The 57671-nt window shown below is 59.3% G+C and carries 38 protein-coding genes and 15 pseudogenes (2 of these 53 cut by a window edge); 20 read left to right on the top strand and 33 right to left on the bottom strand.

Annotation, left to right across the window (positions count from 1 at the left end; all coding sequences use genetic code 11):
• The 6 genes and pseudogenes from rbsA to ACF2JD_RS10050 form a co-directional block, all read right to left on the bottom strand.
• Positions 1-27, bottom strand: partial view of a ribose ABC transporter ATP-binding protein RbsA gene (rbsA, locus tag ACF2JD_RS10075; RefSeq protein ID WP_440987326.1) — the start only. 1503 nt of this gene lie to the left of the window's left edge; the window shows 27 of its 1530 coding nt (coding positions 1-27); it begins with the start codon at positions 25-27; its stop codon lies off the left edge, out of view.
• 21 nt (positions 28-48) lie between these two features.
• Positions 49-467: pseudogene (gene rbsD / locus ACF2JD_RS10070) on the bottom strand (D-ribose pyranase).
• A 208-nt stretch (positions 468-675) separates the two neighbouring features.
• Positions 676-1273, bottom strand: a pseudogene (locus tag ACF2JD_RS10065) (glutathione S-transferase C-terminal domain-containing protein).
• Positions 1274-3337: 2064 nt separating this feature from the next.
• Positions 3338-3511: a hypothetical protein gene (locus tag ACF2JD_RS10060; protein ID WP_440987325.1), complete on the bottom strand. Its 174-nt coding sequence runs from the start codon at positions 3509-3511 to the stop codon at positions 3338-3340.
• Positions 3512-3742: 231 nt separating this feature from the next.
• Entirely contained in the window at positions 3743-3901 is a 159-nt protein-coding gene (locus ACF2JD_RS10055; RefSeq protein ID WP_440987324.1) for a hypothetical protein, read from the bottom strand.
• A 549-nt stretch (positions 3902-4450) separates the two neighbouring features.
• Complete coding sequence (locus ACF2JD_RS10050) at positions 4451-4588, bottom strand: hypothetical protein (RefSeq protein WP_440987323.1); 138 nt, start codon at positions 4586-4588, stop codon at positions 4451-4453.
• 45 nt (positions 4589-4633) lie between these two features.
• On the opposite strand from ACF2JD_RS10050, the pseudogene ACF2JD_RS10045 reads away from it, so the two are divergent.
• Positions 4634-5368, top strand: a pseudogene (locus ACF2JD_RS10045) (hypothetical protein).
• Between the two features lie 104 nt (positions 5369-5472).
• A pseudogene (locus ACF2JD_RS10040) lies at positions 5473-6076 on the top strand (DUF2987 domain-containing protein); the annotation flags it as partial.
• A 96-nt stretch (positions 6077-6172) separates the two neighbouring features.
• Here ACF2JD_RS10040 and ttcA read toward each other — a convergent pair.
• From ttcA to ccoN, 11 genes and pseudogenes are all read right to left on the bottom strand, one after another.
• On the bottom strand, positions 6173-7081 hold the full coding sequence (ttcA, locus tag ACF2JD_RS10035; protein ID WP_025327018.1) for a tRNA 2-thiocytidine(32) synthetase TtcA: 909 nt from the start codon (positions 7079-7081) through the stop codon (positions 6173-6175).
• Between the two features lie 73 nt (positions 7082-7154).
• Entirely contained in the window at positions 7155-8102 is a 948-nt protein-coding gene (gene uspE / locus ACF2JD_RS10030; RefSeq protein ID WP_440987322.1) for a universal stress protein UspE, read from the bottom strand.
• A 145-nt stretch (positions 8103-8247) separates the two neighbouring features.
• On the bottom strand, positions 8248-9003 hold the full coding sequence (locus ACF2JD_RS10025; protein WP_025327016.1) for an FNR family transcription factor: 756 nt from the start codon (positions 9001-9003) through the stop codon (positions 8248-8250).
• Positions 9004-9071: 68 nt separating this feature from the next.
• Positions 9072-9759, bottom strand: a pseudogene (locus tag ACF2JD_RS10020) (sulfite exporter TauE/SafE family protein).
• A complete protein-coding gene (ccoS, locus tag ACF2JD_RS10015) occupies positions 9743-9931 on the bottom strand; it encodes a cbb3-type cytochrome oxidase assembly protein CcoS (RefSeq protein WP_440987321.1) in 189 nt (62 codons plus the stop codon). The pseudogene ACF2JD_RS10020 and the gene ccoS overlap by 17 nt, the downstream one beginning before the upstream one ends.
• A gap of 135 nt (positions 9932-10066) precedes the next feature.
• Positions 10067-12461, bottom strand: a pseudogene (locus tag ACF2JD_RS10010) (heavy metal translocating P-type ATPase).
• Positions 12462-12547: 86 nt separating this feature from the next.
• A pseudogene (locus ACF2JD_RS10005) lies at positions 12548-13037 on the bottom strand (FixH family protein).
• A gap of 152 nt (positions 13038-13189) precedes the next feature.
• Positions 13190-14172, bottom strand: a pseudogene (gene ccoP / locus ACF2JD_RS10000) (cytochrome-c oxidase, cbb3-type subunit III).
• Entirely contained in the window at positions 14172-14351 is a 180-nt protein-coding gene (locus tag ACF2JD_RS09995) for a cbb3-type cytochrome oxidase subunit 3 (RefSeq protein WP_005329633.1), read from the bottom strand. Before ACF2JD_RS09995 ends, ccoP begins: the two are co-directional and overlap by 1 nt.
• A gap of 11 nt (positions 14352-14362) precedes the next feature.
• Positions 14363-14977: a cytochrome-c oxidase, cbb3-type subunit II gene (gene ccoO, locus ACF2JD_RS09990; protein ID WP_106886750.1), complete on the bottom strand. Its 615-nt coding sequence runs from the start codon at positions 14975-14977 to the stop codon at positions 14363-14365.
• Between the two features lie 18 nt (positions 14978-14995).
• Positions 14996-16420 carry a cytochrome-c oxidase, cbb3-type subunit I gene (gene ccoN, locus ACF2JD_RS09985; protein WP_440987320.1) on the bottom strand — a complete coding sequence of 475 codons (1425 nt, stop codon included), beginning with the start codon at positions 16418-16420 and terminating at the stop codon, positions 14996-14998.
• A gap of 281 nt (positions 16421-16701) precedes the next feature.
• Here ccoN and ACF2JD_RS09980 point away from each other — a divergent pair.
• From ACF2JD_RS09980 to rmf, 14 genes and pseudogenes are all read left to right on the top strand, one after another.
• Positions 16702-17164, top strand: a pseudogene (locus tag ACF2JD_RS09980) (hypothetical protein).
• A 91-nt stretch (positions 17165-17255) separates the two neighbouring features.
• Positions 17256-17714, top strand: a complete 459-nt coding sequence (locus ACF2JD_RS09975) for a GAF domain-containing protein (RefSeq protein ID WP_440987517.1) — start codon at positions 17256-17258, stop codon at positions 17712-17714.
• A 101-nt stretch (positions 17715-17815) separates the two neighbouring features.
• Positions 17816-18454: an RNA chaperone ProQ gene (proQ, locus tag ACF2JD_RS09970; RefSeq protein ID WP_106886753.1), complete on the top strand. Its 639-nt coding sequence runs from the start codon at positions 17816-17818 to the stop codon at positions 18452-18454.
• 8 nt (positions 18455-18462) lie between these two features.
• Positions 18463-20475: a carboxy terminal-processing peptidase gene (gene prc, locus ACF2JD_RS09965; protein WP_106886754.1), complete on the top strand. Its 2013-nt coding sequence runs from the start codon at positions 18463-18465 to the stop codon at positions 20473-20475.
• A gap of 139 nt (positions 20476-20614) precedes the next feature.
• Positions 20615-23239, top strand: coding sequence for an aminopeptidase N (gene pepN, locus ACF2JD_RS09960; protein ID WP_440987319.1), 2625 nt, complete (start codon positions 20615-20617; stop codon positions 23237-23239).
• 63 nt (positions 23240-23302) lie between these two features.
• A complete protein-coding gene (locus ACF2JD_RS09955; protein WP_106886756.1) occupies positions 23303-23524 on the top strand; it encodes a DUF2835 family protein in 222 nt (73 codons plus the stop codon).
• Between the two features lie 447 nt (positions 23525-23971).
• The gene (locus ACF2JD_RS09950) at positions 23972-28813 is read left to right on the top strand and encodes an NAD-glutamate dehydrogenase domain-containing protein (protein ID WP_440987318.1); all 4842 of its coding nucleotides are present in this window, start codon (positions 23972-23974) and stop codon (positions 28811-28813) included.
• Between the two features lie 46 nt (positions 28814-28859).
• Positions 28860-29870 carry a quinone-dependent dihydroorotate dehydrogenase gene (gene pyrD, locus ACF2JD_RS09945; RefSeq protein ID WP_440987317.1) on the top strand — a complete coding sequence of 337 codons (1011 nt, stop codon included), beginning with the start codon at positions 28860-28862 and terminating at the stop codon, positions 29868-29870.
• A gap of 85 nt (positions 29871-29955) precedes the next feature.
• On the top strand, positions 29956-30492 hold the full coding sequence (locus ACF2JD_RS09940) for a cell division protein ZapC (RefSeq protein ID WP_111910623.1): 537 nt from the start codon (positions 29956-29958) through the stop codon (positions 30490-30492).
• A gap of 285 nt (positions 30493-30777) precedes the next feature.
• Positions 30778-32949: a bifunctional 23S rRNA (guanine(2069)-N(7))-methyltransferase RlmK/23S rRNA (guanine(2445)-N(2))-methyltransferase RlmL gene (gene rlmKL, locus ACF2JD_RS09935; RefSeq protein WP_262110379.1), complete on the top strand. Its 2172-nt coding sequence runs from the start codon at positions 30778-30780 to the stop codon at positions 32947-32949.
• Positions 32949-33179, top strand: a complete 231-nt coding sequence (locus ACF2JD_RS09930) for a glutaredoxin family protein (RefSeq protein WP_111910621.1) — start codon at positions 32949-32951, stop codon at positions 33177-33179. The genes rlmKL and ACF2JD_RS09930 overlap by 1 nt, the downstream gene beginning before the upstream one ends.
• Positions 33180-33247: 68 nt before the next feature.
• A complete protein-coding gene (gene uup, locus ACF2JD_RS09925; protein ID WP_440987316.1) occupies positions 33248-35158 on the top strand; it encodes an ATP-binding cassette ATPase Uup in 1911 nt (636 codons plus the stop codon).
• An 8-nt stretch (positions 35159-35166) separates the two neighbouring features.
• A complete protein-coding gene (locus ACF2JD_RS09920; protein ID WP_440987315.1) occupies positions 35167-36813 on the top strand; it encodes a DUF3466 family protein in 1647 nt (548 codons plus the stop codon).
• A gap of 158 nt (positions 36814-36971) precedes the next feature.
• A complete protein-coding gene (rmf, locus tag ACF2JD_RS09915; RefSeq protein WP_005315693.1) occupies positions 36972-37151 on the top strand; it encodes a ribosome modulation factor in 180 nt (59 codons plus the stop codon).
• An 84-nt stretch (positions 37152-37235) separates the two neighbouring features.
• Here the strand turns inward: rmf and fabA are convergent, their stop codons facing one another.
• From fabA to ACF2JD_RS09895, 4 genes are all read right to left on the bottom strand, one after another.
• Complete coding sequence (gene fabA, locus ACF2JD_RS09910) at positions 37236-37796, bottom strand: 3-hydroxyacyl-[acyl-carrier-protein] dehydratase FabA (protein ID WP_106886764.1); 561 nt, start codon at positions 37794-37796, stop codon at positions 37236-37238.
• Positions 37797-37874: 78 nt separating this feature from the next.
• On the bottom strand, positions 37875-39851 hold the full coding sequence (locus ACF2JD_RS09905; protein ID WP_106886765.1) for a Lon protease family protein: 1977 nt from the start codon (positions 39849-39851) through the stop codon (positions 37875-37877).
• A 203-nt stretch (positions 39852-40054) separates the two neighbouring features.
• Positions 40055-41332, bottom strand: a complete 1278-nt coding sequence (locus ACF2JD_RS09900; protein ID WP_440987314.1) for a tyrosine-type recombinase/integrase — start codon at positions 41330-41332, stop codon at positions 40055-40057.
• Between the two features lie 288 nt (positions 41333-41620).
• A complete protein-coding gene (locus ACF2JD_RS09895; protein ID WP_106886777.1) occupies positions 41621-41926 on the bottom strand; it encodes a YebG family protein in 306 nt (101 codons plus the stop codon).
• 255 nt (positions 41927-42181) lie between these two features.
• On the opposite strand from ACF2JD_RS09895, the gene ACF2JD_RS09890 reads away from it, so the two are divergent.
• The 4 genes and pseudogenes from ACF2JD_RS09890 to rsmF all read left to right on the top strand — a co-directional run bounded on the left by ACF2JD_RS09890 (position 42182) and on the right by rsmF (position 47572).
• Positions 42182-42826 carry a paraquat-inducible protein A gene (locus ACF2JD_RS09890; RefSeq protein ID WP_106886778.1) on the top strand — a complete coding sequence of 215 codons (645 nt, stop codon included), beginning with the start codon at positions 42182-42184 and terminating at the stop codon, positions 42824-42826.
• Positions 42804-43413 (top strand): annotated as a pseudogene (locus ACF2JD_RS09885) (paraquat-inducible protein A). The gene ACF2JD_RS09890 and the pseudogene ACF2JD_RS09885 overlap by 23 nt, the downstream one beginning before the upstream one ends.
• A gap of 58 nt (positions 43414-43471) precedes the next feature.
• A pseudogene (locus ACF2JD_RS09880) lies at positions 43472-46010 on the top strand (MlaD family protein).
• A 132-nt stretch (positions 46011-46142) separates the two neighbouring features.
• A pseudogene (gene rsmF / locus ACF2JD_RS09875) lies at positions 46143-47572 on the top strand (16S rRNA (cytosine(1407)-C(5))-methyltransferase RsmF).
• Between the two features lie 210 nt (positions 47573-47782).
• Here the strand turns inward: rsmF and ACF2JD_RS09870 are convergent.
• The 12 genes and pseudogenes from ACF2JD_RS09870 to ACF2JD_RS09815 all read right to left on the bottom strand — a co-directional run.
• Positions 47783-48045: pseudogene (locus tag ACF2JD_RS09870) on the bottom strand (RepB family protein).
• 306 nt (positions 48046-48351) lie between these two features.
• Positions 48352-49380 carry a tyrosine-type recombinase/integrase gene (locus ACF2JD_RS09865; protein ID WP_440987313.1) on the bottom strand — a complete coding sequence of 343 codons (1029 nt, stop codon included), beginning with the start codon at positions 49378-49380 and terminating at the stop codon, positions 48352-48354.
• Between the two features lie 287 nt (positions 49381-49667).
• A complete protein-coding gene (locus ACF2JD_RS09860) occupies positions 49668-50444 on the bottom strand; it encodes a YchF/TatD family DNA exonuclease (protein ID WP_440987312.1) in 777 nt (258 codons plus the stop codon).
• Positions 50445-50466: 22 nt separating this feature from the next.
• Positions 50467-51415: pseudogene (gene holB, locus ACF2JD_RS09855) on the bottom strand (DNA polymerase III subunit delta').
• Entirely contained in the window at positions 51400-52026 is a 627-nt protein-coding gene (tmk, locus tag ACF2JD_RS09850) for a dTMP kinase (protein WP_440987311.1), read from the bottom strand. Before tmk ends, holB begins: the two are co-directional and overlap by 16 nt.
• On the bottom strand, positions 52026-53027 hold the full coding sequence (mltG, locus tag ACF2JD_RS09845; protein WP_440987310.1) for an endolytic transglycosylase MltG: 1002 nt from the start codon (positions 53025-53027) through the stop codon (positions 52026-52028). The genes tmk and mltG overlap by 1 nt, the downstream gene beginning before the upstream one ends.
• Positions 53017-53821, bottom strand: a pseudogene (gene pabC, locus ACF2JD_RS09840) (aminodeoxychorismate lyase). The gene mltG and the pseudogene pabC overlap by 11 nt, the downstream one beginning before the upstream one ends.
• A gap of 67 nt (positions 53822-53888) precedes the next feature.
• Complete coding sequence (gene fabF, locus ACF2JD_RS09835; RefSeq protein ID WP_440987309.1) at positions 53889-55130, bottom strand: beta-ketoacyl-ACP synthase II; 1242 nt, start codon at positions 55128-55130, stop codon at positions 53889-53891.
• Positions 55131-55212: 82 nt separating this feature from the next.
• On the bottom strand, positions 55213-55449 hold the full coding sequence (acpP, locus tag ACF2JD_RS09830; RefSeq protein ID WP_005300909.1) for an acyl carrier protein: 237 nt from the start codon (positions 55447-55449) through the stop codon (positions 55213-55215).
• A 157-nt stretch (positions 55450-55606) separates the two neighbouring features.
• On the bottom strand, positions 55607-56341 hold the full coding sequence (fabG, locus tag ACF2JD_RS09825) for a 3-oxoacyl-ACP reductase FabG (RefSeq protein WP_111910607.1): 735 nt from the start codon (positions 56339-56341) through the stop codon (positions 55607-55609).
• A 13-nt stretch (positions 56342-56354) separates the two neighbouring features.
• Positions 56355-57290: an ACP S-malonyltransferase gene (gene fabD / locus ACF2JD_RS09820; protein ID WP_440987308.1), complete on the bottom strand. Its 936-nt coding sequence runs from the start codon at positions 57288-57290 to the stop codon at positions 56355-56357.
• Between the two features lie 67 nt (positions 57291-57357).
• Positions 57358-57671: the 3' end of a beta-ketoacyl-ACP synthase III gene (locus tag ACF2JD_RS09815; RefSeq protein WP_139434511.1), read on the bottom strand. 646 nt of this gene lie beyond the right edge of the window; 314 of the gene's 960 nt are visible here — the last part of the coding sequence; its start codon lies beyond the right edge, outside the window; it ends in the stop codon at positions 57358-57360.

Below are 57671 nucleotides of genomic sequence, written 5' to 3'. Positions count from 1 at the left end.
GGGTGAGGGGGAGGAGGTTGTGCTCATTTGCAGCTTCCTTGAAGAGGCTTAAAACGCCACACCGGCGCAGAGAATAATGTTGGCGTAGGGAGTCACCTCGCCGCTGCGCACTATCGCCTTGCTCTGGCGGGAGCGGGTCTTGAACGCCTCGTGAAGGCAATATTCGATGGTGATGGGCTTGCCCTGGGCCAAGGCGTGCGCCTCTAGCTGCGCAACCAGTGCCTGATGGGCATCCGGGCTGATCAATTTATTTCGCTCGCCATGATCACCTTCTCCACCACCAGATCGGTGAGGAGGGCGGTCAGCACGGTGTCAAGGCTGGGAGTCCCCGCCATCAGTGCCAGATCGATGCGCTCAGGCCCCGCCGCAATGGGCAGGCCCGCATCGCAGACGGTGATCTCGTCGGTGTGGCCCATCTGTGCCACCAGGGCACTCAGGGGAGCATTGAGCAGCTTGCCTCGTTTCATACAGCACCTCATCAGGCCTTGGCCCGTCAATCTGTGAACCGCTAGGCAACCGGTTACGCAACCGGTTGCGTCATGAGGTGGAAGATAGGCGCTTTACCGGCGGAAGGGCCACGGCAAAACCATGGCGGAAATGTGAAAACGATCTCAAAGGCGGGGAAGAAGTGCAGGGGAGGAGGCAGGAAGGGTGTCAGCAGAGCCCTGACACCTCTTAACGAGCTATTGATTTTATGGTTAGGGCCAGCGCCTTGGCAACCGCGGGGCGGCCAGCATGCGCTGATAATGATCGGCTACCTTGGGGAATTCGCTGATGGCCGACCCCATCGCTTTTCAGCCAGCCCGCGACCACGAACAGGTAGATGTCCGCCACGCTGAACTGCTCGCCCAGCACCCAGGGGCCTGCCAGATAGTGGCGCTCAATCTGGGCAAAGCCATCGCGCATATTGCTGGCGACTTTCTGCTGCATGGCGGCAATGGCCTGCGGTCATCGGCCCAGCGGCTGCCACGGCGACCGTGGGCATGGGCGACATGCACGGTGGAGGCGAGGAAGCCGTGCACCTCCTGCATGCGGGCCAGCAGGAACGGGTTCCAGCGGCGCCAGCATCGGGGAAGCGCTGCACATAGAGCAGCAGGGCCGGGGTCTCGGTCAGGGTGCCCTGCTCGCGCCACACCCGCCCTTTGGGGTTGATGAGATACGCAGGGTCACGCTGCAAGGCCGAGACGGGGTTCGGGGCATTCGCTTCCAGCAGGGCAATCTGCACGGCCATGGCACAAGTGCCGGGAGCGAAATAGAGGGTCAGATCGGACATGAATACCAGAAAACATGTTTTCCGTGATACCTCGGAGGGGTCACGCTTGCCCCCAACCAATCTACACCCCTAAGGGGTGATGAAAAAGCGCAGAATTAATCCTTTGGGGTTTTGATAAATTCCCCTTGGCGAACCAGATGTTGTTGAGGATGGGTGACACCTGAGGAGGGGCGGTTGGTACTGAAAGGACTGGGGGGGGCAATAGCGCTCCCTTGCCTGCTTCTCTTCAACATCATTACTATGGAGAGGTACTATTTTTGGCATCTACAGATTTCTTTTTTTATTCTGCATTCGTTCATGATTATGGTCAAAAAATCAATAAATAATAATTGCAAACAACTTTTTTATCAAGCTACAATTGATGCTAATTTGATACCATTGGGAACTCTTAATGTTTTCCAGCATAGCTGGTTTCCCTAGCGCTCTCTTTGTGTAAATAACAGTTTTCGAAAAGGCAACTTATAGGCACAAAGCTGAACTGGGTACCAAAATCCATGTGGATACCGTAACTATCCCTTTGCCAACATACCTGATGTATTTACGGTTTTGAGTGGTTTTAATTTGGGTTTCAGTCAAATACAAATATATAATATACCAGATTCACGTTGAAAATATGCGAGCAAACGGTTAGTGTTGTAGTTGACTAGCGAGGTTACCTTGGTGTAGCCGAACATTGATAAATCATTTCACAAATTGTCTTCTTGATGGCCCAGGGGGGCGCTGTTAACCGAGGGGCAAACGGCTTCTGCCATTTAGAGGGCGATACGCACGGCCATGGCGCATAGTACCGGGCGCACAGATCAGGGGCGGCTCCATTCCCTTGCAAGGGATGACGGTCAAAGCATGCCAACAAGATTGCTGATGCGTATAGCATCAGACATGAACATCTCATCAGCCATTCTAATAAGTTTGATCTTTGTATCATATGTTCATATTGGATGACTTGGAGCCAACGAAGCGCGTGCCCCACAGGCAGTGCCTTACTGTAAACAAGTGGTTATCGCGAGCTAAAAAATGTTAACTTACGCGGTCGTAGTCGTTGCAAATGAAATGTGCTTACATGTAAATGATTTAGTATTTGCTGATAAATCATAAATTCAGCTTCCCTCATTTTTTAGCCGATGGGCTGCCTTGATGGAGGCCAGACACGAGGCGCGCCATGAGACGAGATTTTGAAAAGGTACGGTGGTGAAAGGGAGCAAATCCATTAATAGGGCGGCCTTGGCCACCATGGCTTTCAAGCTGCAGGAAGTACTAGCTCCCCACATCGGATGAATTACTTTTAAATTGATCTCGTCGCTCGGGAAGACCATGGGGTTATTGCGAAACGCCGGGGTGAGCAGGGGAATCGGAGTGGGGTAGTTTCGGCCACCTTGGCGGCCACATCGGGGCGCATCAGGAAGCGGCGTGGGCCTCTTTCACATGCAAAATTTTCTTCGGGTAGGTCATCTGGATGTATTCGCGCTGGGCGCCGTAAGCCGTTCCACAGCATACCGATATTGACCTCACCGGCGATAAAGGGGTCGGCCGGGTTGTCGGAGTTGAACGCCTTGACGTTGGGCATCAGCTTTTTCAAGAAGGCTTCAGAAAATAGTTGCACCAGCGCGATATCCCCAGAGCTGCTTCCAGCTGGTGACCGGCTGCTCGATGATGTCGGTGTTGGTGCCGATCCCGGTTGCGCCCCAGATATAGGGGATGGAGTAGCGGTTGTCCGGGTCGTACTCGTGGTTGAGCAGGGTAGGGTCGAGGTGCTTGAAGTTGGGCAGCTACTGAGTGACCACCACGTCATAGCCGTCGCCATTAGAGGGTCTCGTTGGATTCGTAGGTGAGTAGATCACCTTGATGCCGGTCTCTTGCTGGAACTGCTCCAGCAGGCCGTGAAGTAGACCACCTTGTCGTCGGCCGCGTGAGCGCTCTGGCTCAGCAGCGGGGTGGTGAGGGTGAGGGCGGCTGCCAGCAGGGCGCCGGCCTGGTGTTGGATGTCATTAACAAACCGTGATTCGAGCTTGGAGGGAGGCGACCAGCATCAGGGTGGCCAGGGCATTGACCTACAAAAGAAAGAATTCACCGCCGGCAGCGCCAGCGGCAAAGCACAATCAAACCGCACAGCCGCGAGTAGAGGTGATCACCACGAGGCAGAAGGTGCTGGGCGATCAGCGACCAGAAGCCCAGCGCAATGCCGGTCACCACAAACAGGGTCAGGAGCGAAATGGCCATCACGATATCGGGGGACATCATCACCACGCAGCATGCCGCTCACGTATTGCTTGCCGCGAAAGCGGTAGCGAAACAGCGCCACGGCGGTGAGGGTGCCGATCATGGCTGCTGGGCCGCCTGCATCAGGCTGGCGCTGGCAAACAGATAACAGGAAAAACGGCGGCGCCAAAGGGCCAGTCACGGCTGTTGAGGAACTGGGTCTTGATCAGGTACAGCAGGTGATAGCAGACAACAAATCGGCAATAATAGCTACTACGCACCAGCCGCTGCCAGCTTGTAAACTATTGTTGCCTCCAGCAAACGGCCATCCAGCTTCTCGATGCTGGAGTAGAGCGGCAGCACCATAATGGGGAGCAGTACATTTACCAGCCCGATGATGACGGCCACCTCGGTATACATCATCTGCAGCATAAGCCTCCAGCAGCCAGCCGTTGATCAGCCCCCGTTGCTAGCAGCACTTTCAGCGCATAGGTACGGATATAAAAGTAGCTGATTGGTTTGAACGGCACCACCATAGAAACAGCAGCAGCGGGCGGATATCGCCTAATAGATACTCGCAGCCAGGAAAGGGGTAGATACCAGCATGCAGATGGCGGTGGCGAGCAGCGCCAGCCAGAGGGAGTTTTAGCAGCACCTCGAAATAGAGGGGGTCCAGCAGGCGGCCATGATGCTCAGGGTAAAGAGCGGCGCGATTCACAACCAAACGGTAGAGGAGCAATGATCATCAGGTTGGGCAGGAAGACAACCAGCGTCAGCCAGCCGATCAGCGCGATGGCCCCGTTGCGAAAGGCAAAGCTTGGTGTACTGTGAGATTAGTTGCTGCACCACCTCCCAGCTGTCGACCCAGTGGATGCACTCACCAATTTATCAAGTCGGGGTCATCCTCGTCGAAGAACTGGAAATAAGCATGTTTGCCACTTTCGAGTTGGTCACCGAATGACGTCGCCCAATTTGTCAGGTTTAACGCTCGCGGATATTGCCCCGCAGCGCACCGCTCTGATCGTCATCCTGAACCAGAAATTGCAGATCTTCCGGGCGCAGCAGCACCAGCACCTTGTCGTCTGGCTTAAAAGGTGGTATGGAGCTATAATGTGCCACCTGATTTGGTCGTTTTCGATATTGGATAGTCAATTGAGTAATAAAATGCGTATTGGCGGCTCCCTTGAGCAGTCTCTGAACCAGGGCTACCGCCTTGACCTGAAAGGGGTCATCCAGGAGGGATGGCAACAGACCCGCCGTACCGGATTCGGCCTGCTGCTGGCGATTGTCGGGGTGACGGCGATCTGGATCCTGCTGAGCAATGTGCTGCTGTTGCCCTATCTGGGGGAGGACAGCCAGATGAATGTGGCCATGGTGCTGAGCCTGCTGATGACCGTGGTGATGGCCCCCATGACCAGCTCCCTCGATATGCTGGGGTTGCAGCAGTCGGTCGGGGTGCGGGCCCGGGCCAACCAGGTGTTCGACTTCTTCCGCCACTTTGTGCGCCTCGGCATGTTGAGCCTGCTCGGCAGCCTGATCACCAGCCTGTTTGGCCCCCTGTTTGAGCTGCTGGGCTTGCCGGTGATGTTGGCCTTCATTCCTTCTGCCCTGGTGGGCATGGGGCTGGTGTTCACCGTGCCCCTGGTGCTGGAGCGCGGCCTGTCGCCGGCCCAGGCCATCCTGGTCTCCCTCAAGTTGTTCGCCCGCGGCTGGCCCAGCATAGTGCTGCTGCATGGCGTCATGCTGGCGCTGTTTTTCCTGGCCATCATCCCCATGGGGTTGGGGCTTATCTGGGTGGCACCGCTCTATTTCAACTGCAAGGGGATCCTCTATCGGGATCTGTGCGGGGTGGGGTAGAGGTGACCGAGGTGACAGGGCCCCAACCATTTCAATGCATGATGCAAAAGGATCAGTTGAATGACCCGTGATATGGAGTGACATATGAAGCTGTGCGCCATACCCTGGCGGCCAGCTGCTGATGTGCCAGGGCTGGCGCTGGCGCGCCCTCGCTGGATCTGCAATACAGCACCTTCTACAGCCAGATGAAGACCTTTGCCAAAGGGGAGTTTGGTCACGCCAGGTTGGGGTTTTATCTGACCGATCCGCAAAATGGCCAGCGCTGTGGCCTCACCTCGGCCCGGGTCTCAACCGGACAGCAAGGAGGTGGCCGCCGAGGTGACGGTCGACAGCGAATTGCGCCTGCCCTATGACGACGATCTCAACCTCGACAAGGCACCGTGACCGTGGGCCTGACCGAAGAGCACGCCACTTGCGATATGACGGTACAGGTGATGGCCGATGCACCAGAACGGACCCGAGCTGCCGCTGGCCGAGCTGGCGGCCCGTCAGCAGCAGATGCAGTCGCTGCTCGAGAAGATGGCGGGCATGGTCGGCAAGCACTTCCTGCCCGAGATGGAAGGGGTGCGCATTACCCTGGTGCAGCAGAGCGGCACCGCCTATCTCATCGATGGCGCCCGTCAGGAGGCGCTGCCCTGGCAGGAGGCCACCTGCTGCTGAGCAACGAGCAGCTGGCCGGCGTTCGCTGCCGGGCAACTGCGCCTGCAGGGTGAGGTGCTGCGACTGACCCCCTGGCTGCACAAGGGCTGATCCGGTGGCGCTGTCACGTTGGTGGCAGGCACATAAAATGAAAAAGGAGCGATGGCGCTCCTTTTTTATTGCGTGGCGTTTGCCTGTGAGCGCGGCTTAGCGCACTTCTATCACATCCAGCACGTCCATCTCATCGATGTTGAGCAGGGGCGCGGTCGGCAGCTCGGGGGGATCGAATGCCTTGTCGCCGCCATCTATGATGCCGGAGTCGCGGTTGATGCTCTTGAAGTCAAACAGCTTGTGATCCAGCAGGTGGCTCGGGATCACGTCCTGGATGGCGGTAAACATGGTCTCTATCCGGCCGGGGAAGCGGCGATCCCAGTCCTGCATCATCTGCTTGATGGCCTTGCGCTGCAGGTTCTCCTGCGAGCCGCACAGGTTGCACGGGATGATGGGGAAGGCCTTGACCTCCGCATAGCGCACCAGATCCTTCTCCTTGCAGTAGGCCAGGGGACGGATCACCACGTTCTTGCCATCGTCGCTCACCAGCTTGGGGGGCATGGACTTGAGCTTGCCGCCGTAGAACATGTTGAGGAACAGGGTCTCGAGGATGTCATCCCTGTGGTGGCCGAGGGCAATCTTGGTGCAGCCCAGCTCCTGGGCGGTGCGGTAGAGAATGCCGCGGCGCAGGCGGGAGCAGAGGGCGCAGGTGGTCTTGCCTTCCGGCACCTTGTCCTTGACGATGGAGTAGGTGTCTTCCTCGACTATCTTGAAGTCGACGCCGAGGGCGGCCAGGTATTCCGGCAGCACGTGCTCGGGGAAGCCGGGTTGCTTCTGATCCAGGTTGACGGCCACGAGATCGAAATGGATGGGGGCGCTGGCCTTCAGGCTCATCAGGATGTCGAGCATGGCGAAGCTGTCTTTGCCGCCAGACAGGCACACCATGATCTTGTCACCCTCTTCAATCATGTTGAAGTCGGCGATGGCCTGACCCACGTTGCGCCGCAGGCGTTTCTGCAGCTTGTTGAAACTGTATTTCTCTTTGGCGTTAAGCTCTTCTAGCATGGCCTCAAACCCGGGACAAAAATAAGCGGCTTATTATAGCCATGTCCCGGGGGAGGGCAAGATGCCAGGCACCTTATGATTGATTGCGACGGCTGTCGACCGGGCAGCTGTAGTCCGCCGGTTTGAGGATCAGGATGTCGCAGGAGAGGCGGTCAATCACATGTTCGGCGGTATTGCCGAGCAAAGCGGCAGAAAGCCCGGTACGGCCGACGCACCCCATGATCATCAGGGTCGCCTTGAGCTCTTCGGCCATATCCGGCAGCACCTCTTCCGGCAGCCCTTCTGCTACCCGGGTCCAGAGATGACCGATCCCGAACTTGTCGGCATGGGCGAGCAGCAGGCTTTCGTGGTGTTTGCGGATCGCCTCGTTGTAGGCGTTGGGGTCAAACTCCGGCAGCTCGATGGCCACGTTGACCGGGGTGCCCGGGTAGGTGTTGACCAGATAGAGGTTGGAGCCCAGCAGCTCGGCGATGTCGCTCCCTCCTGGGTGATCCGTTCGTTGAGCAGTTTCTGATCGAGGTCGTCGCTTGAGCAGTTGATGGCGGCGATGATGTTGCCGCCCCGCTTGCCAGTGACCCTCTTTGACCAGCAGCACAGGACAGGGGCATTTGCGCAGCAGATGCCAGTCGGTGGGGGTAAAGATGAAGGTTTGCAGGAAGCTGTGATGGTGGGTGGCTTTGACCACCAGATCGTGGCGCTGCTCCAGCACTTCCTGAATGACGCATTCGAAGGGGCGATTGTGCCAGACCACTTTCACTTCGCAGTCGATCCCCTGTGCCCGATAGGGGGTGAGGATCTCGTCCAGCCACTCACGTCGCTGTGAAATGACGCCATGACGCATCTCTTGCCGCTCGTCCACCGACAGCATGGCGGTCATTTCATACGAGAAGTCATAGATGGTGAGCAGCAGGGTCAGATGGGCGTTTTCGTCCAGCTCGGCGACCTTGACTGCCCGTTCGAGGGCGATTTGACGCTCCTCTTCTGGGTTGATAACCACCAGAATATTCTGATATTTGACCATCTTCTCCTCCTTGGAAAAGTCCAATGACAGCAGAATCTTAGCCATTACAGCTTAGCGCAGGAGGAGGGTAGGGGAACGTACCGGATCACATTCAGGGGAAAGGATCCGGCAGGAAAAGCAGGAAAATAGGAGGGTAAGCGAAAAATCAGCCGCAGGCAGGGCGAGTGGCACCGGCCATGACGCCGAGGGCCACGTGATCCAGTACGGTAATGTATTTGCCCTTGACGCTGATGAGGCCGGACTTCTGGAAACGACCGAGTAGACGGCTGATGGTCTCGACGGTGAGGCCGAGGTAGTTGCCTATGTCACCCCGGGTCATGGAGAGACGGAACTCCTTGGCGGAGAAGCCGCGCTCGGAGAAGCGTACCGAGAGGTTGTGCAGGAAGGCGGCGAGGCGCTCTTCCGCATTCTTCTTGGAGAGCAGCAGTATCATCTCCTGATCTCCCATGATCTCGTTGCTCATCAGGCGCATGATCTGCTGGCGCAGCTTGGGCATCTTGCCGGAGAGATCGTCGAGCACATCGAACGGGATCTCGCACACCATGGCGGTTTCCAGCGCCTGGGCGAAGGAGGGGTGTGCCTGCTTGTGGATGGCATCGAAACCGACCAGATCCCCCGCGAGGTGGAAGGCGGTGATCTGCTCGTCACCCTGTTCGGTGATGGTGTATGACTTGATGGTCCCGGAGCGGATGGCGTAGAGCGACTTCAGTTCATCGCCGGCCTTGAACAATTCCTCACCCTTCTGGATCGGCTTTTTGCGCTCGATGATGCTGTCCAGCTGATCGAGCTCACTGTCGTTCAGGGTGAAGGGAATGCAGAGCTGACTGATGCTGCAATCCTGGCAATGAATTGCACAGCCACCGCTCTGAATACGTCTGCCAGGTTTCTTGTCCGGGATCATAGGCTCATATGAATAATTGATTTATATCAAACAAGTTTACCACCAACTCATCCGTTTTGGATAGGGTTTCAAAAGGATGCCAGCCCGATCCAGAGGGTATGCAGGCCATAGGCAATGAGCAGCAGGGCACCGCCGAGGCGCAGGCTGCGCAGGGTCAACCAGTAGCGCAATCTGTCTGCCAGCCCCCCCAGGGCGAACAGTGTCGGCAGGGTGCCCAGACCAAAGCTCAGCATGATGAGCGCTCCGCCACTTGCGGAGCCTGCCGCCGCGCTCCAGGTCAGCATGGAGTAGACCAGCCCGCAGGGCAGCCAGCCCCACACCATGCCAAAGGGAAGCGCCTGCCAAGCCGAGGTGAAGGGGATAAACTTGCCGGCAAGCGGCTTGATGAAGGGCCACAGTCTGGCGCCGAGCCGCTCCAGCAGCAAGATCCCTTGCCACCAGCCCGCCAGATAGAGGCCAAGCGCAATCATCAACAATGCTGCCACCAGGCGCAATCCGGCGATGGCGTGTTTGCCTGCGCCCAGCTCGCTGGTGGTGGCCAGCAGGCCCACCCACCAGTGCACCAGCCATCACATAGCTCAGGATCCGCCCCAGGTTGTAGTTGAGCAGGTAGCCGAGTCGCCCCCAGAAGTGCTGCTTCCCGGCGGGGATGGCCATGGAGAGGGCGGCTGAGACGCCACCGCACATGGCGATACAGTGGGCAGAGCCTGCCAGTCCTACCAGCAGGGCGCCGGCCAGATCAAGGTTGTGGGTCATGGTCAGCAGGCTTTGCGGGTTTGTGGGCGGGTTGCTCCTCGTCAAACAGTATGTTGGAGCCCTGGCGGTCGAGATCCTCGAACTGCTCCGAGCGAATGGCCCAGAAGAAGACGGCTCCCGCGATGATGACGAACAGGATGGCGATGGGGATCAGGACAAAAATGATGTTCATGGGAGCTACCTTGCATTCATCCGTGGCAATCGACCCCTATGGTAACCCTGTTCGGGCAGGGGGCCAGCCGCTATCAGCGAGAAATGTGGCCTGCATCGGAGGCAGGCCACATTTTCAGCTTTTTCCTGCGCCTGCTCATCGATTGAGGCGCATGGAGTTGGTTACTACTATGAGTGAGCTTAAGGACATACCCGCCGCCGCCAGATAGGGGGGCAGCCAGCCGCTGGCCGCGAGTGGCAACACCAGCAGGTTGTAACCGATGGACCAGGCGAAGTTCTCCTGGATGATCCTGCGGGTGCGCAGCGCCAGGGCGCTGGCATCGAGCAGTCGGCTCAGGTCATCGGCCAGCAGGATGGCGTCGGCGCTGTTTTTCGCCAGATCCGTGCCGCCCGCCATGGCGAAGGAGGCATGGGCACCGGCCAGCACGGGGGCGTCGTTGATGCCATCCCCCACCATGATGCTGATGTCTCCCGCCGCTTCACGGGCCTTGAGGTAGGCCAGCTTGCCGTCGGGGGTGACCCCTTTCACCAGCTCATCGACACCGAGTTCACGGGCCACGGCGTCTGCCTGCAAAGAGCTGTCGCCAGTCAGCACGGTAGTTTGCAGACCGGCCGCCTTGAAGGCCGCGATCAGCGCCTTGGCATCGGGGCGCAGGGTATCTTCCAGATTGAAGCGGGCCAGCGGTACCTGCTGCTCGTCGGCCAGATAGATAGCCAGACCGCGGCCGATGCTCTTGCGCCGGATCCAGCCCAAGCCAGCGGGCACTGCCGATGCGGTAGCGTACGCCATCAACCAGCGCTGTGATGCCGTGACCGATGACCGGGGTCACCTCGCTTGCCGGCAGCACGGCATCCTCTCGGCGGGCAGCCGGAAGGCGCGGGCAATGGGGTGTTCGGAGTAGGCTTCCAGCGCGCGGGCGATTGCCAGGCACTCGTCTTTGCCAAGCCCCGCCAGGGGCTGGTCGCCCACCAGGCTGATGTTGCCCGTGGTCAGGGTGCCTGTCTTGTCCATCACTATGCGGTTTGCCCGGGTCAGCACGTCCAGCACGTGGCCGCGGCGCAGCAGTATGCCGCTGCGGGTCAGGTGGGCGGTGGCCGAGGTGAGCGCCGTCGGGGTCGCCAGCGACAGGGCGCAGGGGCAGGTGGCCACCAGCACCGACAGGGTGACCCAGAAGGCCCGCTCCGGCGCATGGAAGTGCCAGAAGGTCCAGACCCCGGCGGCGATAAGCAGCAGCACCAGGATGAAATGGCGGGAGAGCACATCCGCCAGCTGGGCGATGGCGGGTTTGTCATCCAGCGCATGATCCTGCAGCCGCATGATCTGGGCGATCCGCGACTCTTCGATACGGTGGCTGACCCGGATCTGCAGCGGGGCATCCGTGTTGATGGTGCCGGCATAGACCTGCATCGCCTAGCTGTTTGAGCAGGGGCAGCTGTTCGCCGGTCAGCATGGATTCGTTGAGGCTGGCTTGCCCTTCGACAATGATGCCGTCGGCCGGCAAGGTGGCGCCGGCCAGCACCCGTACCCGATCGCCCACCCGCAGCGTCTTGGCGGCCACCTCGTGCTCGCCATCTGCATCGATGCGGGTGGCCATGATGGGCACCAGGCGTGCCAGGTTGGAGCTTGACTCGGATGCCTTGCGCCTCGCCCTCAGCTCGAGCAGGCGCCCCAGCAGCAGGAAGAAGACGAACATGGTGATGGAGTCGTAATAGACCTCACCCGTGTTGAAGACGGTGGCCCAGATGGAGGCGACGAAGGCGCCGATGAGGGCCAGCGACACAGAGACATCCATGGAGAGGTGACCCTGTCTCAGGCTGCGCCAGGCGCCTGCGTAAAACGGCTGGGCCGAGTAGATCATGATGGGGGTAGAGAGCAGCAGGCTTATCCACTTGAAGTAGATCATGAACTCCTCTTCCACGCTGATGAAGAGATCCATGTAGAGCGCCACGGCGCACATCATCACCTGCATGGAGCCGAGACCGGCCAACGCCATGCGAAACATGTAGCTGCGCACCTCGCGGGCGTAGAGGGCTTCCTGGCTGTGGGTCTGGAAGGGGTAGGCGCGGTAGCCTATCTTGGCGAACCCCTTGAGGATGTCACTCAGGGAGAGCTGGTCCGGATCCCACTTGATGCGAGCCGGTGGGTGGTGGTGTTGACGTTGATGTAGCGCAGGCCGCTTAACGTCATCAGGTGGCGTTCGATAAGCCAGGCACAGGCGGCGCAGGTGAGCCCCTCCACCGTCAGCTGGATTTCGCGGAGGTCTGTACCAGTGCCGCTGTCGGTGACAAACTCCTGCTGCACTTCTGGCCAGATCGTAGTGGGTGAGGGCGGCCAGCTCCTCGGGCACCAGATCCCCCTTGGTGCCGGGGGCGGTGCGGTGATCGTAGTAACTGGCGAGACCGCACTCCATGATGGTTTCCGCCACCGCCTGACAACCGGGGCAGCACATGGGGCGGACTATCCCCTTGATCTCCAGCGCATAGTGACTATTGGCGGGTACTGGCTCACTACAATGGAAGCAAGAGGTCATGGTTTATGGCCCCCTGAATGAAGAATGCGAGCAGCAGGGTTGATGGCGAGCACCGGCTCGCCACAGTGAGAACAGCCGGTCATGGCTTAGCGTCCTTTCGGGTCGAGTTCGACAGGTGACTGGGTTGGCAGTTGTACCGTCTCTTGCAAGCGCCACTGGTGATCGAAGGCATCGACCCGGATATGCCATTTTCCGACCAGCGGCTTGTCGAAATGGAAGCGATAGGTGCCACTGGCATCGGCGGTGATCAGGTGTTCGCTATCCTGTCCGGCCAACGTCGGGTGGAACAATGAGAGATAAAGAGCTTGCCCGGCAGGAATATCGCCGCTGATGGGTTTGAGAGTCAGCTCGTGACCGTCAACCTCCAGCCCAAAGCGGATATTGAGGGCTTCAGGAGCGGTCAAACTTGCTCAAGTCCTGATTGATCTCTTTCCCTTGTTTGTAATAGTCCTCGGCCACCAGATTGACGCCATCTTTACTGGCAATAATGGCGGTGGCGATGCCTGCGATCACCGCTGTGCTTGGCAGGGCGATGATAAACCAGGGCCAGAATTGGCGATACCATGGCTTGATGATGGTTGGGTCATGATTGCTACTACCGTGAAACGAATGATTAACGTGGAAGATGGTGTTTACGCAACACAAGATAACAAAAAGCCTCGAGTAGTCGAGGCTTTTTGCTGTGTAATCACGTGTTTATCACATGTTACATCGTTTATAGGCGAACCTTATTTGGCAGACTGCTGATGAGACAGACTGTAAACGTAGGAGGCCAGCAGGTGGACCTTATCCTCACCCAGAATGTCCTTCCAGGCAGGCATCACGCCGTGGCGACCATGAGTGATGGTCTGTACCACTACCTCGCGGGAACCACCGTAGAGCCAGGTGTTGTTTGTCAGGTCTGCGCACCGACGGCAATACCGCCCTGGCATCGGCCCCGTGGCAGGCAGCGCAGATGGTAAAGCGGGCTTCACCTTTCTTCGCTTCCACCAGGTCGACCTTGCGACCGGAGAGGCTCAGCACATAGGATGCTACTTCTTGCACGCCATCCTTGCCGAGGATTTCACCCCAGGCAGCCATTATCCCCTGACGACCGCCCATGATGGTGGTCTTGATGTTCTCCGGCTGACCGCCCCATTGCCACTCGCTGTCGGTCAGGTTCGGGAAACCGCGACCACCGCGGGCATCGGAGCCGTGGCACTGGGAGCAGTTCTGCAGGAACAGACGCTGACCCACTTTCAAGGCTTCCGGATCCTTGGCGATCTCGGTGATGGCACGATAGGTCTTGCCATCCGCTTCATAGGTGAGTTCACGGAACTTGGCGCCGTAAGATTCCGTCAGCCTTGGCAACCTCGCGGTCATACTCCACCGCGCGCCCTTCGTCCTTGGCGGAGGCTGCCGCCGCCTTGGATTCTGCCAGGGAGCGAACGTCCTGGTTGGAGCTCTGCCAGCCCAGCAGACCCTTCCAGTTGCCCAGACCCGGGAAGGCGAGCAGGTAGATGAGACCGGTGACGATGAAGAAGAGGAACATATAGGACCACCACTTCGGCAGCGGGTTGTTGATCTCCTCTATGCCGTCGAAGGTGTGCCCCATGGGCTTGCCCTCTTCGGTCCCCATCTTGTCCTTCATGCACCACATCAGCAGCAGGAAGCAGCCGAGTATGGTGCCCAGACTTATGACGGTCACAAAAATGCTAAACAAAGTGCTCATTATTGCTTCGCTCCTGCGTTCTTGTTATCAGCACTGGGTTGCTCGTCATCGGCAAAAACCAGGTTGGCAGCCTCATCGAAGGAGGCCTTGCGGCGCTTGCTGTATGCCCAGACGATGATGCCGATCATGATGATCATCAGCAGCAGGGTGTACAGGCCGCGAAATGTGCCGTAATCCATATCCCGACTCCTTATTTCAGGGCATGACCCAGTGATTGCAGATAGGCCACCAGGGCATCCAGCTCGGTCTTGCCCTTGACTGCCTCAGCCGCACCTTCGATGTCGGCATCGGTATAGGGCACCCCGAAGTGATCCCGGAACAGCGCCAGTTTCTTGCCGGTCAGCTCACCGGTCAGGACATTGGTCTCGAGCCAGGGGAAGGCGGGCATGTTGGACTCGGGCACCACGTCGCGCGGGTTGATGAGGTGGGCGCGATGCCAATCATCGGAATAGCGGCCGCCGACCCGTGCCAGATCCGGACCCGTACGCTTGGAGCCCCACAGGAAGGGGTGCTCCCACACGCTCTCACCGGCGACCGAGTAGTGGCCATAGCGCTCGGTCTCGGCGCGGAACGGGCGGATCATCTGGCTGTGGCAGACGGTGCAGCCCTCGCGGATGTAGATGTCGCGTCCTTCCATCTGCAGGGCTGTGTAGGCCTTGAGGCCCTCCACCGGTTCGTTGGTCTGCTTCTGGAAGAACAGCGGCGTGATCTCGACCAGGCCCCCCAGGCTGATGGCAAAGATGATGCCTATCACCAGCATGGGGACGCTCTTTTCAAAAATTTCGTGACGGTTGTTGTTGCTCATGCTTTAAACCCCTTCAGATCAGGCTGGCTGTGCGACGGGTTCCAGGGAACCCTTGGGCGCAGTGACGGTGCGGTAGGCGTTGTAGGCCATCAGCAACATGCCGGTGACGAAGAAGCAGCCACCCAGGAAGCGCACGAAGTAGAAGGGATAGGAAGCTTGCAGCGCCTCCACGAAGCTGTAGGTCAGGGTGCCGTCATCGTTGACCGCACGCCACATCAGACCCTGCATCACCCCGGAAATCCACATGGAGACGATGTAGAGCACTGTGCCCACGGTCGCCAGCCAGAAGTGAACGTTGATCAGGCGGATGCTGTACATGCGGCCCTGATCGAACAGGTTCGGGATCAGGTGATACACGGCGCCGATGGAAACCATGGCAACCCAGCCCAGGGCACCGGAGTGAACGTGACCTATGGTCCAGTCGGTGTAGTGGGAGAGGGCGTTGACCGTCTTGATCGCCATCATGGGGCCTTCGAAAGTGGACATGCCGTAGAACGACAGGGACACGATCAGGAAGCGCAGTATGGGGTCATAGCGCAGCTTGTGCCAGGCACCGGACAGGGTCATGATGCCGTTGATCATGCCGCCCCAGGAGGGGACGAACAGGATGAGGGACATCACCATGCCAAGGGACTGGGCCCAGTCGGGCAGGGCGGTGTAGTGCAGATGGTGCGGACCGGCCCAGATATAGAGGGAGATCAGCGCCCAGAAGTGCACTATGGAGAGGCGGTAGGAGTAAACCGGGCGACCCGCCTGCTTGGGCACGAAGTAGTACATCATCCCCAGGAAGCCGGCGGTGAGCAGGAAGCCGACCGCGTTGTGGCCATACCACCACTGCACCATGGCATCCATGGCGCCTGAGTACATGGAGTAGGACTTCATGCCGGAGAGCGGCACTTCCATGTTGTTGACGATGTGCAGCACGGCCACCGTGATGATGAAGGCACCGAAGAACCAGTTCGCCACATAGATGTGGGAGGTGGTGCGCTTGACCAGGGTGCCGAAGAAGACGATGGCATAGCTCACCCAGACCACGGCGATGGCGATGTCAATGGGCCACTCCAGCTCGGCATACTCCTTGGAAGTGGTGTATCCCAGCGGCAGTGTGATGGCGGCGGCGAGTATGATTGCCTGCCAGCCCCAGAACACGAAGGCGGCGAGCGGGCCACCAAACAGTCTGGTTTGACAGGTGCGCTGCACCACGTAAAACGAGGTGGCCATCAGTGCGCTGACGCCAAAGGCGAAGATCACTGCGTTGGTATGGAGGGGCCGCAGACGACTGTAAGTCAGCCACGGGGTCTCGAAGTTGAGGGCAGGCCAGATTAACTGGGCTGCGATCAGTACACCAACCGACATACCGACAATTCCCCAGACAATCGTCATGACGGTAAACTGGCGAACAACGGTGTAGTTGTACTCAGGATGGTTAGTTGTATGGCTCATCGTTATATTCCGCTTCCGATGCTGCTGTTGTTTGGTTTTGTATCCGGAGAACCGGACTGGCTTCATCAGCCACCGCCGACCAGTTGTTAACATCTGTTAACGAAAGGAAAAGCAAAAGATGGCTAAATGAAAACTGCATGGGAATGATACTGAAGTGACAGGTAAAATAACAGTATAAACAGTGATATATTTGGCTCCGTCCGGTCTCGCTATGGCAGTTTTTTACCTTGTTCGAGATCACAAAAAACTATTTTAATTGCATCTTAATCGGGCTGTTTTTGATGAAAGAGAGACTTACCGCACGTAAAGTTTTGCACCTCGCACTGGTATTGGCGCTGTTATTGGCGCTGATGGCCTATCGCACCTGGTTTTCGGCCGATAACAGCGTGCTCTGCTGACCAGAAAAAAGATCAGATTTGTGATCTTTCCCACACCCCTTGCAGCGCGCTGATTGGTGACAAGCCGCTGACGGTCGCCATCAACGAATTACCGCTGCGCGCCGAACATGACTTTGCCATCGCTATTAGCGGCGGCGATCCGGCCATCAAACCGGTGAAAGCGACACTCGAAGGCAAAGATATGTTTATGGGCACCATTCCGGTGAGCTTTGAAGAAATAGACGGACAGTGGCAGGGGGTGACCCAGGTGGGGAGTTGTACATCACCCGTCATGATCTGGTTGTTAAATATCGAGTGGAGTAATGGTCAACGCCAGCAATTGGCGCTTTCCGTTGCCCGGGAATAACGGCGCAAGGGTGGGGAGTGAAAAAATATTTGAAATTTCCCGGCCAGGCGTTACCTTCCCCAAACCATCAGGGAGTGAAGTTCATTTAATCATGATTGAAAAACAACCGTTTTATCGCACCCTCAACCAGCAGGCCAAGGCGCTGCTGGAGGGGGAAACCGATCTGATTGCCAATTTGGCCAACCTCTCCGCGCTGCTGAATCAGGAGCTGGAGGAGATCAACTGGGTCGGTTTTTATCTGTTGCAGGGTGAGACCCTGGTATTGGGGCCATTTCAGGGCAAACCGGCCTGCGTGCGGATCCCGGTCGGCCGTGGGGTGTGTGGTACGGTAGTGGCAGAGGGCAAAACCCAGCTGGTGGACGACGTACATCAGTTCACGGGTCACATCGCCTGCGACGGCGCCAGCAATTCTGAAATCGTGATTCCGCTGCGTCGCGGTGGTGAGATCATCGGGGTGCTGGACGTGGATAGTCCGATTTTTAACCGTTTCGACCAGGAGGACCGAATTGGCCTCGAAGAAACGGTGCAAATTTTGGAAAGCATGCTCTAAGTCATTGCTAGATGGTTCGCAAAAGGTCCCAAGCTCTCTATAATAGGGCCTTTGTTGTGTTCGGGCATGCCCGTGCGTCTATATGAAAGCCAAGGTTATACATGGAAAACACTGAAAAGCTGAAGAACAGTAAAGAGATCGTTGCCTACCTGGTCGAGAAATTCCCGGCCTGCTTCATCGCTGAAGGAGAGGCCAAGCCACTCAAGATTGGCATCTTCCAGGATCTGGCCGCGCGTCTTGCTGATGACGAGAGAGTCTCCAAGACCATGCTGCGCTCTGCTCTGCGTCAATACACCTCCAGCTGGCGTTACCTGCATGGCCTCAAGGCTGGCCAGGCCCGTGTCGATCTGGATGGCAACCCCGGTGAGCTGCTGACCGAAGAGCACATCGAACATGCCAAACAGGCCCTCAAAGAGAGCAAAGAGCGTGTCTTTGCCAGCCGCCGCACCAACACCAAGGAGAAGGAAGACAAGCCCAAGCAGCCGCGCCGCAACGCGCCGCGCAAGGCCGATGCTCCTCGCTCCGACAAGCCCAAGTCCGCCCCCAAGGCCGCGCCTGTAGCCGATGCTCCCCTGGTCAAGGTGGATGCCGCCACCCTGAAAGTGGATCAAGGCGTGCGCGTCATGCTGGGCAAGTCTCCCCTGCCTGCGACCATCAAGGAAGTGACCAAGGATGACGTACAGGTTCAATTGCAGACCGGCATGATGTTGCGGGTCAAGTTCGAGCATCTGGTTCTCTAAGGAGACGAATGTTGAAGCATGGCGTGATTCGTTTTTCCCTCGTTGCCTGTAGCCTGGCGCTCGCCGGGCTCGCGCAGGCCATCGAGCCGGTGCTCAAGGAAAGTGATTTGCCTGTGTTGGCTCAGGAGAGCCAACATGCTACGGCCAGCAAGCGAATTGCCAATCTGTTTACCCGCTCTCACTACAAACAGTTCAAGTTGGACGATGCCTTTTCCTCCGTGATATTTGACAAGTATCTGGAGAATCTGGACTACAGCCGCAACCTGTTTCTGGCCTCTGACATCAGCCGTTTTGAAAAGTACCGTACCGGTTTTGACACCGACCTCGAGAGAGGGCGTCTGGCTCCGGCCTACGAGATGTTCAACCTGAGTCAGCAGCGGCGTTACGAGCGGTTCGAATACGCCCTCAAACTGCTCGACACTCCCCTGGATTTTACCCAGCCTGACAATTACATCTTCGATCGGGAAGGGGCTCCCTGGCCCAAAGACGAGGCCGAGCTCAACGAGCTGTGGCGTCAACGGGTCAAGTTCGATGCCCTGAGCCTCAAGCTCAGCGGCAAGGAGTGGCCCGAGATCAAGGAGCTGCTTGGCAAGCGTTACAACAACGCCATCAAGCGGATGTCCCAGACCGAGAGCGAAGATGTGTTCCAGCTCTTCATGAACTCCTTCGCCCGTGCCATCGAGCCCCACACCAGCTACCTCTCGCCGCGCAGCGCCGATCGCTTCAACACCGAGATGAACCTCTCGCTGGAGGGCATAGGTGCCGTGCTGCAGGCGGAAGATGACTTCACCGTCATCCGCTCCCTGGTGCCCGGCGGCCCGGCGGCCAAGTCCAACCACCTCAAACCCGATGACAAGATCACCGGGGTGGGGCAGGACGACGGCAAGATTGTCGATGTGATCGGCTGGCGTCTCGATGACGTGGTCGAGCTCATCAAGGGGCCCAAGGGCAGCAAGGTGAAGCTGGAGATCCAGCGCGGCAAGGGCGCGACCGCCAAGACCGAGCTGGTGGAGCTGACCCGCGACAAGGTGCGCCTGGAAGACAGGGCCGCCAAGTCCAAGGTGATCAACGCCGAAGGCAAGAAGATAGGGGTACTCGAGATCCCGAGCTTCTATGTCAATCTTCATGACGACGTCATCAAGGAACTCTCCAGCCTCAACAAGCAGAAGATAGATGGTCTCATCGTCGACCTGCGCGGCAACGGCGGCGGCGCCCTGACGGAAGCCTCGGCCCTGAGCGGTCTCTTCTTCGCCAGCGGTCCCGTGGTGCAGATCCGGGATCACATGGGTCGTATCACCGTCAATGGTGACGATGACGGCAACGTCTACTACGGCGGCCCCATGTCGGTGATGATCGACCGCTACAGCGCCTCGGCCTCCGAGATCTTCGCCGCCGCCATGCAGGATTACGGCCGCGCCCTGATCCTCGGCGAAAACTCGTTCGGCAAGGGCACTGTGCAGCAGCATCGCAGCCTCGCCAAGGTCTACGACTTCTACGAGCAGCCGCTGGGTCACGTGCAGTACACCATCGCCAAGTTCTACCGGATCGATGGCGGCAGCACCCAGAACAAGGGGGTGGCGCCGGACATCAACTTCCCGACCGCCGTCTCGCCGGACGAGACCGGGGAGAGCCGGGAATTCAACGCTCTGCCCTGGGACAAGATAGCCTCGGCCAGTTACGACAAGCTGGGGGACTTCTCCGGTCTGCTGTCCAAGTTGAAGTCGGCTCACGAGGCGCGGATCGCCAAGGATCCTGAATTTGCCTACGTGATGCAGGACATCAAGGAGTATCAGGCGGACAAGGACAAGAAGTCGGTCTCCCTGAACGAAGCCGAGCGACTGGCGGATCAGGCCAAGCAGGACGAGAAGGCGCTGGCGCGAGCCAACGAGCGACTGACCCGCCTTGGCAAGCCGACGGTGAAGAGCCTGGATGAACTGCCTGCCGATTTCGAGGCCCCTGACGAGTATCAGATCGAAGCCGCGAACATCACGGCGGATCTGGCGAAGCTCAGCAAGGGCTGAGTGTCCTGGGTGACATCCACATGAATACAAGGGCGACTCAGGTCGCCCTCTCTTTTGGCTGAATGCAAACTATTTGACCCTGCGGGACCGTTGTGACAGCCTCTGACACGTTGATAACAACGCGTGGAAGCACACAATAATGACCGATCACTCCCAGGCCATGACGGCCAAGTATCGCCAGGATTACCAGGCGCCCCTCTACTGGATCGACAGCATCGATCTCGATTTTCAGCTGCAGGAGCCCCTGACCCGGGTGACCGCCATCTCCCGGCTGCGCCGCAGCGGCGAGCACAACGAGCCCCTGGTGCTGGATGGGGAAGGATTGGTCTTGCACAGCGTCAGCGTGGACGGTGTCCCCTACACACGGTTCGAGCAGGGGGAGAGCAGCCTGACCCTGTTCAACCTGCCCGCCGAGTGCGTGCTGACCATAGTCACGGATCTGGATCCCGCCGCCAACACGGCGCTGGAGGGGCTCTACAAGTCCGGTGATGCCTACTGCACCCAGTGTGAAGCGGAAGGGTTCCGCCGCATCACCTATTACCTGGACAGGCCCGACATTCTGGCCCGTTACAGCACCCGGATCACCGCCGACAAGGCCAAATACCCTTATTTGCTCTCCAACGGCAACAAGGTCGACAGCGGCGAGCTGGACGGCGGTCGCCACTTCGTGCAGTGGCAGGATCCCTTCCCCAAGCCGAGCTACCTGTTTGCCCTGGTGGCCGGTGACTTCGATGTGGAGCGGGGTAGCTACGCTACCCGTAGTGGCCGCAAGGTGGCCCTCGAGATCTTCGTCGACAAGGGCAACCTGGACCGCGCAGGTTTCGCCATGGAGAGCCTCATCAACGCCATGCGCTGGGACGAGCAGCGTTTCGGCCTCGAGTATGACCTCGACATCTACATGATCGTCGCGGTGGACTTCTTCAACATGGGCGCCATGGAGAACAAGGGGCTCAACATCTTCAACTCCAAGTTCGTGCTGGCCAACCCGGCCACCGCCACCGACGGCGACTACCACGGCATAGAGCGGGTCATCGCCCACGAATACTTCCACAACTGGACCGGCAACCGCGTCACCTGCCGAGACTGGTTCCAGCTCAGCCTCAAAGAGGGGCTGACGGTGTTCCGGGATCAGGAGTTCTCCTCGGATCTGGGCTCGCGCGGGGTCAACCGCATCAACAACGTGCGTACAGTGCGCGGCCCGCAGTTTGCCGAAGACGCCGGCCCCATGGCCCACCCCATCCGCCCGGATGTGGTGATCGAGATGAACAACTTCTACACCCTGACCGTCTACGAGAAGGGGTCGGAAGTGATCCGCATGCTGCACACCCTGCTGGGTGAGGATAAGTTCCAGGCCGGCATGCGCCTCTATTTCGAGCGTCACGACGGCTCGGCCGCCACCTGCGATGACTTCGTGCTGGCGATGGAAGATGCCTCCGGCGTGGATCTCGGCCGTTTCCGCCGCTGGTACAGCCAGTCCGGCACCCCCGAGCTGACCGTCACCGACGACTATGATGCCGCCAGCGGCGTCTATCGCCTCCACGTGCGCCAGCACACCCCGCCGACCCAGGATCAGCCGCAAAAACTGCCGCTGCATATCCCCCTCGACATCGAACTCTATGACGAGCAGGGTGCCGCCATTGCGCTGCAATACCAGGGCAAGGCCATCGGCAACGTGCTCGACGTGCTGGAAGCGGAGCAGACCTTCGTCTTCGATCGGGTGCAGGTCAAGCCGGTTCCCTCCCTGCTGCGGGACTTCTCCGCCCCGGTCAAGCTGCACTATGACTACAGCGACGAGGCGCTGTCCTTCCTGATGCGCTTTGCCCGCAACGAGTTTGCCCGCTGGGATGCGGCCCAGATGCTGATCAACAAGGCGGTCATCGACGGGGTGGCGCGGGTGCAGCAAGGGCAGGGGGTTGAGCTCTCCCCAACCCTGCTGGCAGCCTTTGTCGCCATTCTGGACGAGGCCGAGCTGGATTTGGCCCTCAAGGCGGAGATCCTGGCGCTGCCCGGTGAGGCGACCCTGGCCGAGCTGTTCGAGGTGGCCGATATCGACGCCATCCATCGGGTGCGCAACGAGATCCACTCCTCGCTGGCCCACGCCTTTGGTGCCCGGTTGGCCAGCACCTATGAGGGTCTGCGGCTGACAGGCTACAGGGTGATCCATGCTGACACCGCCAAGCGCGCCCTCAAGGCCGTGGTGCTCGGTTATCTGGCGGCCCTGGATGCGGAGCAGGCCGATGTGCTGGTGCGCGAGCAGTATGCAACTGCCGACAACATGACCGACACCCTGGCGGCGCTGCAGGTGGCAAACGGCTATCTGCTGCCATGTCGCGCCGCACTGCTGGCCGATTTTGAGGGCAAGTGGGCCCATGACGGCCTGGTGCTGGACAACTGGCTGCGCCTGGTGGGCAGCAAGCCTGCCGCCGACGTGCTGGATGAGGTGAAGCAGGCGATGGCCCATCCCACCTTCAGCATCCGCAACCCGAACCGGCTGCGGGCCCTGGTCGGCAGCTTTGCCATGAACAACCAGGTGCAGTTCCACGCGGTGGATGGCAGCGGCTATCGCTTCCTGACCGATCTCTTGATCGCGCTCAACGAGGTCAATCCCCAGGTGGCGTCCCGCCTCATCACGCCGCTCATCCAGTTCAAGCGACTGGATGAGGGGCGCAAGACGCTGATCCGGGCCGAGCTGACCCGTCTGGCCAACCTCGAGGGGCTGGCACGGGATCTGTTCGAGAAGGTAAGCAAGGCGCTGGCGCAGTAAGCGTGCTGGTCACGGGCAGGGGAGCCAGGCTCTCCTGCCCGTTTTTCATCAAGAGGAGGGGGAATGAGGCAGTACACCTTTCGGCTGGCCCTTGGCCGCGACGAGATCATGCTGATGTACCAGGGCCAGGCCAGACGCCTGGTGGTGCGCACCGAGCAGGGGTTGACCATAGAGCTGGGCCTGGAGAAGATCCGCTCCTTTGTCAGCGTCAACGGGGTGCACGGCCACTTTCGGCTGGTCACCCAGGAGGATCACCGCTTTGTTCGCCTGGAGAGGATCTCCTGAGGGCCGCTCACCATCCAAGAGCGCGCAGTTCATCCCGGTGGCCTTTGCCTCGAAAGGGTCGCTTGCCGTAGTCGAACCGCTGGTGTGAGCGTCCTACTAGAGGGGAATACCCCTGCTTGCGGTGTCAAATGCAGGACGATGAGCGCCCCGATAGCCCAAAACGCATAAATTAACAAAACATGAACATTATTCCGGGTAAATATCTGCTTTAAGTCACTATCTATCCGGTAAATCGACTGACAACCAGTGCGATTTTCTAAATTTTAGCGACTTGGCAAAATTTATCACAACCCAAGCCGTGATCTGCCCCTTGTTTTTAACATCCCGTTATCACCTTTGCTCGCCTTCCTCGATCCAAGTCATTACACTTCGCAGCAACTCTGTACCGGCGCGCATCCTGGGTGGATGTCGCCGTGTCTGTGATGTCGTCCGATAAGGAAACTAGCAATGGCATTGAAAGACGCCCCTACCTCAGTTCTGCTCGAAAACGTTCTCAGCCTGATCCATCAGAAATTGCCCAAGAACAGCGCCTCCCTGGTCGAATGCTTCGTCGCCAAGTTCTACGGCAACATGGCGAGCACCGACCTGCACGATCGCAATGACAGCGATCTCTACGGGGCGGCGCTCAGCCTGTGGAATGCGCTCAACCAGCGCACCAGCACAGAGCCCTATATCCGGGTCTACAACCCCGAGCTGACCCGCCACGGATGGCAGTCTCCCCATACCATCGTCGAGATCATCCTGCAGGACTCTCCCTTCCTGGTGGACTCCATCCGCATGGCCCTCAAGCGCCGGGGTATCACGGCCCACATGATGCTGCACCAGCCGCTGCACCTGATTCGCGGCAGCGATGGCAAGATAGGCGCCATCCTGGATCTGGACAACACGGCCTCCCAGACCTCGGTCGAGACCGCCTTCCTCATCGAGATCGATCATCTTACGGATGAGGAACAGATGGATGCCCTGACCGCCGAGCTCAACTCGGTGGCAAGGGAAGTGGCCCTGGCGGTGGGGGACTGGCAGCCCATGCTGGGTCGCCTCAACGAGATCATCGAGGAGCTGCCCAAGCGCAAGAACCCGGTCAGCCAGGCAGAGGTCGACTCTTGTGTAGCCTTCCTCAAGTGGGTCGCCGCCCACAACTTCACCCTGATGGGCTATCGCCGTTATGACGTGAAAGCGGTGGAGGGGGATCACGAGATCCTGCCGCTGCCGGAGTCGAGCCTCGGCCTGATGAAGAACTCCATCAAGGACGAGGGGCAGCGCCTTGGCAACATGCCCGCCAGCGCCCGTCACGCGGCCCTGAGCTCTGACTTGCTGATCCTCACCAAGTCCAACTCCAAGTCCCGGGTACACCGCCCGGCCTATGTGGACTACATCGGCATCAAGCGCTTCGACGAACACGGCAAGGTGGTGGGGGAAGATCGCTTCATCGGTCTCTACGCTTCCTCCATCTACAACACCAGCGCCACCCAGATCCCCCTCATCAGCCATCGCCTCGAGCGCATCATGGCCGCCTCCGGTCACGAGAAGGGTTCCCACGCCTACAAGGCGCTGCTGAACGTGCTGGAGACCTATCCCCGCGACGAGTTGATCCAGGCCCGGGAAGAGGAGCTGCTGGCCACAGGTCTTGGCGTGCTGGAGATGCAGGAGCGCGACATGCTGCGCCTGTTCGTGCGCCGGGATGTCTACGGCCGCTTCTTCTCCTGCATGGTCTATGTCACCAAGGAGCGCTACAACACGGCGCTGCGAGTCAAGACCCAACAGATTTTGCAGAAGTATTTTGGCAGCAGCGAAGAGGTGGAGTTCAACGTCTACTTCACCGAGGGCGTGCTGGCACGGACCCACTACATAGTGCGGGTCAACAACAACAACGTGGATGTGGATGTGAACGAAGTACAGAACAACCTGATTGAAGCGGCCCGCAGCTGGGACGACCGCCTGGATTCCGTGCTGCTCTCCCATTACGGGGAGGCCCGTGGCAACGAGCTGCGCCGCCGTTTCAGCACCGCCTTCCCCCGTGCCTACAAGGAAGACGTGCTGCCGGGCTCTGCGGTCGCCGACATCATGGCCCTCGATGGCCTGAGTGAAGCCGAGCCCCTGGGCATGCTGTTCTACCGCGCCCAGGAAGAAGAGAACGATCGCCGGGTGCGCCTAAAGCTGTTCCACCGCACCGAGCCCATCCATCTCTCTGACGTGCTGCCCATGCTGGAAAACATGGGACTGCGCGTCATCGGCGAGACCCCGTACCAGGTACGCACCCCGAGCGGCGAGATCTTCTGGATCCTCGACTTCTCCATGCTGCTGCGCGGCGATCAGCCATTCGATCTGGCCCAGAGCCAGCAGCGCTTCCAGCAGGCTTTCGCCGCCATCTGGAACAAGAACCTTGAAGATGACGGCTTCAACCGTCTGGTGCTGGGGGCCGGCCTCACCGGTCGTCAGGTCTCTGTGCTGCGCGCCTATGCGAAATACATGCGCCAGACCGGCGTCTCCTTCAGCCAGTCCTATATCGAGGAGACCCTGACCCGTTACCCCGACATCGCAGAGCTGCTGTTCACCCTGTTCGAACAGCGCCTCAATCCCGCCATCAAGCAGGATGCCAAGGTACAGGTCAAGCTGCACGAGCAGCTCGCCGCCAAGCTGGATCAGGTGGCGAACCTGGACGACGATCGCATCATCCGCCGCTACATGGAGATGATCGACGCCACCCTGCGCACCAACTACTACCAGCCGGATCAGGAGGGTCAAGCCAAGCCCTACATCTCCTTCAAGCTGGCCCCGGCCAGCATCACCGACATGCCGCTGCCGCTGCCCAAATTCGAGATCTTCGTCTACTCGCCGCGGGTGGAAGGGGTGCATCTGCGCTGGGGCAAGGTGGCCCGTGGCGGCCTGCGCTGGTCCGATCGCAAGGAGGACTTCCGCACCGAGGTGTTGGGTCTGGTCAAGGCGCAGCAGGTGAAGAACACCGTCATAGTGCCGGTCGGCGCCAAGGGCGGCTTCTATTGCAAGCAGATGCCGGTGGGGGCGCCCCGCGCCGTCATCCAGGAAGAGGGCAAGGCCTGCTATCGCCTCTTTATTCGCGGTCTGCTCGATGTCACCGACAACATCATCAAGGGGGAGGTGATCCCGCCCAAATCCGTGGTACGCCACGACGAGGATGACTACTACCTGGTCGTGGCCGCCGACAAGGGCACCGCCACCTTCTCCGACATCGCCAACGAGATAAGCCAGGAGTATGGCCACTGGCTCGGGGATGCCTTCGCCTCCGGCGGTTCGGTCGGTTATGACCACAAGAAGATGGGCATCACGGCGCGCGGCGCCTGGGAATCGGTCAAGCGTCACTTCCGCGAGATCGGCGTCAACTGCCAGACCACCGACTTCACCTGCGTGGGGATAGGTGACATGGCCGGCGATGTGTTTGGCAACGGCATGCTGCTCTCCGAGCACACCCAGCTGGTGGGCGCCTTCAACCACATGCACATCTTCATCGACCCGACTCCCGATGCGGCCAAGAGCTTCGTCGAGCGGCAGCGGCTGTTCGAGCTACCGGGCTCGAGCTGGGATGACTACAACCGTGAGCTCATCTCCGTAGGGGGCGGCATCTTCCTGCGCTCCGCCAAGTCCATCAAGTTGAGCCCGCAAATTCAGACCCTGCTTGGCACCGACAAGGCCAGCATGGCCCCGAACGAGCTGATCAAGGCGCTACTCTGCCTCAACGTGGATCTGCTCTGGAACGGCGGCATCGGCACTTACGTGAAGAGCGCCCGCGAGAGCGACGCCGATGTGGGGGATCGCAGCAACGACGTGCTGCGGGTCAATGGCCGTGACCTGCGTGCCCGCATCGTGGGCGAGGGTGGCAACCTTGGCTTCACCCAGTTGGGTCGGGTGGAGTACGCCAGCCAGGGCGGTCACATCAACACCGACTTTACCGACAACGTGGGCGGGGTGGATTGCTCCGACAACGAGGTCAACATCAAGATTCTGCTGAACCAGCTGGTGGCCGCAGGTGACATGACCCTCAAGCAGCGCAACCAGATGCTGTACGAGATGACCGATGATGTGGCGCAGATCGTCATCACCAACGCCTATCGCCAGTCCCAGTCCATCTCGGTCACCGCTTTCCGTGGCGCCGAGCAGTTGAAAGAGCAGCAGCGCTTCATCCAGGGGCTGGAGCGAGAAGGCAAGCTGGACCGCGCGCTGGAGTTCCTGCCCTCCGACGAGGAGCTCTCCGAGCGGATGGCGGCAGGGCAGGGGCTGACTCGTCCCGAGCTCGCCGTGCTGGTGGCCTACGGCAAGATGGTACTGAAAGAGCAGCTCAACTGCCCGGAAGTGACCGAGGAGCCCTTCCTCGCCAACATGCTGGTCACCAGCTTCCCGGCCCAGTTGCAGCAGCAGTTCGGTGCCGAGCTGGCCCAGCACCCGCTGCGCGGCGAAATCATCGCGACCCGGGTGGCCAACATGCTGGTCAACGACATGGGGCTCAACTTCGCCAGCCGGATGAAGGACGAAACCGGTGCCTCTGTGGCCGAAGTGGCTTGCTGCTTCGCCATGGCCCGTGAGGTGTTCGGTCTGGGGACCCTGTGGCGCGACATCGAGGGTTGTGACAACCTGGTGGATGCCAACACCCAGCTTGAGCTGATGTTCTACAGCCGCCGCATAGTGCGCCGTGCCACCCGCTGGTTCCTGCGTGCCCGCAACCGCAGTTGGAGCATAGGGGAGAACATCGCCTTCTTCCGTCCGGCCTTCGAGACCCTGGGGGAGCACCTCTACGAGGTGATGGACGAGAGCGAAGTGGCTGAGCATCAGCAGAAGGTCGCGGAGCTGGTGGCCAAACAGGTGCCGGAAGCCATCGCCCGTCAGGTCGCCCACATGAGCAGCCTGTTCTCCAGCCTGGATCTGGCGCAGATTGCCGCGGAGCACAAGACCGACATAGTGCGCGCCGCCAACGTCTACTACCGCCTCGGCGCCAAGCTGGATCTGCACTGGTTCCTCGAGCAGATCAACCATCAGCCGGTGGGCAACCATTGGCAGGCGATGGCCAGGGCCTCCTTCCGCGAGGATCTGGACTGGCAGCAACGCAGCCTCACCTCAGTGGTACTGGAAGGGTGCAAAGAGCAGGGGGAATGCGCTACCATACTGGCCGACTGGATTTCGGAGCATGAGCAACTCTTGTCCCGTTGGACCCATATGTTGGCCGACTTCAAGACCACGAGTACTCACGAGTTCGCCAAGTTCTCGGTGGCCTTGCGAGAGTTGAACCTGCTCCAGTTGAATTGCCGAACCTCGGCATAACCCCAAAAGCCCCGGCCAGTTGCCGGGGCTTTTTTAAGGAGCAAACATGCTGTACCCCCTCGCCAGGCATTTTCTGTTCAAACTCAATCCGGAACAGGCACACGATCTCTCCATCAAGTATTTGCCCCGCCTTCTCGGTACACCGCTCGATTGTTTCTTCCGTCATTCACTCCCCCAACGCCCCGTCACTGTCATGGGGCTTAATTTTGCCAATCCGGTGGGACTGGCTGCCGGCCTCGATAAAGACGGGGAGTGTATCGACGCATTTGGTGCCATGGGGTTCGGTTTTATTGAAGTAGGCACTGTGACCCCCAAGCCCCAGAGCGGAAATGACAAGCCGCGGTTGTTCCGGGTAATTCCGGCGGAAGGGATCATCAACCGGATGGGTTTCAACAACAAGGGTGTCGATCATCTGGTGGCCAAGGTGAAAGAGGCCAAATATCAGGGGGTGATTGGCATCAATATCGGCAAGAACAAGGACACTCCCATAGAGCAGGGCAAGGACGATTATCTGATCTGCATGGACAAGGTTTATGATCATGCCGGTTATATCGCCGTCAATATCTCCTCTCCCAACACCCCGGGGTTGCGTTCGCTGCAATATGGCGAGGCGCTCGATGAGTTGCTGGCTGCCCTCAAGGTTCGGCAGCAGGAGCTGGCCGTACAATATAAGAAGTACGTCCCCCTTGCCGTTAAAATTGCCCCCGACCTCAGCCTAGATGAAATTAATCAGGTAGCCGCCTCCTTGATCAAAAACGGGATCGATGGCGTCATCGCCACCAATACCACCCTGGAGCGTGACATGATTTATGACATGCCCCATGCCGGTGAAGCTGGTGGTCTCAGTGGCCGTCCGCTCCAGCACAAGAGCACAGAGGTGATCCGCCAGCTGGCCAAGGCCCTTAATGGGGCCCTGCCTATCATAGGGGTGGGTGGTATTGACAGCGCCATGGCTGCCCGGGAGAAATTGGCAGCGGGTGCCAGTCTGGTCCAGATTTACAGTGGCTTTATTTATAAGGGCCCGAGTCTGGTCAAAGAGATAGTTACCCATATTTAAAAGATAACCGCTTGCCCTTATTTAAAGTTGCTCAAATTCTCGACATGGAATAAAGTCGAGGGACGGCTTAAGTAAGGGCAACTCCATGTGTATCCAACCCAATGACAATTGGCAGTGGCATTATGATGCTCAGGATGATCGTCTGATGCTGGATTTATCCGATCGCATGATATTCGCCACCGAATATAAGGGGCGACAACTCGTCCCCAGCTCCTTCACGACCCAGCCCTTTTGTGTCGACGATGCCGCCCTCTATTATCAATTGATGGACAAGGCCGCCGAACTCGATTGGAGTGTTCCCCATCAGGTTCAGCTGGTACTCAATGCCATCGCCGTCAGCCGCTTTTATAAACCCCTGATGCCACAAAGCTGGTTCTTTCATGAACAGCAGACTCATTGCTCGCCGGATATGGGCTCCCTGGTGTGGATGCAGACATCCCATGGCAGGGGAGAGTTCATGGTCATCGAGGCCGGGGAACAGGCGAGCGTCTGCCTGAACCTGACCGAGGAATTGGTGCTGACCGCCAGCAAGATCCTGCCAAGGTTCGCGGTGATCAAGGTGATGAATAACCGGATGCAGACCAGGACCCGTGCCCAGGCACAATATCGACAGGTCAGCTGATGCTGCCTCTGCACGTTATTTTTGGTTGATATTCATACGCCCTCGGAATAACCGACGCCGATTATTTATCGCTCGTCTCTCCCATGCCATTGCGGCACCTTCCTTGAGTCAATTCGTCGCCGCTCGGCGCACACCCTTCTGCACTGGATATTGAGTCGCCTCATCGAGCCCGCGCCCTCTGTGCCGGTGACAAGAGCAAAAAATGGTAGCCATTGCGCCGGCCAGCCCCTTTATATTCGCGCGAACCCCAAGGTTCGGATGCCGAGTGCGGGCCGATAAGGTATAATGCGGCACTATTTTTATGGCATCCCCGTGAGCGTGATGAAAGAATTTTTTGCAACCTGCCCCAAGGGGCTGGAAAACCTGCTGGCCGTCGAGCTGACCACCCTGGGCGCGGAGCAGGTCCGTGAGACCGTGGCCGGCGTCCACTTCAAAGGCGAACTGGCCATCGGCTACAAGGCCTGCCTGTGGAGCCGTTTTGCCTCCCGCATCGTGCTGGTGCTCTCCGAATTCCAGATGAACGACGATCTGGATCTCTATCTCGGTGCCCACACCATTCCCTGGGAAGAGCACTTCCCCGGTACCGCCACCATAGCCGTGGACTTCACTGGTACCAACCCGGCCATTCGCAACACCCAGTACGGCGCGCTGAAGATCAAGGATGCCATAGTTGACCGCTTCACCAAGCGCGGCCATGTGCGCCCGGACGTCGACAAGAAGTCGCCGGACATTCGCATCATGGCGCACCTGGGCAAGGGCAAGGCCAACATAACCCTGGACCTGTCCGGCCCGGCGTTGCATCAGCGCTTCTACCGTCAGGGCACAGGCGAAGCGCCCCTTAAAGAGAACCTGGCCTGCGCCATGATTGCGCGCAGCGGCTGGACCGGCGAGCCCATGATGGACCCCATGTGCGGTTCCGGCACCCTGCTGATCGAAGCGGCCTTCATCGCCGCCGACATGGCGCCGGCCCTGCGCCGGGAGCGCTTCGGTTTCGATCGCTGGCTGCAACACGATGGCGATCTGTGGCAGAGCCTGATGATGGAAGCCCAGGTGCGCGCCAAGCGTGGCATGCAGCGCTGTGAAGTGAAGCTGTTTGGCTGCGATGCCGACCCTCGTGTGCTGATGAAGGCACGCGACAATGCCAAGGCGGCCGGTGTGGCCCACCTCATCACCTTCAAGCAGGCCGACGTGACCGCGCTTGAGAACCCGCTGCCGCAAGCCGCCGCAGAAGGGGAGGCCCGCGAAGTCGGCATGCTGATCTCCAACCCGCCCTATGGCGAGCGTCTGGGGGAGTTCCCGGCCCTGCTGGAAGTGCACCAGGCCCTGGGCGATGCCCTGCGCCGCAGCTTCCAGGGCTGGAAGGTCACTATTCTGTCTGCCTCGCCTGAGCTGCTGAGCTGCCTGCGCCTGCGGGCCGACAAGCAATATCGTCTGTTCAACGGTGCCCTCGAGTGCCAGCTGCGCAACTACCAGATAGCGCTCGACTCCGTGGCCTCCCAGAAAGAGGTGGCCCAGGACTTCGCAAACCGTCTGCGCAAGAATCTGAAGACCCTCGAGAAGTGGGCCAGCAAGGAGGGGATCGACTGCTATCGCCTCTATGACGCCGACTTGCCGGAATACAACGCCGCCATCGACCGCTATCGGGATTACCTGGTGGTGCAGGAGTACGCCGCGCCCAAGGACATTCCCGCCCAGAAGACCCGTCAGCGTCTGCTCGACATGGTGCAGGCCGCCATCAAGGTGACCGGCATGGACGGCGAGAAGGTGATCCTGAAGGTGCGCGAGCGTCAGGAAGGCAAGCAGCAGTACCAGAAGCTCTCCGAAGAGCAGCACAGAATGGAGGTGCAGGAGTACGGCGCCCGTCTGTGGGTCAACCTCTATGACTACCTGGATACCGGCCTCTTCCTCGATCACCGTCAGACCCGTCGCATGCTGGGTCAAATGGCCCGCGGCAAGCGCTTCCTGAACCTGTTCGCCTATACCGGCAGTGCCACCGTGCACGCGGGCCTTGGCGGGGCGAGCGAAACCACGACTGTGGACATGTCCCACACCTACCTCAACTGGGCGCAGGACAACATGCGGCTCAACTCGCTGGTGGGTCGTCAGCACAAGTTCGTCCAGGCCGATTGCCTGAAGTGGCTCTCCGAGGCCGAAGATCAGTACGATCTCATCTTCATCGATCCGCCCACCTTCTCCAACTCCAAGCGGATGGACGAGAGCTTCGACGTGCAGCGGGATCACCTGCTGCTGATGCAGCACCTCAAACGCCTGCTGGCGGCGGACGGCACCCTGGTGTTCTCCAACAACAAGCGCCACTTCAAGATGGATCTGGCCGGTCTCGAGGCCGCCGGCCTCAAGGCCCAGAACATCACCGGCAAGACCCGGCCCAAGGATTTTGAGCGCAACCAGCATATCCACAACTGCTGGATCATCACCCACGCCGAGACGCAGGCCTGATGCTGACCCTGTTTCACACCGACGGCTGCCACCTGTGCGAACAGGCCTGGGCGCTGGTGGAGGAGGCTGGCCTTGCCGCCAGTACTCGCCAGTGTGACATCATGGAGGACGAGCAGTGGCTTGCGGCCTACCGGGTGCGCATCCCTGTGCTTCGGGATGACGCCGGCCGCGAACTGGGCTGGCCCTTCACCCTGGCACAGCTCAAGGGCTGGCTTGCCCATCAGGGGTGAGGCTGATTTGACGATGAAACGGGGGCAGAGTCTGCCGCCCGTTTTTTCATAAGTAACAAGGAACAAACATGGCACTTTTGACATTGCACGGCGCTTGTCTGTCGTTCAGTGATTTCCCGCTGCTCGACAATGCCGAGCTGACCATAGAGCGTGGCGAGCGCCTCTGTCTGGTGGGGCGCAACGGGGCGGGCAAGTCCACCCTGATGAAGGTCATCGCCGGTGAGCTCTCCCTGGATGACGGCCGTCTGGTGTTGCAGCAGGACTTGAAGGTGACCCGTCTCGAGCAGGATCCTCCCGCCTCGAGCGAGCTGACCGTGTTCGACTATGCCGCCGAAGGGCTGGCCGGGGTGGGGGAGCTGCTCAAGCAGTATCACCACATCTCCCTGGAGCTGGGCCACGATCCCTCCGATGCCAACATCCGCAAGATGAGCGAGTTGCAGGAGCAGCTCGATTATCAGAACGGCTGGCAGCTCGAGACTCGCATCAGCCAGGTGTTGACCCTGCTGGGGCTGGATCCCGACGTGACCCTCGACAGTTTATCTGGTGGCTGGCTGCGCAAGGTGGCCCTGGCCCGTGCGCTCGCCTGTGACCCGGATCTGCTGCTGCTGGACGAGCCGACCAACCACCTGGACATAGACGCCATCAACTGGCTGGAAGAGTTCCTCAAGGATTTTCGCGGCGCCATCGTCTTCATCTCCCACGATCGGGAATTCATTCACAAGCTGGCGACCCGGATCATCGATCTCGATCGGGGCGCCATCACCTCCTGGCCCGGCAATTACGATCAGTACCTGCAAGGGAAGGAGGAGTGGCTGCGGGTCGAGGAGCTGAAAAACGCCGAGTTCGACCGCAAGCTGGCCCAGGAAGAGGTGTGGGTGCGTCAGGGCATCAAGGCCCGCCGTACCCGCAACGAAGGCCGGGTGCGCGCCCTCGAGGCGATGCGCATGGAGCGCAGCCAGCGCCGCGAGCTGCAGGGCAAGGCCAAGCTGCAGATGGACGACGTCAACCGCTCCGGCAAGCTGGTGTTCGAAACCGAAGGGCTCGGCCTGGACTTTGGCGATCGCACCCTGTTCCAGGGGCTGGATCTGCAAGTGCTGCGGGGCGACAAGATTGCCCTGGTCGGCCCCAACGGCTGCGGCAAATCGACCCTCATCAAGCTCTTGCTGGGTCAGCTCGAGCCGAGCCGCGGGCTGGTCAAGGGCGGCACCAACCTGGAAGTCGCCTATTTCGATCAGTACCGCGAACAGCTCGATCCCGAGCAGACAGTGGTGGACAACGTGGGGGAGGGCAAGCAGGAAGTGATGGTGCGCGGCCGTTCCCGCCATATCCTCGGCTACCTGCAGGACTTCCTGTTTGAACCCAAACGGGCGCGGACCCCGGTCAAGGCCTTGTCAGGGGGCGAGAAAAACCGTCTACTGTTGGCCAAGCTGTTCCTCAAACCCAGTAACTTGTTGATTTTGGATGAACCAACCAACGACCTGGATGTCGAAACGCTGGAACTTTTGGAAGAGCTGCTGACCGATTATCCGGGCACCCTGCTGCTGGTCAGCCACGATCGCCGTTTCATCGACAATACGGTGACCGGCTGCTGGCTGTTTGAAGGGGATGGGCGGATCAGCGATTATGTGGGCGGCTATGCCGACATGATGGCCACCCGGGCCCAGCAGAGTCAGCAACAGGCGACCAGGGCGGCCGCGGCCAAGGTGGCAGAGCCTGTCGCGTTGGCGGCGGAGCCGGCGAAAAAAACACGCAAACTCTCTTACAAGTTGCAACTGGAGCTGGATAATCTGCCAGCCCGGCTGGAGCAGCTGGAAACGGAACTCGATGCCCTGCAGGCGGAGATCAACCATCCCGGCTTCTTCTCCCTGCCGGCGGAGCAGACCCAGTCCAAATTGGATGCATTGCATGCGGCAGAGGCCGCATTGGAACACGCCTTCTCCCGTTGGGAGGAGTTGGAAGCGTTGAAACATCAAGACTAAGGAAGTAGATGAAAAAGCAATTATCCATGCTGGCCATCCTGGTCGGCGCCAGCCTCAACGCGCAGGCGGCACAAAGCTCCTTCTTCACCATTGTCGATGACGAAGTCAAAGGATATGCCAGCGGGATCAGTACCGATGGCAGCGGACTCATCGGGATCAACACCAAGAACAACATGGCCGAGTACTTCTCGACCGTGCGTTCTGCCGACTTCCTGGTCGATCGTTTCCGCTTCGAGCAGGGTTGCTTCCTTTCAAGCTCCGTCTGTGACTCCTTCTGGGACGAGAATCCGGGCTTTGCCTACCAGTGGCGCCGCGATTTCCTCGATGGTGTCGATCAGCGCAGCGGCATCGGCTATGTTGCCACCACTCAGACCGATGGCCTGGTAACGGCCCTGGGGGATGCCCCGACCGATCGGGCGGGTTACAAGATGGACGGCAAGCTGCGCACCGCCTTTGCCATCATCAATGACGGTAACCCGGTCGAGCTGAAAGATGCCGCCGGCACCCACAGCCTGAGCGTCCCGACCAGCATCAAGAAGCTGGACAACGGTCAGTACCTGGTGACAGGGACAGCCGCCAGCGGCAAGTACCGCCACAACGTGGGCGGTGACTTCTATAACTGGTGTTTCGCTGGCAATGACGATGAATATGGTGACTTCCGTTACTGCCCCGGGGTCGATACCCAGGCCAGCTTCTGGCTGCTCAATAGCTCGGGTGGTTTCAACAAGCTGATTCAGGCCAGCGACTATGGCCGTCAGCGCGACGAAGTGCTGCAGACCGCCTCCGCATTCGATGCGGCGACATTCAACGGCACCCTGTACGGCGTGGGCTACAGCTCCACCGGTGAGGTAGGGTCGGGGGATCTCGACGGCCGCAACCTGGCCAGCTACTGGACCCTGGACCTCGATGCCGGCACAGTGGGGGCCACCAAGATCATCCCGCTGCCCGATGGCGAGCCTGGCAAGGATGACAGCGTGCTGCAAAATAGCTGGGCTGTGTCTGTCAACGAGAATGGCTATGTGATCGGTAACCAACGTTACAGCATCAACAAGGGTCAGAACCGGCCGACCGAGATGTTCCTGTTCAATCTGAACAATCCGAGCTCTGCGGCCAGCATCCCCCTGCAGGACAAGCCGCTCTCTGGCTCCGGTTCAGAAGGCGCTGCCATCAACGATCACAACATGGTGGTCGGCTGGCGTGACTCCCGTCATCAGACCCAGCCTGTGGCCAACGGCACCAACCGCATGCAGGAAGCCTTCCTGCTCAATGCGGCGTCCCCGAGCAACAACTGGTACCTGAACGATCTGATCTGTGGTCTGGATGATGCCGGTGCCAAGCAGTGTGCCCAGAATGGCAAGTATTACCACATCGCCTACGCCAGCGGCATCAGCAGTGATGGCACCATAGCCGCCACCGCCTATCGCTACAATAGCGAGAGCGATCTGAACCTGCGCACCAACGCGACCGTGGTCGCCGTCAAGCTGACACCGGCCGTGGCGGACTATCAGGGCAACAAGCCCGCTGAATATGTGGTGAGCAATCCCCCGGTCAACAACCAGACCGGTCAGGATGGTGAAGATGGTGGTGGTGGCAGCCTGTTCTGGTTGACTCTGCTGGCCTTGCCCTTCGCCTGGCTGCGCCGTTACCAGCGATAAAAAATGTGTCATCAAAAATTAATGCAGTTCAGTATCTTGTGTCACAACGTCTGAATAGCATGGAATTTTTTGTTTGACCCTGCTTCCCCCCTGGGGTAAAGATGAAAGCGACCCGGTGAAAACTTGGTCGCTTTTTTGTTCCACGAAGAGGGTCGTAGATGATGAAGAGACAGAAACGGGACCGTCTGGAAAGAGCACGCGCTCGTGGTTATCAGGCTGGCGTAGTCGGCAAACAGAAAGAAGCGTGTCCGTACCAATGCCTGGATGCCAGAGGGCACTGGCTTGGTGGTTGGCGCGACGCCATGGAGGGGCGAGGCTCAGGCCTCTTCATGAAGTAACCGAGACTTCATCACTCATTGCAAAAAGGAAAGGGGCCATAGCGGCCCCTTTACGTTGTCACTCTCTGACCGGGTCAGAGCAGATCAGAATGCGGTGGTGTCTTTGAACAGGCCCACTTTCAGGTCGGTCGCACTGTAGATGGGACGACCATCCACCTCGACCACGCCGTCGGCAATGCCCATCACCAGCTTGCGGTTGATGACGCGCTTGAAGGTGATCTTGTAGGTCACTTTCTTGGCGGTCGGCAGGATCTGACCGGTGAATTTCACCTCGCCTACGCCCAGAGCGCGTCCCTTGCCCGGACCGCCTTTCCAGCCCAGGAAGAAACCGACCAGCTGCCACATGGCATCCAGACCCAGACAGCCCGGCATGACGGGATCGCCAGGGAAATGGCAGTCGAAGAACCAGAGATCCGGAGTGATATCGAGTTCGGCCAGGATTTCGCCTTTGCCGTGTTCGCCACCGTTGTCAGTGATCTTGACGATGCGATCCATCATCAGCATGTTGGGGGCGGGCAGTTGGCTGTTACCCTCACCAAATAATTCGCCACGGCTGCAGGCAAGCAGCTCTTCACGGGTAAACGACTCTTTACCTTGTTCACACAGGGAGAGGTGGGTATTAGTGGTGTCGTTATCTAGGGTCACGCTGTTTATCCTTCATATGGGTCAAAGCCGGGCCAATTTAGCTTACAGTTGTTCGCTAAACAACTCCGATCACTTTATTTAGAGGCCGAATAGACGGCCCAGCAGGTTGCGCAGCACGCCACTCTTGGGTGCAGTGCCATTGAGTTCATCCAGTCTGTCCTGGATCCGGCCAAACAGGGTGTCCGGCATGTCTGGCTCGCCGGCCACACAGCCGGTCAGCAATTCGATGGCCTCTTCCACATGATCCACCGGGTGGATATGGAACTGGCCCGCTTCGACGGCGGCAATCACCTCATCGGAGAGGTTGAGCTGCTGGGCGTTGGTACCGGGCAAAATGATGCCTTGCTTGCCGGTGATGCCATGGATCTTGCACACCCGGAAGAAGCCTTCGATCTTCTCGTTCACGCCACCCACAGCTTGCACGTTGCCGAACTGATCGACAGCGCCGGTCACCGCGAAGCGCTGGGAGATGGGTTGGCGGGCGAGGGCAGAGAGCAGGGCGCACAGACCGGTCAGAGAGGCGCTGTCGCCGTCAATCTCGTGATAGGACTGCTCGAACACCAGGTTTGCCGAGAGCGGCGAGGGGTTCTCTGCGCCGAACTTGTTGGAGAGATAGCCGTGGATGATCATCATCGCCTTGGCATGAATGTGGCCGGCGAGCTCTGCCTTGCGCTCGATATCGGCCACATCGCCATCCCCCAGATGCACTGTGGCGGTCAATCGCACCGGTTCACCAAAGTCATAAGGATGACCGGCTACCTGAATGACGGAGAGGCCGTTGATCTGGCCGACCTCTTCACCGTCGGTCTGCAGCAGGATCTGGCCATCGATGACCCCCTGATCGGATTGCTCCACCAGGTAGTTGAGGCGGTAATCCTGCTCCTCCAGGGCGAGCAGTATGTGCTCGTCGGTCACCTTCTCCGCCTCGAGCTCGCGGGCCAGGCTGTCGGCCATGCGCATGATGGCGCTGAGTTGCACCTCCGAGAGGGAGAGCCACTCCTGATGGTCACAGAGACGGCTGGCATGGCGACACAGGGCGAGGAGGGCACCCGGAGTGAAGTCCAGCAGGTTCCAGCGCAGCCGCAGCCAGGCCAGGTATTGCAAGAACTCGGGCAAGTCCTCTTCGATGTTCACCTCGGACACCAGATCGGCGCGCAGGAAGATGCGCTCGGACATGTCTCTGTCCAGCATCTGGAACTCGGCCACTTCCAGCCGGTCGCCCACCAGGATCAGTTTGAACCGGATAGGCGTAGCCTCGGGGGTGAAGAAGGGGGTCAGGGTCTTGCCTTCCTGATAGGCATTCCAGTCCAGCTCGCCTTTTTGCATGGCGTTCTTGAGCTTGAACCAGAGATGGGGCTGATCGAGCAGCTCGTCGAGTTGCAGGATGAGATAGCCGCCGTTGGCTTCCCGCAGCAGGCCCGGCTCCAGCAAGTGCTGGTTGGCATAGACGGAGCCTTGCTCCGTCTGATAGTTGATGGAGCCAAACAGGGTGTCCCAGTTCAGGTCCCGGCCATAGATGACGGGGGCTTGCTGCTCTTCGTGATGGATCAGCAGGTTGATGAGCACCGGGTGCTGGAATTCGAGACCTTGGGCCACGTGCGCCGCCAGATCGGAGAGAAAGTCCACGATCTTGGGGTCATTTTCCTGCTTGCGGATGATGCGGGTGACCAGGCGCTCGGCATCCAGGTGATGGCTCATCAGCTTGAGCAGCTCGCCAACCATCTCGCAGAATTCGAACCCGGTACCGGGTTGCAGGCGCAGCCAGATAGGCTTGAACGGGTTGTTGAGGTTCTCGGTGTAACAGAGATCGAAAAGGTCGCCATCCTTGCCATTGGAAGAGGCGATCAAGGTCTGGCAGACACTCTCATAATCCGCACCCGGGAAGCCGTTGAGCAGCATGACCGGGCAGTCACCATCAAAACTGGCCAGTCGCTTGATGCCGGAAATGGCTCTGGGTTGCAGGGCGGCAAAAGGGATGGGTTCGAGCTCGCTGAGCGTGGGGAACTGCTCAATCGTGAAAGCGGGTTTTAATTGTTCTGATGTTAATTCAGCCACTTAAGACATCCGGTCGGGGATAGGATCAATTGTTTCCATTATACACAGTTCAATTGGCGGTAACAGGAAACAAGCATACATAATTTAACATAATATACATTATGCGCGGTCTGTATGAAGGCGATTGGCGGGCATATTTTCCCGCAATATAACGTTTGGCAGATACGCTGGGTAGCAACTTTGCGCAGTCTGCACACGGACACTCATTCATGCAGGCGATCCAGCGGCTTATGGTTGGCACTCTCGTGGCGTTCGCTGTTGCCGGTGTGCAGGTATTTGGAGGTGGTGTCTATGCTGTCGTGTCCCGCGTCTGCCTGTACGTGTGACAGTGGCCGGCCATGCAGGTTGATGTCGTGGGTGATGCCGGTATGGCGAATGGAATGCGGCGTCAGATTGCGCATCTCGGCGGCATCCTGGGCAAAGCCATCTTGCTCGGCCAGGCTGGCCGCTTGCTCGAAGACAGCAATCACCAGATCCCGCAGTTGGCGGATCCCGAGATTGGCGTTGAGCTCGCCTTGCTCCCGGCCATGGGCCGCCGCCTTGTGGCGCACGAAGAGCGGCGTCTGTTCGCCCGGGGCTGGCAGCGGCGAGAGCCCAAGAAAGGTGCGATAACGTGCCAGTGCATCCAACAAGGCCTGGGAGACGGCCACGGTGCGGCGTTTGCCGCCCTTGCTGCGTGGTATGTCATAGCCCCAGACGCCGGTCTTGCTGTCGCGGCGAAACTGGCTCATGACGGGGCTGAAGCCCGGTCTGGCCGCCACCTCGGAGATACGCAGATAGCAGGCGTACATGAGGCAGATGAGAAACCGGCTGCGCTCATGCTGGGCCGGGCATTCGGTTGCCAGCAGCTCGGCGGCCTGCATCACATAGGACCATTGCAATTCGGTAAAGGACTGGGCCTCTTCACCGGCATCCTGGCTGTCCGGCCGTTTCACCCGTTGCAGCAGGAGCGCTGGATTGCGGTCCATGTACTCCTCCTGGATCAGGAACTGGAAGAAGGCCGACAGTATGGCGAGCTTGGTCTTCATCGCCTGCTCGCTCAGACGGTATGGCAGCTCGCGGCCCAGCTCCCGCTTGCCGAGAAACGGTCGCCACAAGGGGTTGGGCAAGCGCTCTCCCCACTCCTTGTCGAGCACGAACTGGGCCACGTTTCGGTATGCGATAAGCCCTTGTGGCGGAGCCTGGCAGTAGTCGAGGTAGCGCATCATGATGCGCCTGGTGAGATCCTTGGGACTGATGGCCACCTCGCAGAAACACCAATGCAGGAAGGTGGTCAGCTCGCTGCGGTAGGTCTTGTAGTTGTTCTCGCTGTGGCGTTGCTCCAGCAGCCAGTCGACGGCCAGCTCATAGACGAGGCCGGCATCGGGTACATTGCCCAGGCTGAGAGTGGCCAGATACTGGTTGACCTGGGGATTGCCCGCCTCCAGATGGAGCAGATTATCGAACAACGGCATGGCGGGTGGCAGTGACGGATGAGTCATGATGGTGCTTGTGAGTCTTGTTGTGTGAAGCTGGCTCGGCGCCGCGCAATCCTGATGCCGATAAATGGGGTTATCGGCATCAGGGGATGCCAGATGGCCCGGGGATGAGTCGTCAAGGCTTCCCTGGCGGACCGCGGACACTATGGTATATGGTGTTTATTCAATGACTATGCAGTCTTGTTGGAAATTTCTCGGGGTAAATAGCGACAAAAATGACTGGAAATGGACTCTTCTTGAATATTGTGGGGCGGGAGCCAGGGCTGGACGCCCTGCCCCGCCCTTATTCTGTCAGGCCACGCTCTTGAGAGATTTACCCTTGGGCTTCTCGGCGTCCACCTTCTCTTCCTTGGGGCTGATCCCCTGCCCCTTGCCACCGCGCAGCACGTTTTGCAGCAGATCCCGCTGCTCGGCCAGGTAAAAGGCGAGGCTCTCCTGCTGCTCGGGTGCCAGCTGAACCGGTGCCCCGGCCAGCAGCGTCATCAGTTCATCGGCGGTATCCAGCAGCTTGTCATAGGCATCCGCCTCTTTCTTGCTGGCAAAGGTCATCTTCTCCACTCCCCCACGCACGACAACATACTTGATCTCAACGGCCATAGTGGCGTCCTCCTCATGATAGTGACTGCAAGTATATGTATGAATATACAGTGTTGCAAATAACACTCAGGATCCGCCACCGCGCCCATCACCGCATCAGCTCCCCCTGGTCCGGCAACCGTGTTCAGTGTTTCTCTCTATGGCCCAGCGGGTTGGCCGCCAGGCCATCTTTTCTTGGCCAGAGGTTTCGCTCCGGCAAGACAGCGAGGGCGATTTAGGGTAAATTTTATCAATTCCTTCAACAGGTTGAATCGTATGTCGGATCCCCACTCCGTGATCGTCTGCCCGGCGTGTGACTTGCTGATCGAACGCAAGCTGCTGCCCCTGCGTCGTCACGCCCATTGTCCGCGCTGTCACCAGCATCTCTATGGGCGCTATGCTTTTCGTCCTTCCCAGCTGATGGCCCTCACCATCACGGGCTTCCTGCTGCTCCCCTCCGCCTTCTTCGAGCCCCTGCTCTACCTGCGCCTGGCCGGGGTCAACTCCGATGCCAACCTGCTCAAAGGCATTCTGATGCTGTTTGAGGAGGGGGAACTCTGGGTGGCGAGCCTGGTGCTCTGGTGCGCCGTGCTGGCGCCGGCGGGGTTGCTGCTCGGCATCTTTGCGCTTGCCTCCGGCCTTGCCAAACGCTGGCACATGCTGGCCCCGACGCTCAAGGCCGTGGAGGTGTTCCGGCACTGGGCCATGCTGGAGGTCTACATCGTCAGCCTGATGGTCGCCCTGTTCAAGCTGATCGACATCGCCGACGTGCGTCTGGGGGGCGGTCTGCTCAGCCTGGGGATATTGATGCTGCTCAACATGACGCTGCTCATTCTCTTCGACCCCGCCCCCTACTGGGAGCGGATACCGCTGCACAACGCCTCGCAGGAGCCGGATCATGATACCGACCAGCGCCCGTGAACTCGGGCTCTGCCGCTGCCACACCTGCGGCCTGCTGGTGCGCTACCAAAGTGCCATGAGCTGCCCTCGCTGCCACAGCCCCCTGCAGATGCGGATCCCCCGTTCGCTCGCCTGGTCATGGGGCCTGCTGGCGCTCGCCACCTTCATGCTGCTGCCCGCCAATCTGCTGCCCATCACCCACTTCTACAACAAGGGATTACTGCAGTCCGATACCATTTTCAGCGGTATCATGGCGCTCTATCGCAGCAAGATGTCGGGCATCGCCACCATAGTGCTGACCGCGAGCATCATAGTCCCCATCGGCAAGATACTGGGGCTGGGCTGGATCTGCTGGCAGTTGCAACGGGCCAAGCCGGTACGCCGCAAACGCCAGCTTTTGATGTATCGCATCATCGACTTTCATCGGCCGCTGGTCGATGCTGGACCTGTTTGTCATTTCGCTGATGGTGGCGCTGGTCGATCGCGGCGTCATGCTGAGCGTCCGGGCCGGCCCCGGTGCCACCGCCTTTGCCGGTGTGGTGGTGCTGACCATGATGTCAGCCCGCATGCTGGATACCCGGTTACTGTGGGATAAGGCGGCCCGTTGATGCCTGTTCTCTTTTCTGTATCTGATGTGCTGTTTAATCCAGCCAATAAGGAGTCGGTATGATCGGGGCTGAACCCGTCATTGAAAAGCGCCGCTGGTTATCGCCAGTCTGGTTGCTGCCCTTTATAGCCCTGCTGCTGGCGGGGGGCTTTCTCTATCAGCAGTTTGCCAGCAGTGGCCAACTTATTCGCATCAACTTCGCCCAGGGCAACGGTATTTTGCCGGGCAAAACCCAGATCCGTTATCAGGGGGTGGCCATCGGGGTGGTGCAGGAGCTGGAGCTGGCCGAGGATGGTCGCAAGATAGCGGTGATGGCCAAGATAGACAGCCGGGCCCGCCACTGATCCGCAAAGGGTCAGCCTTCTGGCTGGTGAGCCCCAAGGCATCGCTGACCGAGATCTCCGGTCTCGATACCCTGGTCTCCGGCAACTACATCAACCTGCAACCCGGGCGTGACAACAATCCGCTGGAGGAGAGTTCGATGCGCTGGAGGGCCCTCCCCCCGGCTATCAGGCTCAGGGGCGGATGCTGCACCTGACCGCCGACTCGCTGGGCTCGGTCGGCATCGGCGCCAAACTCTATTTTCCGCGGCATCGAAGTGGGCAGCGTCATCAATACCCGCCTTGGCGAGACAACCAGAACGTGTCCTGGATCTGGTGATCGAGCCTCGTTTCGAACATCTGATCAAAGCCGATACCCGCTTCTGGAACATCAGCGGCATCAAGGGCTCCTTCAGTCTGGCCGGGGTCAACGTGGAGGCGGGCAGTCTCACCTCCATCCTGAGCGGCGGCATCGCCTTCGACTCTCCCCAAAGCCTCTCCAGAGCCGAGAAAGGGCAAATTTTACCCTCTACAAAGGGCTGGCCGAGGCGGCCCGCGGCGAGCGCATCGATATCCTGGCGGGCGATCTGCCCATCAAGGAGGGGATGCCCATCCTCTATGAAGGGATCGAAATTGGCCGCATCGACCCCATTCGCCTGACCGACAAGGGGCGGGTGGTGACGGCGCTGATCAATCCGGAGCAGGCATATCGCATTACCGACAAGAGCCGTCTGGTGTGGGAGAGCGTCTCCCTCTCGCTGACCGGTGTGCAACATGCGGATCGCCTGCTGGCGGGCCCGGCCATTCGCCTCGACTATGTGGCGGGCAAAAGGCGCGCCATGACGCTGACCGATCGCGCTCCCCAGGCGGCATCAAGGTGACGCTGCAGGCCGAGGATCTGGCCGGTTGAATCGAAGATGCGCCGGTCTGGTACAAGGGGCTGCAGGTGGGCCGGATCAGCCAGCTTACCCTGGATGGGCGCGGCAATGCCAGCGTCGCCCTGGTGATGAGCCCGTATCAGCCATCTGCTCAACCGAGCCCGTTTCTATCGCGCTGCGCCGCTGCAGATCGATGCCGATCTGAGCGGCATCAAGGTGGAAACCAGCCCGGCCAGCGCCTGGCTTGGCGGCGGCATCAAGCTGGTGCAGGCCCCAGCCGGCGAGCGGATCGACCGGCTCTACCCCAGCAGGAGCTGGCACTGCTCGGTACTCGTGATGCCAAGCCCCAGCGCTGGTTGTTGAAGGCCGATCAGGCTGATGGCATCGGCATCGGCTCCCCGTGCTCTATCTGGGGCTGGAAGCGGGCAAGGTCAAACAGCTGCGCGCCGCCAAAGAGGGGTGGAGATCGAGCTCGAGATTGATGGGTGTCTATGCCCCCTCCTCGCCCGCAGCAGACCGCAATTCTGGAAAAAGCCGGCCATCGATACCAAGGTGCGGGTGGATGGCGTGCAGGTCAAGGTGGGCAACCTCGGTACCCTGCTGCGCGGCGCCATCGAGTTCGACTATCTGGGTACCGGCCGCAGCAGCCATCAGCTGTTTGACAACAAGGAGCAGGCCAAGGCCAAGGTGCGCCCCTCTCCCTGGTGGCCGAGAGCAACCCGGGCTCGGGGTTGGCAGTCCGATCCGCTATCGCGGGGTCGATATCGGCAAGATTGAACAGATTGAGCTGGAGCCGACCCTGGGCAGGTGATCTTCAAGGCCGAGCTGGATGGCCACTATGCCGAGCGTTTCCTGCAATCCGGCGCCCGCTTTACCCTGGTGCAGGCCAAGCTGGGGCTGGGCGGTGTGGCCCACCTCGATACCCTGATCAAGGGGGCCTTTGTCGAGGCGAGCCCGGCAAGGGGCGGGCAAGATCGCTTCCCCCTGAGCCAGAGCGGCCCGGTGCCGGTCTGGCCCTGACCCTCAAGAGCCCCTCCGTCAATGGCCTGAGCGTTGGCAGCCCGCTGCTGTTTCGCAAGATGGTGGTGGGCAGCGTGACCAAGGTGGCGCTGGCCCGGGATGGCAGCGAGGTGGTGATCGACGTCAACGTGGAGCAGGAGTATGCCCATCTGGTGCGGGCCAACTGCCGCTTCTGGAACGTGTCCGGGGTCAAGGCCGACATCGGCCTGACTGGCGGCACCATAGAGGTGGAAACCGTGCAGAGTCTGCTGACCGGCGGCATCGCCTTCAACACCCCGGAGCGGGAGATGGGGCCGACCGTCAAGGCCGGCCACCACTACCCGCTCTATGGCAAGGCGGAGAAGGAGTGGCTGGAGTGGAGCCCACGCATCCAGCCCTGATGTTCCCCTGACCCTTTGACTCAAGCCCGGCCTGCATGCCGGGCTTGTTTATTTTTACCTGCTGCACCATTCAGAATATTCCGACCCCTGTGGTACTATGTCGCCCCTCTTTTGGGTCAGCGAGACGGCACTGTGCACGACAATACCTACCTTCCCGAACACTTCCTGCGTCATATCGCGGACATCATGCCGGCCCATCTCTCCATGGATGCGTTCGTGGCGAGCTGTCGGCGGCCGCTGCGGCGCAGCATCCGGGTCAACACCCTCAAGATCTCTGTGCCCGACTTCGTGACACGCATGGCGCCACTGGGCTGGCAGCTGGATCCCGTGCCCTGGTGCGAGACCGGCTTCTGGCTGACCCGTGCCGACGAGAGCGTGCCCCTTGGCAACAGCGCCGAGCACCTGTGCGGCCTCTTCTACATCCAGGAAGCGAGCTCCATGCTGCCGGTGACGGCGCTCTTTGCCAGCGAGCGGATAAAGCACGATGGCATGCTGCTGGATGCGGCGGCGGCGCCCGGCTCAAAGACCACCCAGGTAGCGGCCCTGATGGACAACCAGGGCATGCTGGTCGCCAATGAGTTTTCCAGCAGCCGGCTCAAGGTGCTGAGCGCCAATATCCAGCGCTGTGGCGTGACCAACGTGGGCATGACCCATTTCGATGCCAAGGTGTTTGGCCAGTGGTTGCCGGAAACCTTCGATGCCATCCTGCTCGATGCCCCCTGCTCCGGAGAAGGCACTGTGCGCAAGGATGAAGATGCCCTGCGCAACTGGAGTCTCGAGAGCATCGAGGAGATTGCCACTGTGCAACAAGGCCTGCTGGAGAGTGCCTTCCACGCCCTCAAACCCGGCGGCGTGCTGGTCTACTCCACCTGCACCCTGAGCCTGCAGGAGAATCAGGCGGTCTGTCAGTCCCTGCGAGACAAGTTCGGCGACGCCCTGAGTGTCGACTCCCTGGCCGACCTCTTCCCCGGTGCCGGGCAGGCCTGTACATACGAAGGATACCTGCACGTTTGGCCCCAGATCTTCGACAGCGAGGGCTTCTTCGTTGCCAGGATCAGCAAGCATCACTCAGTGCCCAATACCATGTTCAAGCCGGGCAAGCTCGGCAAATTCCCCTTCTCCCCGCTGCCGGCGAAAGAGGCCGAGCCCATGTTGCGCGAGATTGACGCCAATTTTGGGTGGCGCCGCAGGGTCAGCTGTTTGGCCGCAATGACGAGATCTGGCTCTTTCCTCAGCTGTTTGAACAGGTGCAGGGCAAGCTGCGCTTCGATCGCATCGGCATCAAGTTGGCCGAGACCTTCAAGAAAGGTTATCGCCTCACCCATGAGTGGGCGCTGGCCTATGGTGATAAAGCCAGCAAGGGCGTGGTCGAACTGGACAGCGCCAACGCGCGGGAATTCATGATGGGGCGGGACGTCTGGCCAGAGCAGGATGCTGGCGCTGGCGAGGTGATCGTCCGCTATCAGGGACATACCCTGGGTATGGGGAAATGGGTGGGTAGCCGGATCAAGAATGCCCTCCCCCGGGAGCTGGTGCGTGACAACAATCTGTTTGGTGCGTAAGCATAAGCTGAACGAGTCTGAAAACCACACTCTGGTTGAAATTTTTCGGATTCTTGAAAAGCCTTGAGCCTTGTCTAAGCTTAAGGCAATCCGGACACCAGTTAGCGCACGGCTCTGCAAGGAGCCAATTCCCCTATGCCAGGTACAAGGAATTCGTACCTGGCTCTTTTTATCTCTTCAACAGGAGCTCGTCCTGCCAACGCTTCATCGCTAGGCTTCTACAACAGCCTCTTCCACCAGAGTGGTGACTGTGTTTTCAAAAGAAGGCATCGTTGAGGTGGATAGAGACCTTATTCCTCAGTCTCTACCCAGCTCATGTTGATAGAGCAGATCGATCGCCTGCTCGATCATCGAGCCCCTTGATGCCTGACTGTCTTCGAGATGAAGACCCAGGGTGAGCCTGCCAATCGCTCGGCGTGGCGATTGCTGATCCAGCATTGCAGCCTGGTATGGGTCTCCTGCTTGCGTTTCACATGTTGGCGCTGCCGCTCGGCATTATTTTGCCGCCAACCGTTCGGTGGCGAGCCAGCATTCTTCTTGCGTTTTACATGCTCCTGTCATTTCCTGGCTCATATGTCCTTGCAATGCTCCATTGTCAGAAATTGTTATCTCTCACTGGTTACAGGACCAGTCATGCTTGAATTATCGCATTGGTGAGATTGCCCATGGGCTCTTTAACCTTGGCATCAGAAAAAAGCTGCTGGCACTGCGTATGGCAAAAATATATCATCAGATCAATCAGATATATTTAACATAAAAAACACCGTGACGCAGTTATGTCACAGCAAGCCTGCGAGGGCATGATCGGAGAACTTGTGCGCATCGTCGAAATACTCCTGCAGGGTACGCATGTCCTTGTGCCGTGTCACCTCGATGATCTTGTTCATGGGCTTGCCCGCGGTTACCGCCGAGGTGATGAAGCCTCGGCGCAGACTGTGGCCACTGACATAGAGATCATCTATGACCTGGCCGGTGCGGCGCTTTATCATCAGGTTGATGCCTTGTGGGCCCAGGGGCTCAGCGGTGAGCTGCCCCCAGCGGGTCATGCGGCGAAACAGCGGTCCCTGGCTTATGCGGCTTGCTTTCAACCAGCGGCTGAGGGCGGTTACCGGGCAATAGTGCTTGCCGGGAATGAGCGCTATCTCGGTTTCATGGAGTTGATGCTTGCTCGGTTTTAGGCGAAGGCGGATCCCCTGCCCCACGAAGTCGAGATCGCCCACCTCGATGCGAGCCGCCTCCGAACGGCGCAGGGCGCCGCTGAACATCAAGAGCAGCAAGGTGTGATCCCGTAGCCCCGCCAGGTTGGTGGTGTCTATCTCGTCGAGCACCCGGATCAGGGGTTGCAGGGTCAGGGCTCCCGTCTTGCGTTTACGGTTATCACCGAGGCGCACTATGCCCCGCATCATCTCCTTTATTTCCGCATGCTCGGTTGGCATGGGATGAATGCCCTTCTGCTTGAAGGCATAGCGGATACCGGCGAGCCGCCTCACCAGGGTGGCTGGTTTTCGAGGCTCCCCATTGCGTAGCTCCCCCTTCCCCTCCTCTTTATCCAGCCATACCCAGTCCGCCAATATGCCGTCGGCCTGATCCGCCAGAAAGTTCATGATGTCGTGATGACTGGTTTGCAGCGGATCCAGCCCATGCAACTGGCACCAGAATACGAAGATACGGGTATCTGCCTGATAGGCATTGAGGGTGGAATCCGCTTTTGCACTGCGCAGGAAACGCCGGGCACGACTATTGAGCGCAGGATCGAACACTGTCTGCAATGACTGATGAGCAGGTGGTGAAATGGTTGGATAGGCCACGTAAGTCTATGATTCGATATGGAGTTTAGGAGGATCTTACAGGATCTTACAGATCCATCAAGTAACGATAATGAATATTATCGATACTTATAGAGTATTGATTTAATACCTCCAACCTCCCGGGATTATGAGCAGGATCACTTCGTATCAGTCACTGGTGTTTTTCAGAAGATGAGTCCGAACCTGATATTTCGGTGAGAGATAACGATGTAGGTAATTGATATTGGTGGGGGTAATCAGGTTGATGATTTTAAATAAAGAGCCCCGACAGACGGGGCTCTTTATGACTATTTCTTCGCCATCTTGAATAGCTCAAAGAAATTGTGGCTGGTGGCCTCTGCCAATTCGGCCAAGGGTATCTGCCGCAGATCCGCAATAAATTGCGCGATGTCTCGCACGAAGGCGGGCTCGTTCTCCCTCCCCCGGTGAGGAACAGGAGCGAGATAAGGGGAGTCCGTCTCGATCAGCAATCGCTCCAGTGGCAATGCCTTGACCACGTCCTGCAAGGCCGTGGCATTCTTGAAGGTGGCTATCCCCGAGATGGAGATATAAAACCCCATCTCCATGGCGGCCTGAGCCATCTCGAGAGACTCGGTGAAACAGTGCAGCACGCCCCCCACCTGATCGGCTCCCTCCTCACGCATGATCTGCAAGGTGTCTTGTTGGGCATCCCGGGTGTGAATGATCAGGGGTTTGTTCAGGGCCCGGGCCACCCGGATGTGTTCCCGGAAGGAGGCTTGCTGTACCTCCTTGTTTTCCGGAGTAAAAGTAATCGAGACCGGTCTCGCCGATGGCGACCACTCTTTCGTCAGCAGCCTGCTCAGCAGCAAGGGGGCATCGACACCGGGTTCCTGATTGAGGGGATGTACCCCGCAAGAGGCAAATACCTGGGGATAGGGGGCGATCGCCTCGAGCATGGTCGGGAAATTGTGTTGGGTCACACTGACACAGAGAAAATATCCCACCTCCAGTTTCGCCGCCTTGGCCAGTACATCAGCCATGCTGGTCTGCTTGCTGCCATAGCTGAGGCGATCGAGGTGACAGTGGGAATCAACGAGTAACATATAAACCTTTCTGCTTGTCGTTCTATAACCAGCGACTGAGCCAGTTCATCAGATGGATGGTGGGATTGGAGAGCTGACCAGGCTGGCAGGCCGCTTTCAGGGCGAAACCAGACCTTGTTCTGCCTCCAGCAGTTTTTCGCTGGAGTGCTGCTCTGCCAACCGTGACTCAAGATGCAGCCAGATCCGGCATCGCCAGCTGATGGTGACCACATCCGGCCTGGGTTTTCAGAGCATCGCATAAGAAGAGCTGCAACCAGTGCAACCTGACCTGCGTCTCCTGACCAAGCTGGCTGCACAATGCTGTCGCCTTGCCCGGACTTTGACTCAGGGCGACAAACTGTTCCAGCAGTTCATGGCGAGTACCGTCCTGTTGCTGCTCGATATAGTCGAGTACCCGCAGCGGGGCCCCCTGACAGATCCGCACCTGAGCCAGAGTGGCCTGATGACCCTGCTCGGCCAACCAGCGCACCGTCTCCCCTTCCGCAGGCAACTGACAGACATGTTTGTGACAGCGACTGAGAATGGTCGGCAGCAGGCGGGAAACCTGGGAGGCGATCAGGAGCAGCAGGCTGTCGCCGGCCGGCTCTTCCAGGGTTTTCAGCAGGGCGTTGGCCGCCGATTCGGTCATCCGCTCCGCATCAGGAATGATCACCACCTTGCCACGGCCGAGCTGGGCAGAGCCCTGCAGCCGGGTGCAGATATCGCGGATCGCCTCGACCCCGATGGTCTTGCTGTCGCGACTTATGGTGCCGAGATCCGGGTGATGCCCTTGTCAAAAGCTGGCAGGAGTGGCAATGACCGCATGGCTCTCCGCGAGCCGGTTGCTGACAAAGATGCAGACGCGCCAACCGCTCGGCCAGCTGCTCCTTGCCAAGACCGGGATCGCCGAGCAACAACCAGGCGTGGCCCAGTCTACCGGCCTGGGCCGTCTGGCTCAGTGCCTGCCAGTCGGGGATCAACCAGGGATACATAGGCGTGCATCCAGCGCAGCTTCAATCGCCGCTTTTACCTGATCCGGGGTTTGCCCCGCATCGATCACCACAATGGAGTCATCCTTGGCCGCGAGTTCCAGGTAACGGGCGCGGGTGCGCTCGAAGAAGCTGAGCTGTTCCAGCTCGATGCGATCCAGCTCGCCGCGATGGCGGGCCCGCTGCAGACCGAGGGCGGGATCGATATCGAGGTAGAGGGTCAAATCCGGCTTGAAGTTGCCGAGCACCGCCTGCTTGATGGCGCCGATGAGCTGGGCATCGATACCGCGACCGCCCCCCTGATAGGCCTGGGAGGAGAGATCATGGCGATCACCCACCACCCAGATGCCCTCGGCCAGGGCCGGCTTGATCCGGGTCTCCACGAGTTGCACCCGGGAGGCATACATCAGCAGCAATTCGGCTTCTATGGTGAGGCGCTCGTCGTGCACCTCCTTGACGATGGCGCGCATCCGCTCCGCCAGGGGGGTGCCGCCCGGCTCACGGGTGCACTCGATCCTGTCGATACCATGGGCATGCAGATAGTCGGTCACATAGCGCACCGCGGAGCTCTTCCCTGCCCCTTCCAGTCCTTCAATCACGATAAATTTAGACATTAGGGTTTCTTCAATATGAATTCGCGAACCGCTCTATTGTGTTCATCGAGGGTCCTGGAGAAATAGTGGGCCCCGCCCCCCTTGGCGACGAAATAGAGATAGTCGGTCGACTTGGGGTTGAGCGCCGCCTCGATGGAGGCCTTGCCCGGCATGGCGATGGGGGTGGGCGGCAAACCATCGATCACATAGGTGTTGTAGGGATTCACATCGGTGAGATCGCTGCGGCGAATGTTGCCATCGTACCTGTCCTTCACCCCGTAGATGACGGTGGGATCTGTCTGCAGCTTCATGCCAAGACGTAGCCGATTGACGAACACGGAGGCGATCTGCGCCCGTTCGTCCGGCTGGCCCGTCTCTTTCTCGATGATAGAGGCCATGATGAGCGCCTCATAAGGCGTCTTGTAGGGCAGATTGGCCTGCCGCTTCTCCCAGCGCTCCTGCAGGAAGGCCTTCATGTCCTGATAGGCGCGGCGCAAGATTGAGAGATCGCTGGCATGGGTGGTATAGGCATAGGTTTCCGGCAGGAACCATCCCTCCAGCTTGCCATTCTCGATGCCAAGCTCCTGCGCCAGCTCAGTCTCGCTCTGCTCCACGGTCAGCCGCTCAAGATAAGGGGCGCTCGAGAGCTGCTTCAACCAGTCCTCGAAACGGGAACCCTCGACAAAGGTCAGGCTGAAGTGAAACTCCTTGCCGGAGGCAAACAGGGAGAGGGTCTCCTTGAGCGGGGCCCCTTCCTTGATCTCATAGGTACCCGACTTGATGGCAACCAGTTCGGGGTGGCCACGCAGCCAGAGCCGCACCGCCCAGGGGCTGGTTTCCCCCTCCCCCAGTTCGGCAATCAGGCGCGCCGCATGGGCGCCTTTTTCGACGGTAAAGAGGCGCGTCGGCCCCTTGTTGGTGAGCGTCTCCACCTGCTGCCATTTGTAATACACATAACCCCCGGCGACGGCAACGGTCAGGGCTGCCCCCGCGAGCAGGGTGTAGAGCCGATTAAACTTCAATGACCAAACGCTCCTGTAAACGGCGACTCAATACCGCTGGGGGATAGTGAATATCCTCAATGCCATTGACCGGCACCACCCCCATCAGGGTATTGGTGAGCCACACCTCTTCCGCCTGCCATAGTGACTCCAGCGGAGCCTCTACCACACGCAACTCAATACTCATCTGTTTCAGCATCGCCATCACCTGGCGCGCATGATGCCATCGACACCACCGCGGGCGAGATCGGGCGTAAACACCGTCTTGCCACGACGCCAAAACAGATTCGCACTGACCCCTTCAACCAGAAATCCACGACTGTTAAGCACTATCCCTTCGACTGCATTTCGGGCAAGTTCGCTTTTGAGCAATACCTGCTCCAGACGATTCAAGGGTCTTGAGCCCTGCCAGCATGGGCGCATCACCGATCCGCTGGCGGCACACCACCATCGATGCCCTCCTGTTGCCAGGCCAAGTAGTGGGAAATGGCGCCAGGTGACAATCCGGGTTGTGTGCTGACATCCGCTGCCGTCATAGCCCCGCCCCCCTCGCCGCGGGTCAGGATCACCTTGGCGACAGCCTGCATTGTCTGCAATCTGGCCACCATTGCGCAACCTCGGCGGCCAGACTATCCCAGTCATGGTTCAACCAATCCCAGCCGGTTGTTGGCCAGCTGCAACCGTGCCAGATGGGCAGACCACTGCAACACGCCTTGCCCTCCCTGACCGCCATGGTGGTGAAATGACCGTCACCATAGGCCAGCCCCCGATCCATGGGCCGAGATGGTATCAAGCTGCATTCCATTGATAAGCAAAGGGATCCCTCCGATAAAAAAGGCCCGATACGGTCGTATCGGGCCTTATCATTTCGCCCAAAGCGAATTATACGCGTTTGAAGATCAGGGAGCCATTGGTGCCGCCGAAACCAAACGAATTGGAAAGGGCATATTCAAACTGGCCGGGTTTGGCCACATGAGGCACCAGATCCAGATCGCACTCCTCATCCGGGTTGTCCAGGTTGATGGTGGGCGGTGCCACCTGATCGCGCAGGGCCAACACAGTGATGATCGCCTCGATAGCACCCGCCGCACCCAGCAGGTGACCGGTCATGGACTTGGTGGAGCTGATCATCAGGGCGCTGGCATGTGCGCCAAACACCTCTTTCATGCCACGTAGTTCAGCCACATCACCCAGCGGGGTGGAGGTGCCGTGGGCATTGATGTAACCGATCGCCTCCGGCGCTATGCCGGCATCCTTGATGGCATTCTTCATGGCGCGAGCGCCACCGTTGCCATCAGAGGGAGGCGCCGTCATGTGGTAGGCGTCGCCGCTCATGCCAAAACCAACCAGCTCGGCATAGATCTTGGCGCCACGGGCCTTGGCGTGTTCGTACTCTTCCAGCACCAGTACCCCGGCGCCATCACCCAGCACGAAACCGTCGCGATCCTTGTCCCAGGGACGACTCGCCTTTTGCGGTTCGTCGTTGCGGGTAGAGAGCGCCTTGGCCGCCGCAAAGCCGCCCATTCCCATGGGGGTGGAGGCTTTCTCGGTGCCACCGGCGACCATCACATCCGCATCACCGTAGGCGATCATCCGGCCAGCCATGCCGATGGCATGGGTACCCGTGGTGCAGGCCGTGGTCACGGCGATGTTCGGGCCTTGCAGCCCCTTCATGATGGAGAGATGACCGGACACCATATTGATGATGGTGGATGGCACGAAGAAGGGGCTCAGCTTGCGCGGGCCGCCGTTGATGAGGCTGCTGTGGTTCTGCTCGATGAGACCCAGGCCGCCGATGCCGGAGCCGATGGCCACGCCGACCCGCTCCGCATTCTCTTCGTTGATGACGAGGCCGGAATCATCCAGTGCCTGCACCCCCGCCGCCACGCCGTACTGGATGAAGAGATCCATCTTGCGGGCTTCTTTGCGGTTGATGCCGTATTGTTCGGGATCGAACTCTTTGACCAGGCCTGCGAAACGGGTCGCAAACTCGCTGGCATCAAAGTGATCGATGAGAGAAATGCCGCTCTGCCCGTTGAGCAGGGCTTGCCAGCTGGATTCGGCAGTGTTGCCCACAGGGGAAAGCATCCCCAGGCCGGTTACCACGACTCTGCGTTTTGACACTGAGCTAGTCTCCGAGAGGTATTTTGAAAGGGAGTAAACATAAAAGAAGCGGCCCTTGGGCCGCTTCTTTCAGAACAGGAACTTATTCCTGATTAGCGGTGATGTAGTCGATAGCCGCTTGAACAGTGGTGATCTTCTCGGCTTCTTCATCAGGAATTTCGGTATCGAATTCTTCTTCCAGCGCCATTACCAGTTCAACGGTATCCAAAGAGTCAGCGCCCAGGTCGTCGACGAAGGAGGCAGCGTTCTTGACGTCTTCCTCTTTAACACCCAGTTGTTCGATGATGATTTTCTTTACGCGTTCTTCGATGTTGCTCATGACCTGAATTTTCCTTTAAAAATACGCTATTGCGTCTGGTTGGGGTAGTGTATTCAATTGACGTGAGTTTGCAAGTGACTTGCCGCTGGTCAAACCACGAAATTCGCCAAACTTCGGCGTACTATCGCAAATTTGAACAGATCTCACGACAAATTGATTACACCATGTACATCCCGCCATTAACATGCAGGGTTTCGCCGGTGATATAGGCCGCGTCGTCAGACGCCAAGAATACCACAGCGGCAGCAATTTCTTTTGGATCGCCCAAACGACCGGCAGGCACCTGATTCATGATGCCGGCACGCTGTTCTTCATTGAGCGCCTTGGTCATGTCGGTTTCGATGAAACCGGGGGCCACTGCGTTCACCGTGATGCCACGGGAAGCCACTTCACGGGCCAATGACTTGGTAAAGCCTACCAGGCCCGCCTTGGCGGCAGCATAGTTGACCTGACCGGCGTTGCCCATGGTACCAACCACTGAACCTATGCTGATGATGCGACCATGGCGCTTCTTCATCATGGCACGCAACACCGGCTTGCTCAGACGGTACAGGGAGGTGAGATTGGTGTCGATGATCTCGTTCCACTCGTCATCCTTCATCCGCATCAACAGGTTATCGCGGGTGATTCCGGCGTTGTTGATCAGGATGTCGATGTCGCCAAAGCGTTCCTTGATGGCGGCAAAGACGGTTTCGATGGATTCCTGACTGGTCACGTTCAGTGCCATGCCGCAGCCCTGCTCACCCAGATAGGCGCTGATGGCCTCGGCACCGCTCTCGCTGGTCGCGGTTCCCACCACTTTCGCGCCACGGGCCGCAAAAGTTTCGGCAATCGCACGGCCTATGCCACGGCTGGCGCCGGTGACCAGCACAACTTTATCGGTAAAACTCATGACTTGCTCCTGTTTATTTGACTTGGGCCAGCGCCTGCTCGAAAGAGGCGGCATCGTTGGCGTGAATGCCTTCCACGCGCGGGTCGATGCGCTTGGCCAGCCCGGTCAACACCTTGCCCGGTCCCATCTCGATCTCGAGGGTGACGCCGTCGTTTGCCATCCGCTCTACCGTCTCGGTCCAACGGACCGGGCTGAACAGCTGACGCACCAGGGCTTGCTTGATGGCGGCCGGATCCTGTTCACAGGACACGTCGACATTATTGATGACTGCGATGGTTGGAACCTTGATCTCGATCCCATCCAGCGCGGCGGCCAGCTTTTCGGCGGCGGGTTTCATCAGGGCGCAGTGGGACGGCACAGAGACCGGCAGCGGCAGTGCACGCTTGGCGCCGGACTCTTTCATCAGCACGTTGGCGCGCTCGACCGCTTCCTTGTGACCGGCGATGACCACCTGGCCCGGGGAGTTGAAGTTGACCGGAGAGACCACCTGGCCTTGCGCCGCTTTCTCGCAGTTGGCGGCGATGGAGTCGTTGTCCAGACCTATGATGGCGGCCATGGCACCTGTGCCTTCCGGCACGGCTTCCTGCATGGCCAGACCACGCAGTTCAACCAGCTTGACGGCGTCGGCAAACGCCAGGGCACCGCTGCACACCAGGGCGGAATACTCGCCCAGGCTGTGACCGGCCATGACGGCGGGGGCTGCCCCGCCCTGCTGTTGCCACAGGCGCCACAGGGCGACGGATGCAGTCAGCAGTGCCGGCTGGGTGCGCCAGGTCTTGTTCAGATCCTCGGCGGGACCATTCAGCACCAGGGCAAACAGGTCATAACCCAGCACTTGGCTCGCCTCGGCGAAGGTCTCTTTAATTACAGCGTGTTGCTCGGCGAGCTCCGCCAGCATGCCGACGCTCTGGGAGCCTTGTCCCGGGAAGGCAATGGCAAATCGGGTCATCATTGATTCCTTTAAGGTAAGACGAAATCGGTAAGCGGGCGCCTAAGACTCGCGGCGCCGCTTGGTATCAGAGGCGAACCAGCGCCGAGCCCCAGGCAAAACCGCCGCCGAAGGCTTCCAGCAATACTAGCTGGCCCGGTTTGATACGGCCGTCACGTACCCCTTCATCGAAGGCGATGGGCACGGAGGCGGCGGAGGTGTTGCCGTGGCGATCCAGGGTCAGGATCACCTTGTCGAGCCCCATGCCGAGTTTCTTGGCGGTGGCGTTGATGATACGGAAATTGGCTTGATGCGGGACCAGCCAGTCCAGCTCGCTCGGAGCTATGTTGGCGGCAGCCAGGGTCTCGGTCACGATCTCGCTCAGGCGCGTCACCGCAACCT

This window comes from Aeromonas ichthyocola, assembly GCF_046087985.1.
GTDB classification, from domain to species: domain Bacteria; phylum Pseudomonadota; class Gammaproteobacteria; order Enterobacterales; family Aeromonadaceae; genus Aeromonas; species Aeromonas rivipollensis.
Note: the sequence above shows the minus strand (reverse complement) of the source record. Positions and strands in the feature narration are given on the sequence as shown.

Bases quoted from the DNA above. Each gene is read 5' to 3' on its own strand.
- ACF2JD_RS09890 (WP_106886778.1), top strand. From the start codon at position 42,182: ATGTCGGATCCCCACTCCGTGATCGTCTGCCCGGCGTGTGACTTGCTG.
- ACF2JD_RS09950 (WP_440987318.1), top strand. From the start codon at position 23,972: ATGGCATTGAAAGACGCCCCTACCTCAGTTCTGCTCGAAAACGTTCTC.
- acpP (WP_005300909.1), bottom strand. From the start codon at position 55,449: ATGAGCAACATCGAAGAACGCGTAAAGAAAATCATCATCGAACAACTG.
- ACF2JD_RS09900 (WP_440987314.1), bottom strand. From the start codon at position 41,332: ATGACTCATCCGTCACTGCCACCCGCCATGCCGTTGTTCGATAATCTG.
- ACF2JD_RS09955 (WP_106886756.1), top strand. From the start codon at position 23,303: ATGAGGCAGTACACCTTTCGGCTGGCCCTTGGCCGCGACGAGATCATG.
- ACF2JD_RS10025 (WP_025327016.1), bottom strand. From the start codon at position 9,003: ATGATCCCGGACAAGAAACCTGGCAGACGTATTCAGAGCGGTGGCTGT.
- ACF2JD_RS09930 (WP_111910621.1), top strand. From the start codon at position 32,949: ATGCTGACCCTGTTTCACACCGACGGCTGCCACCTGTGCGAACAGGCC.
- ACF2JD_RS09860 (WP_440987312.1), bottom strand. From the start codon at position 50,444: ATGTTACTCGTTGATTCCCACTGTCACCTCGATCGCCTCAGCTATGGC.
- ACF2JD_RS09975 (WP_440987517.1), top strand. From the start codon at position 17,256: ATGATTGAAAAACAACCGTTTTATCGCACCCTCAACCAGCAGGCCAAG.
- ACF2JD_RS09920 (WP_440987315.1), top strand. From the start codon at position 35,167: ATGAAAAAGCAATTATCCATGCTGGCCATCCTGGTCGGCGCCAGCCTC.
- ACF2JD_RS10055 (WP_440987324.1), bottom strand. From the start codon at position 3,901: ATGCTGCAGATGATGTATACCGAGGTGGCCGTCATCATCGGGCTGGTA.
- rlmKL (WP_262110379.1), top strand. From the start codon at position 30,778: ATGCGGCACTATTTTTATGGCATCCCCGTGAGCGTGATGAAAGAATTT.
- uspE (WP_440987322.1), bottom strand. From the start codon at position 8,102: ATGGTCAAATATCAGAATATTCTGGTGGTTATCAACCCAGAAGAGGAG.
- prc (WP_106886754.1), top strand. From the start codon at position 18,463: ATGTTGAAGCATGGCGTGATTCGTTTTTCCCTCGTTGCCTGTAGCCTG.
- uup (WP_440987316.1), top strand. From the start codon at position 33,248: ATGGCACTTTTGACATTGCACGGCGCTTGTCTGTCGTTCAGTGATTTC.
- ccoO (WP_106886750.1), bottom strand. From the start codon at position 14,977: ATGAGCAACAACAACCGTCACGAAATTTTTGAAAAGAGCGTCCCCATG.
- proQ (WP_106886753.1), top strand. From the start codon at position 17,816: ATGGAAAACACTGAAAAGCTGAAGAACAGTAAAGAGATCGTTGCCTAC.
- ACF2JD_RS09895 (WP_106886777.1), bottom strand. From the start codon at position 41,926: ATGGCCGTTGAGATCAAGTATGTTGTCGTGCGTGGGGGAGTGGAGAAG.
- ACF2JD_RS09940 (WP_111910623.1), top strand. From the start codon at position 29,956: ATGTGTATCCAACCCAATGACAATTGGCAGTGGCATTATGATGCTCAG.
- pepN (WP_440987319.1), top strand. From the start codon at position 20,615: ATGACCGATCACTCCCAGGCCATGACGGCCAAGTATCGCCAGGATTAC.
- tmk (WP_440987311.1), bottom strand. From the start codon at position 52,026: ATGTCTAAATTTATCGTGATTGAAGGACTGGAAGGGGCAGGGAAGAGC.
- ACF2JD_RS10060 (WP_440987325.1), bottom strand. From the start codon at position 3,511: ATGATGTCCCCCGATATCGTGATGGCCATTTCGCTCCTGACCCTGTTT.
- ccoN (WP_440987320.1), bottom strand. From the start codon at position 16,420: ATGAGCCATACAACTAACCATCCTGAGTACAACTACACCGTTGTTCGC.
- pyrD (WP_440987317.1), top strand. From the start codon at position 28,860: ATGCTGTACCCCCTCGCCAGGCATTTTCTGTTCAAACTCAATCCGGAA.
- fabG (WP_111910607.1), bottom strand. From the start codon at position 56,341: ATGAGTTTTACCGATAAAGTTGTGCTGGTCACCGGCGCCAGCCGTGGC.
- ACF2JD_RS09995 (WP_005329633.1), bottom strand. From the start codon at position 14,351: ATGGATTACGGCACATTTCGCGGCCTGTACACCCTGCTGCTGATGATC.
- rmf (WP_005315693.1), top strand. From the start codon at position 36,972: ATGATGAAGAGACAGAAACGGGACCGTCTGGAAAGAGCACGCGCTCGT.
- fabD (WP_440987308.1), bottom strand. From the start codon at position 57,290: ATGACCCGATTTGCCATTGCCTTCCCGGGACAAGGCTCCCAGAGCGTC.
- ccoS (WP_440987321.1), bottom strand. From the start codon at position 9,931: ATGAACATCATTTTTGTCCTGATCCCCATCGCCATCCTGTTCGTCATC.
- ttcA (WP_025327018.1), bottom strand. From the start codon at position 7,081: ATGCTAGAAGAGCTTAACGCCAAAGAGAAATACAGTTTCAACAAGCTG.